This window comes from Acidovorax temperans (genome assembly GCF_006716905.1).
Lineage (GTDB): Bacteria > Pseudomonadota > Gammaproteobacteria > Burkholderiales > Burkholderiaceae_C > Acidovorax > Acidovorax temperans.
Genome location: NZ_VFPV01000004.1, coordinates 1 through 57,671 on the forward strand (window position 1 = coordinate 1; position 57,671 = coordinate 57,671).

Annotated in this window: 48 protein-coding genes and 1 pseudogene (1 of these 49 running past the window's edge); 22 read left to right on the plus strand and 27 right to left on the minus strand. The window is 64.2% G+C overall.

Going from position 1 to position 57,671, the window contains the following annotated elements:
* Window positions 1-1,689 (plus strand): annotated as a pseudogene (locus BDD18_RS22170) (WG repeat-containing protein); the annotation flags it as partial.
* Window positions 1,690-2,049: 360 nt separating this feature from the next.
* On the opposite strand, the gene tnpA reads toward BDD18_RS22170, so the two are convergent.
* Window positions 2,050-2,481, minus strand: a complete 432-nt coding sequence (gene tnpA / locus BDD18_RS18540) for an IS200/IS605 family transposase (protein ID WP_026437438.1) — start codon at window positions 2,479-2,481, stop codon at window positions 2,050-2,052.
* Window positions 2,482-2,668: 187 nt separating this feature from the next.
* Between tnpA and BDD18_RS18545 the strand changes: the two genes are divergently transcribed.
* The 7 genes from BDD18_RS18545 (at window position 2,669) to BDD18_RS18575 (ending at window position 15,770) form a co-directional block, all read left to right on the plus strand.
* Window positions 2,669-4,681 carry a TonB-dependent receptor plug domain-containing protein gene (locus tag BDD18_RS18545; protein WP_244939042.1) on the plus strand — a complete coding sequence of 671 codons (2,013 nt, stop codon included), beginning with the start codon at window positions 2,669-2,671 and terminating at the stop codon, window positions 4,679-4,681.
* Between the two features lie 3 nt (window positions 4,682-4,684).
* Complete coding sequence (locus BDD18_RS18550) at window positions 4,685-5,227, plus strand: YfiR family protein (RefSeq protein ID WP_142082608.1); 543 nt, start codon at window positions 4,685-4,687, stop codon at window positions 5,225-5,227.
* Complete coding sequence (locus tag BDD18_RS18555) at window positions 5,224-7,131, plus strand: putative bifunctional diguanylate cyclase/phosphodiesterase (protein ID WP_142085087.1); 1,908 nt, start codon at window positions 5,224-5,226, stop codon at window positions 7,129-7,131. Before BDD18_RS18550 ends, BDD18_RS18555 begins: the two co-directional genes overlap by 4 nt.
* 367 nt (window positions 7,132-7,498) lie before the next feature.
* Window positions 7,499-9,184, plus strand: a complete 1,686-nt coding sequence (gene leuA / locus BDD18_RS18560; RefSeq protein ID WP_142085663.1) for a 2-isopropylmalate synthase — start codon at window positions 7,499-7,501, stop codon at window positions 9,182-9,184.
* 138 nt (window positions 9,185-9,322) lie between these two features.
* Complete coding sequence (locus BDD18_RS18565; RefSeq protein WP_066787708.1) at window positions 9,323-9,826, plus strand: C40 family peptidase; 504 nt, start codon at window positions 9,323-9,325, stop codon at window positions 9,824-9,826.
* A 48-nt stretch (window positions 9,827-9,874) separates the two neighbouring features.
* Window positions 9,875-10,984, plus strand: a complete 1,110-nt coding sequence (locus BDD18_RS18570; RefSeq protein WP_142085090.1) for a 3-deoxy-7-phosphoheptulonate synthase — start codon at window positions 9,875-9,877, stop codon at window positions 10,982-10,984.
* A gap of 127 nt (window positions 10,985-11,111) precedes the next feature.
* Window positions 11,112-15,770, plus strand: a complete 4,659-nt coding sequence (locus BDD18_RS18575; RefSeq protein WP_420837339.1) for a sensor domain-containing phosphodiesterase — start codon at window positions 11,112-11,114, stop codon at window positions 15,768-15,770.
* A gap of 764 nt (window positions 15,771-16,534) precedes the next feature.
* On the opposite strand, the gene BDD18_RS18580 is transcribed toward BDD18_RS18575, so the two are convergent.
* Both BDD18_RS18580 and BDD18_RS18585 read right to left on the minus strand, forming a co-directional pair.
* On the minus strand, window positions 16,535-16,795 hold the full coding sequence (locus BDD18_RS18580; RefSeq protein WP_142085094.1) for a hypothetical protein: 261 nt from the start codon (window positions 16,793-16,795) through the stop codon (window positions 16,535-16,537).
* Between the two features lie 96 nt (window positions 16,796-16,891).
* Window positions 16,892-17,446, minus strand: coding sequence for a Spy/CpxP family protein refolding chaperone (locus tag BDD18_RS18585; protein WP_142085096.1), 555 nt, complete (start codon window positions 17,444-17,446; stop codon window positions 16,892-16,894).
* A 351-nt stretch (window positions 17,447-17,797) separates the two neighbouring features.
* Between BDD18_RS18585 and BDD18_RS18590 the strand changes: the two genes are divergently transcribed.
* Complete coding sequence (locus tag BDD18_RS18590; protein ID WP_142085098.1) at window positions 17,798-18,850, plus strand: recombination-associated protein RdgC; 1,053 nt, start codon at window positions 17,798-17,800, stop codon at window positions 18,848-18,850.
* An 86-nt stretch (window positions 18,851-18,936) separates the two neighbouring features.
* Here BDD18_RS18590 and BDD18_RS18595 read toward each other — a convergent pair whose 3' ends face one another.
* From BDD18_RS18595 to BDD18_RS18640, 10 genes are all read right to left on the minus strand, one after another.
* Window positions 18,937-20,055: a glycerophosphodiester phosphodiesterase gene (locus tag BDD18_RS18595; protein WP_142085100.1), complete on the minus strand. Its 1,119-nt coding sequence runs from the start codon at window positions 20,053-20,055 to the stop codon at window positions 18,937-18,939.
* 139 nt (window positions 20,056-20,194) lie between these two features.
* On the minus strand, window positions 20,195-21,361 hold the full coding sequence (locus BDD18_RS18600) for an acyl-CoA dehydrogenase family protein (RefSeq protein ID WP_066787851.1): 1,167 nt from the start codon (window positions 21,359-21,361) through the stop codon (window positions 20,195-20,197).
* Window positions 21,362-21,422: 61 nt separating this feature from the next.
* Window positions 21,423-22,610, minus strand: a complete 1,188-nt coding sequence (locus tag BDD18_RS18605) for an acetyl-CoA C-acyltransferase family protein (protein ID WP_142085102.1) — start codon at window positions 22,608-22,610, stop codon at window positions 21,423-21,425.
* Between the two features lie 27 nt (window positions 22,611-22,637).
* The gene (locus BDD18_RS18610) at window positions 22,638-23,441 is read right to left on the minus strand and encodes an enoyl-CoA hydratase/isomerase family protein (RefSeq protein WP_142085104.1); all 804 of its coding nucleotides are present in this window, start codon (window positions 23,439-23,441) and stop codon (window positions 22,638-22,640) included.
* 70 nt (window positions 23,442-23,511) lie between these two features.
* Window positions 23,512-25,329: an AMP-dependent synthetase/ligase gene (locus tag BDD18_RS18615; RefSeq protein ID WP_066695157.1), complete on the minus strand. Its 1,818-nt coding sequence runs from the start codon at window positions 25,327-25,329 to the stop codon at window positions 23,512-23,514.
* A 14-nt stretch (window positions 25,330-25,343) separates the two neighbouring features.
* Window positions 25,344-26,165, minus strand: a complete 822-nt coding sequence (locus tag BDD18_RS18620; protein WP_066695137.1) for an ABC transporter ATP-binding protein — start codon at window positions 26,163-26,165, stop codon at window positions 25,344-25,346.
* 133 nt (window positions 26,166-26,298) lie between these two features.
* Window positions 26,299-27,489 (minus strand): ABC transporter substrate-binding protein, encoded by a 1,191-nt coding sequence (locus tag BDD18_RS18625; protein WP_066695141.1) that lies wholly within the window; start codon window positions 27,487-27,489, stop codon window positions 26,299-26,301.
* Window positions 27,490-27,567: 78 nt separating this feature from the next.
* Window positions 27,568-28,605 carry a branched-chain amino acid ABC transporter permease gene (locus BDD18_RS18630; protein WP_066695143.1) on the minus strand — a complete coding sequence of 346 codons (1,038 nt, stop codon included), beginning with the start codon at window positions 28,603-28,605 and terminating at the stop codon, window positions 27,568-27,570.
* A gap of 12 nt (window positions 28,606-28,617) precedes the next feature.
* On the minus strand, window positions 28,618-29,499 hold the full coding sequence (locus BDD18_RS18635) for a branched-chain amino acid ABC transporter permease (RefSeq protein WP_066695145.1): 882 nt from the start codon (window positions 29,497-29,499) through the stop codon (window positions 28,618-28,620).
* Window positions 29,496-30,368, minus strand: a complete 873-nt coding sequence (locus BDD18_RS18640; RefSeq protein WP_066695146.1) for an ABC transporter ATP-binding protein — start codon at window positions 30,366-30,368, stop codon at window positions 29,496-29,498. The genes BDD18_RS18635 and BDD18_RS18640 overlap by 4 nt, the downstream gene beginning before the upstream one ends.
* Window positions 30,369-30,499: 131 nt before the next feature.
* Between BDD18_RS18640 and BDD18_RS18645 the strand changes: the two genes are divergently transcribed.
* Entirely contained in the window at window positions 30,500-31,258 is a 759-nt protein-coding gene (locus BDD18_RS18645) for a TetR/AcrR family transcriptional regulator (RefSeq protein ID WP_082758746.1), read from the plus strand.
* 51 nt (window positions 31,259-31,309) lie between these two features.
* Complete coding sequence (locus BDD18_RS18650; protein ID WP_142085106.1) at window positions 31,310-32,284, plus strand: IS5 family transposase; 975 nt, start codon at window positions 31,310-31,312, stop codon at window positions 32,282-32,284.
* 124 nt (window positions 32,285-32,408) lie between these two features.
* On the opposite strand, the gene BDD18_RS18655 is transcribed toward BDD18_RS18650, so the two are convergent.
* The 9 genes from BDD18_RS18655 to BDD18_RS18695 all read right to left on the minus strand — a co-directional run bounded on the left by BDD18_RS18655 (window position 32,409) and on the right by BDD18_RS18695 (window position 41,007).
* Entirely contained in the window at window positions 32,409-35,888 is a 3,480-nt protein-coding gene (locus BDD18_RS18655; RefSeq protein WP_142085108.1) for a DEAD/DEAH box helicase family protein, read from the minus strand.
* A complete protein-coding gene (locus tag BDD18_RS18660) occupies window positions 35,885-36,139 on the minus strand; it encodes a helix-turn-helix domain-containing protein (RefSeq protein ID WP_066695698.1) in 255 nt (84 codons plus the stop codon). Before BDD18_RS18660 ends, BDD18_RS18655 begins: the two co-directional genes overlap by 4 nt.
* 512 nt (window positions 36,140-36,651) lie before the next feature.
* The gene (locus tag BDD18_RS22785; protein ID WP_276491099.1) at window positions 36,652-36,777 is read right to left on the minus strand and encodes a hypothetical protein; all 126 of its coding nucleotides are present in this window, start codon (window positions 36,775-36,777) and stop codon (window positions 36,652-36,654) included.
* Entirely contained in the window at window positions 36,774-37,142 is a 369-nt protein-coding gene (locus tag BDD18_RS18670) for a HepT-like ribonuclease domain-containing protein (protein WP_066691454.1), read from the minus strand. The genes BDD18_RS22785 and BDD18_RS18670 overlap by 4 nt, the downstream gene beginning before the upstream one ends.
* Entirely contained in the window at window positions 37,139-37,429 is a 291-nt protein-coding gene (locus BDD18_RS18675; protein WP_066691456.1) for a nucleotidyltransferase family protein, read from the minus strand. Before BDD18_RS18675 ends, BDD18_RS18670 begins: the two co-directional genes overlap by 4 nt.
* 34 nt (window positions 37,430-37,463) lie before the next feature.
* The gene (locus tag BDD18_RS18680; protein WP_142085110.1) at window positions 37,464-38,633 is read right to left on the minus strand and encodes a restriction endonuclease subunit S; all 1,170 of its coding nucleotides are present in this window, start codon (window positions 38,631-38,633) and stop codon (window positions 37,464-37,466) included.
* Entirely contained in the window at window positions 38,630-40,192 is a 1,563-nt protein-coding gene (locus BDD18_RS18685; protein ID WP_142085113.1) for a type I restriction-modification system subunit M, read from the minus strand. The genes BDD18_RS18680 and BDD18_RS18685 overlap by 4 nt, the downstream gene beginning before the upstream one ends.
* A gap of 129 nt (window positions 40,193-40,321) precedes the next feature.
* On the minus strand, window positions 40,322-40,810 hold the full coding sequence (gene cueR, locus BDD18_RS18690) for a Cu(I)-responsive transcriptional regulator (RefSeq protein ID WP_142085115.1): 489 nt from the start codon (window positions 40,808-40,810) through the stop codon (window positions 40,322-40,324).
* Window positions 40,807-41,007 (minus strand): heavy-metal-associated domain-containing protein, encoded by a 201-nt coding sequence (locus BDD18_RS18695; RefSeq protein WP_044397188.1) that lies wholly within the window; start codon window positions 41,005-41,007, stop codon window positions 40,807-40,809. The genes cueR and BDD18_RS18695 overlap by 4 nt, the downstream gene beginning before the upstream one ends.
* 134 nt (window positions 41,008-41,141) lie before the next feature.
* Here BDD18_RS18695 and BDD18_RS18700 point away from each other — a divergent pair, with 134 nt between their 5' ends.
* From BDD18_RS18700 to BDD18_RS18710, 3 genes are all read left to right on the plus strand, one after another.
* Window positions 41,142-43,463 carry a heavy metal translocating P-type ATPase gene (locus tag BDD18_RS18700; protein ID WP_420837340.1) on the plus strand — a complete coding sequence of 774 codons (2,322 nt, stop codon included), beginning with the start codon at window positions 41,142-41,144 and terminating at the stop codon, window positions 43,461-43,463.
* A 120-nt stretch (window positions 43,464-43,583) separates the two neighbouring features.
* Entirely contained in the window at window positions 43,584-45,239 is a 1,656-nt protein-coding gene (locus tag BDD18_RS18705; RefSeq protein WP_142085120.1) for a methyl-accepting chemotaxis protein, read from the plus strand.
* 139 nt (window positions 45,240-45,378) lie between these two features.
* Complete coding sequence (locus BDD18_RS18710) at window positions 45,379-45,714, plus strand: hypothetical protein (RefSeq protein ID WP_338071834.1); 336 nt, start codon at window positions 45,379-45,381, stop codon at window positions 45,712-45,714.
* A gap of 31 nt (window positions 45,715-45,745) precedes the next feature.
* Here BDD18_RS18710 and BDD18_RS18715 read toward each other — a convergent pair whose 3' ends face one another.
* The 5 genes from BDD18_RS18715 to BDD18_RS18735 form a co-directional block, all read right to left on the minus strand.
* Window positions 45,746-46,849 carry an alkene reductase gene (locus BDD18_RS18715; RefSeq protein WP_142085122.1) on the minus strand — a complete coding sequence of 368 codons (1,104 nt, stop codon included), beginning with the start codon at window positions 46,847-46,849 and terminating at the stop codon, window positions 45,746-45,748.
* Window positions 46,850-47,100: 251 nt separating this feature from the next.
* Window positions 47,101-47,706, minus strand: a complete 606-nt coding sequence (gene gstA / locus BDD18_RS18720) for a glutathione transferase GstA (RefSeq protein WP_142085124.1) — start codon at window positions 47,704-47,706, stop codon at window positions 47,101-47,103.
* A gap of 112 nt (window positions 47,707-47,818) precedes the next feature.
* Window positions 47,819-48,181: a hypothetical protein gene (locus tag BDD18_RS18725; RefSeq protein ID WP_066697984.1), complete on the minus strand. Its 363-nt coding sequence runs from the start codon at window positions 48,179-48,181 to the stop codon at window positions 47,819-47,821.
* Between the two features lie 676 nt (window positions 48,182-48,857).
* Window positions 48,858-49,118 carry a YkgJ family cysteine cluster protein gene (locus BDD18_RS18730; RefSeq protein WP_142085126.1) on the minus strand — a complete coding sequence of 87 codons (261 nt, stop codon included), beginning with the start codon at window positions 49,116-49,118 and terminating at the stop codon, window positions 48,858-48,860.
* Between the two features lie 67 nt (window positions 49,119-49,185).
* Window positions 49,186-49,782: an NADPH-dependent FMN reductase gene (locus BDD18_RS18735; RefSeq protein WP_142085128.1), complete on the minus strand. Its 597-nt coding sequence runs from the start codon at window positions 49,780-49,782 to the stop codon at window positions 49,186-49,188.
* A 217-nt stretch (window positions 49,783-49,999) separates the two neighbouring features.
* Between BDD18_RS18735 and mnmG the strand changes: the two genes are divergently transcribed.
* The 8 genes in view from mnmG to BDD18_RS18775 are tightly spaced (at most 43 nt apart) and all read left to right on the plus strand, a layout consistent with a single transcriptional unit that may run on beyond the window.
* Window positions 50,000-51,976, plus strand: coding sequence for a tRNA uridine-5-carboxymethylaminomethyl(34) synthesis enzyme MnmG (mnmG, locus tag BDD18_RS18740; protein ID WP_142085130.1), 1,977 nt, complete (start codon window positions 50,000-50,002; stop codon window positions 51,974-51,976).
* The gene (gene rsmG, locus BDD18_RS18745) at window positions 51,973-52,659 is read left to right on the plus strand and encodes a 16S rRNA (guanine(527)-N(7))-methyltransferase RsmG (protein WP_142085132.1); all 687 of its coding nucleotides are present in this window, start codon (window positions 51,973-51,975) and stop codon (window positions 52,657-52,659) included. The genes mnmG and rsmG overlap by 4 nt, the downstream gene beginning before the upstream one ends.
* Before the next feature lie 43 nt (window positions 52,660-52,702).
* Window positions 52,703-54,148: an AAA family ATPase gene (locus BDD18_RS18750; RefSeq protein ID WP_066693063.1), complete on the plus strand. Its 1,446-nt coding sequence runs from the start codon at window positions 52,703-52,705 to the stop codon at window positions 54,146-54,148.
* Between the two features lie 5 nt (window positions 54,149-54,153).
* Entirely contained in the window at window positions 54,154-55,053 is a 900-nt protein-coding gene (locus BDD18_RS18755; RefSeq protein ID WP_170207428.1) for a DUF4435 domain-containing protein, read from the plus strand.
* A 14-nt stretch (window positions 55,054-55,067) separates the two neighbouring features.
* Entirely contained in the window at window positions 55,068-55,682 is a 615-nt protein-coding gene (locus BDD18_RS18760) for a LysE family transporter (RefSeq protein WP_044397197.1), read from the plus strand.
* A gap of 15 nt (window positions 55,683-55,697) precedes the next feature.
* Complete coding sequence (locus BDD18_RS18765) at window positions 55,698-56,498, plus strand: ParA family protein (RefSeq protein WP_142085133.1); 801 nt, start codon at window positions 55,698-55,700, stop codon at window positions 56,496-56,498.
* Between the two features lie 25 nt (window positions 56,499-56,523).
* A complete protein-coding gene (locus BDD18_RS18770) occupies window positions 56,524-57,072 on the plus strand; it encodes an RBBP9/YdeN family alpha/beta hydrolase (RefSeq protein WP_211360834.1) in 549 nt (182 codons plus the stop codon).
* Window positions 57,073-57,107: 35 nt separating this feature from the next.
* On the plus strand, window positions 57,108-57,671 hold the 5' portion of the coding sequence (locus BDD18_RS18775) for a ParB/RepB/Spo0J family partition protein (RefSeq protein ID WP_142085135.1). The gene runs 354 nt beyond the window's last position; 564 of the gene's 918 nt are visible here — the first part of the coding sequence; its start codon is at window positions 57,108-57,110; its stop codon lies off the right edge, out of view.

The following is a 57,671-nucleotide window of genomic DNA, read 5'->3' on the forward strand; positions in this document are numbered from 1 at the left end:
GCCCACCCCGCCGCACTGGCCCAGGTGCCTGCTGCCTTGCAAACCCCTGCGCGGCTGGAGGCCCTGCTGCGCCGGGGTGTGGACGTGGCGGTGCAGATCCCGCCCCACTGCATGACCCGCGACGCCCTGCTGCTGGCCCGCGAGCTGTACGCGGGCGACCCCACCTGGGACGCGCGGGACGAGCGCTGCAGCCAGCCCCCGGCACAGCCAACGGCGCCCGTGTGGGGCTGCCTGCTCACGCCAGAACAGGCCCTGCAAGCGGTGTGGGCCGGTGTGCCTTTGCGCGATGTGCCCCACTGGCTGCGCACCAATGCCCTGGAGCAGGCGGCGCTGGACGCTGATATCGCCAACCTGGCGCACCTGGCCCCGGGCCAGATCACGCCCGCGCTGGCCCAGCGCGCCGTGCTGCACGCCAACGGCCGCCTCATCCGGCATATGCCCGCAGAGCTGCTCACGCCAGCGTTGTGCCTGGCCTCGGCCCAGGCCAACGGGCGGACGCTGCAAGACATCCCACCGCCACTGCGCAGCCTGGAAGTGTGCGTGGCCGCGCTGGAAGACCAGCCCGACCTGTTCCCCCAGGTGCCTACCGAACTGGCCGTGGCAGTGACCACCGCGCTGATCGACAACGACCTGGGCCGCGCCCGCGAACAGGGCGCACCGCGCGAGGGCAGCGCCTGGCATGTGGCGCGGGCCTGGGCGCAGCTGGCCGTGAACCAACCCCAGGCGGCTGTGGACGACGCCCTGCGCGGCCTGCCCCATGTGCCAGCGCCCCAGCACGCCCACTACGTGCTGGCCCGCGCCTACCAGGCGCTGGGCCACACCGCGCAGGCGGCGCTGGCCGCGTGCAGCGTGCTGTCGCTGCAGTCGCCCTACCAGCCGGCATGGGCCCCCACAGAAGACACGGGCTGGCTCACCGCCCTGGCGCGCTGGCACCTGGGCCATGCCGACGAAGCCAGCCTCATCCGCCAGCTGGCGCTGCACCCGCAAACCCTGGCCGATATGCCGCGTGCGCGCATCACCCCCGCCATGGTGGACGCAGCCCTGGCAGCCGACCCCGCCACGGTGCGCTGGGTGCCCAAGCGGCTGATGACGCCCACCCACTACGCCGTGGCGCTGCGTGTGGGCGTGAAGCGGCGTGAGGACATTCCACCCGCCATGGTCATGGCCGTGGACCAGGCTACCCAGGCACAGCCCGCTGCCAGCGCACCGGCCATGCCTGCACCACGCCCGTTGCAAGCAGAGCGCCGTGCGCAGCCCCCTGCAGAGGCCCCGCGCCACCCATACCCAGGTACCCCGCGCGTGGCCACGCCATGGGCCTGGTGGCTGCTGGGCACCGTGCTGCGCAGCGCCGTGGGCCACCCCGCCAGCGCGCGGGGCCTGGTGCACTGGCTGGAACAACGGCCGCTGGCCGCGTCTGCGCTGCATGCCCTGCTGAGCCTGCTGGCCGTGGCGCTGCATACCACCGTGTCGGTGGCCGTGTGGCTGGCCGAAGGGCCCGAAGCCGGGCTGGGCACCTTTGTGCTGGTGGGCTTTGCCGACGCCTACTGGGCCTGGCAATTCGCCTGGGAGGCCAGCCGCCCCAGCCTGACCCTGGCCGCCAGCGCCGTGGTGCTGTACCTGGTGGTGTGGTGCCCGCTGTACCGCAAGGCCGGGCGCGCGCTCGGCCACCCCCGGCAAACCAGCAGCTGACTGCGCCCCGCTTTGCGGCGGCCGGTGGCACAAATCAGTATCATTTTGATAGCTGCTGGCGCTTTATCCACGGGCGCTAAACCCACTTTTGGCTTAAAAACACATTCCTCTCAGCCATCCATACGGTGTGGCTGCTCAGGCCTGCATTCGCGGCAAACCTCCCACATTCCGTTACAACACGGGTATGCAGCAAGGCACGCACAGGTCATTTGCTACAATATTGACAATTCTGATAAAAATGTTTTTCTAGTAACCATCCCCCGGCAAAGCCGGGGGCATTCGGGATGTGAGCCGCTCAAAGCGGCTGTAAGGGGTCGCTAACGCGGCCCCTCATTCTTGGGGCCACCTATCGGTGGCTACTCACCTCCATAGACCGAGTTGGTCCAACCTCTCGTCTTCCTTCTCCTGGTTTCGGATGTACTCCCGTATCACCGCTTCGTCGCGTCCCACCGTCGAGACGAAGTACCCTCGCGCCCAGAAGTGCTGACCCACGAAGTTGCGCTTTCGCTCTCCGTACACCCGCGCAAGGTGGATTGCGCTCTTGCCTTTGATAAAGCCCACCACCTGCGACACCGAGTACTTCGGTGGGATCGACAGCATCATGTGCACGTGATCGGGCATCAGATGCCCCTCTTCAACCCTGCATTCCTTTTGCGCGGCCAACTTTCTGAATACCTCACCCAGGTGTTCGCGTAGCTGCTTGTACAGCGTTCGCCTTCGACACTTGGGGATGAAGACCACGTGATATTTGCAATCCCAGGCCGTGTGACTCAAACTTTCATACTTGTCCATCGTGTTTCTTCCTTTCGTTTGCTTGGCGGCTCACGATTGAAAGTCTCTACGGTGGACAACCTCCTGAAAAGTCAAACTTCTACTGCCTCCCCGGCAGAGCCGGGGGGCCTCCTTTTGGTAGCTAGCCAGCCGCCCTGTTTAACCCTGTTTGACAGACCACCGGCCAGCCACTGACTGTGCAACGCCCATGAAACGAGGCTCACCCCCTCGCCAGCGCACGCTGCGGCCCCTGGTCATTTCCTGGCTGCTCGCGGGCATCACCAGCGCCTATGCGCAGGCAGACATGGTCGATCTGCCACTGGAACAGTTGATGCAGATGCAGGTGACCACCGCCAGCCGCTACGCGCAAACCGCGCTGGAAGCTCCGGCGGCCGTCAGCGTGGTCACTGCCGAGGACATCCGCCTTTTTGGCTACCGCTCGCTGGCAGAGGTGCTGGCCAGCATGCGCGGGCTGTATGTGTCTTACGACCGCGCCTACCACTACCTCGGCACCCGGGGCTTTGCCACGCCGGGCGACTACAACACGCGCGTGCTGTTGCTGGTCAACGGAGTGCGGCTCAATGACAACCTCTACGACCAGGCCAGCATTGGCACCGACTTCCCGATTGATCTGGACCTGATCGAGCGGGTGGAGTTTGTCTCCGGCCCGGGCTCGGCCGTGTACGGGGCCAACGCCTTCTTTGGCGTGGTCAACGTCATCACGCGCGACGGGCGCCAATTGCCCGGGCCCCAGGTGGCTGTGGAAGCGGGCAGCCAGGGCAGTGCCAAGGCGCGCCTGTCGGTGGGCACCGTGGATGCCTACGGCGGCGACTGGCTGGTGGCAGCCACCCGGGCCACGCGCCGGGGGGCAGACCTTTACTTCCCAAGCTACGACGCCCCCAACAGCAACCACGGCGTGGCCCAGGGGCTGGACTTTGACCGCAGCACCCAGCTGTTTGCCCGCATGCGCCGTGATGGCCTGGCGCTGACCCTGGCGCATGCCGAGCGCCACAAGGGCGTGCCCACGGCGGCGTTCTCGCAGGTGTTCAACGACCCGCGCTCCCAGTTCACCGACCAGAGCACCCGCCTGGCGGCCGAGTACACCGCGCAAGTCTCGCCCACGCTGGCCTTCACCGGCCGTGCCCACGCAGCGCGCTACCAGTACGTGGGCGACTATGTGTACGACTACCCACCGCTCACCGTCAACCGCGACGTGGGTACCGGGCAATGGTGGGGCGGCGAATTGCAGTGGGTGAGCACAGCCCTGGCACGCCACAAGCTGGTGTGGGGCCTGGACTACCGGCGCGACACGCGCATCACCCAGACCAACGCCGACCTGGACCCACCCGCCGAGTACCTGAACGCCCGGCGCACAGGCGACGTGGCAGGCGTGTATGTGCAGGACGAGTTCGCCCTGCAACCCAACCTGACGCTGCACACCGGCCTGCGCTGGGGCAAGCAGACGGGCAGCTCCGGCACGCTGAACCCGCGGCTGGGGCTGGTGTACTGGTGGAACCCGGCCACCGCCATCAAGCTGCTGCACGGCACCGCATACCGACCACCCAACGCATACGAGCACGACTACCGCGTGGACCTGCCCGGCGGCATTGTGGACAGGCACCATGTCCGCTCGGAGCGTGTGCGCACCACCGAACTGGCGCTGGAGCACGCCCCCTCCGGCGGCACACGCTACCTGCTGACGGCCTTCCGCTCTGAAGTGAAAGACCTCATTTCGATGAGCGCTGCAGCCAGCATCGACCGCTTCCTGCTGGACAACACGCGCTCGGTCAAGGTGCACGGCGTGGAGGCCGAGCTGGAGCAGCGCTGGCAAGCCGGGCAGCGCCTGCGCCTGGTGTATGGCTGGCAAAAAGCGCGCGACTCGTCCGTGGATGGCACGCTGAGCAACTCGCCGCGCCATTTGCTCAAAGTGCAGTGGTCTGACACGGTGAGCGCAGCCCCCGCCAGCGCCTGGGGCCGGGGCCGTTATGCCATCGAAGCCATTGGCGTGGGGCCACGCAGCACCTCCCGCGGAACCAACCTGCCGGGGCACCTCCTCACCAATGTGAACTATTCCATGCGCATCTCGCAGGTGGATGTGTCGCTGGGCATCTACAACCTGTTCAACCAGCGGCATTACAGCGCCACATCGCTGGAAATACGGGACGACGCCCTGCGGCAGGACGGGCGCACCTTCCGCGTGAAGCTCACTTACGCGTTCTGAGCCATGCACAGCTTCTTGCGCTCCTGCGGCAAGCCACTGTGGTGGCTGGCCCTGCTGTGCGGCGCCTGGACTGCGGCGCACAGCGCAGAGCCTGTGGCAGAGCAGGACCTGAAGGCCGCCTACATCTTCAACTTCATCCAGTTCATCGAATGGCCCGAAAGGCAGGGAAGCGGCAACGAATTCACCGTCTGTGTATCGCCCTTCAGCCCGTTGAAGCGCTCGCTCACGGCGCTGGAAAACAAGCAGACCACCCGGGGCCAGACCATCAAGATCCGGCACCTGGAAGTCGCCACCCTGCGGGAGTGCGAAGCCCTGATCGTGCACAACCCTGATGCCGAACATGTCTTGCGCGCTCTGCGGGCCGCGCCGCAGGGCCACGGCGTATTGACGATTGCCGACGACATGACTTTCGTGGACCCCGACATCGTGATCGCGCTGGCGCAATCCGATGGGCGCGTGGTGTTCCACATCCACGCCGAAGCGGCCACCAAGGCCGGCCTCACCATCAGTTCCCGGCTGCTGCGCCTGGCCAAAGGCACCCGATGAAAAGCAAGGCATCCCCCACATCCACCGTGGCCCTGCAGTTGCAGCCGCTGCTGCTGTCGTCCAAGCTGGTCGTCACGGGCATCTGGACGGCTGGGCTGGCACTGCTCACGGTGGTGCTGGCGCTCACGGCGGTGGATTACTGGAGCGCACGCGCCTCCATGCTGCAAGACAGCGCCGTGGAGGCCGCCATCGTGGCCGACAACGTCTCGGCCGCCGTGGTGTTCCGCGACACCGAAACCGCCACCGAGATGCTGTCGGCCCTGCGCTCATCGTCCATGGTGCTCAGTGCCGGTGTGTATGACCGCGACGGCGTGCTGTTTGCGCACTACGCCCGCTCGCGCGACCCCCAATTCCCCACCACCTTGCGCGCCACGGGCATGGACCGCATTGCCGAGCGCGCCGGGTGGACCATGCTGGAGATCACGCACCCCATCCACGGCGCGGATGCCGAAGTGGGCACCCTGTACGTGCGCAAGTCGATGGAGGCTGTGTACAAGCGCCTGGGCTTTCGCTTTCTGAGCGCTTCGCTCATCGCCGCCTGTGTGATGGCATTGGCCACGGCCATTGTGCTGCGCAGCCGCGCAGTGGTGCGCGAGGCCGAAAACCGCCTGCAAGTGCTGGCGCACACCGATGCCGTCACCGATGTGAGCAACCGCCACGCCTTCAACGAACGCCTGGCGGCCGAGCTGGAACTGGCACGCAGCACAGGCCAGCAGGTGGCCCTGATTTACATCGACCTGGACAACTTCAAGACGCTCAACGACACCTTCGGCCACGCAGCGGGCGACGGGCTGCTGCGCCAGGTGGCCAGCCGCCTGCAGTCGGTGATGCGCCGCAGCGACAGCATCTCGCGCATGGGTGGCGATGAATTCGCCGTGATCCTGCGCCAGAACATGGATGACGAGGCCCTGAGTCAGTACGGCGAGCGGATCATCAGCGTCTTTGAGCTCCCCTATACCGAAGCCGGTCAGCAGGTGAACGTGACGTGCAGCGCCGGCATTGCGTCCTTTCCCGACGACGCTCCGGACATGGATGCCCTGGTCAGCAACGCAGACACGGCGATGTACCGCGCCAAGGAGCTGGGCAAGAACCGCTGCGTGCGCTTTGACGCGTCGATGAACCAGGCCATGGTGCGCCGCCAGGCGATCGAGCAAGCGCTGCGCGCCGAGCTGGAAGGCGGCCACGGCCTGGCGCTGCATTACCAGCCGCTGTTTAGCGCGCGCGACAACGCGCTGGTGGGCGCTGAAGCGCTGCTGCGGTGGACGCACGCCGACCTGGGCAACGTGCCCCCGCTGGAGGCGATTTCAGTGGCGGAAGACTGCGGCCTGATCGTGCCGCTGGGCTACTGGGTGCTGCGCAAGGCGTGCCGTGATGCATCGCGCTGGCAGGGCCAGCACCACCGCCCGTTGCGCGTGGCCGTGAACATTTCGGCCCGCCAGCTGGGCGACTCGCAGTTTCTGGAGCAGGTGATGGACATCCTGCGCGAAGAGAAGCTGCCTGCTGACCTGCTGGAGATCGAGCTGACCGAAACCGTGCTGATGGAAAACATGGAAGCCGGCGCGTACACGCTGCACCGCCTGAGCCAGCTCGACATCCACCTGGCGATTGACGATTTTGGTACCGGGTATTCGTCGCTGGCCTACCTGCGCCAGCTCCCCATGCGGCGCCTGAAGATCGACCGCAGTTTCGTGCGCGACCTGCCCTCGCAAGAGCACAGCCGCAAAATCGTCACCGCCATCGTGGCACTGGCGCACGGCCTGGGGCTGGAAGTCACCGCCGAAGGCGTGGAAACGCTGGAACAGGCCGAGTACCTGGTGAAGCAGGGCTGCGATGTGCTGCAAGGCTATGCCTTTGCGCGGCCCATGCCCGTGCAGCAGTTTGTGGAGCTGCAGGCTTCGCACTGACGGCATTGCGACGTTGCGTGTGTCCCCGCACATGACCGCGCGCCGCCTGCAAGGCTCCATGCCCAGGTGCCTGTGCTAGCATTTGTCTCCTATGCAACGCACCCTGCGCCTGTCCCCACTACCGCTAAGCCTACTAGTGCTTGGCCGGGGTCTGCACGCGTTCGCACACCCGGCTGCCACCTCGCGCAGCCGTTGAACCACCCGACATCCCCCTGACCCCGGCCCCCACACCAGCTCTTGTGCCATGCGCAAGGGGCTGCAGGGGACGTCATCCGATTTGTTTCTGATGACCCGTGCCAGGGCTGCTGCCACAACGCACTCCACGTGCTCCCGCAGCCCGGCACCACCGAAGTGGAGCCTTGCCATGATGATCGCCAAACCCGCCACCAAATACCAAGCCATGGCCCCCGTCGCATTGCCCGACCGCCAGTGGCCCAGCCGCAGCATCACGCGTGCGCCGCGCTGGCTCTCTACCGATCTGCGCGACGGCAACCAGGCGCTGTTCGAGCCCATGAACGGCGAACGCAAGATGAAGCTCTTCATGGAGCTGGTGCGCATCGGCTTCAAGGAAATCGAGGTGGGCTTTCCAGCCGCATCACAGACCGACTTTGACTTTGTGCGCCGCCTCATCGACGAAGACCTGATCCCCGAGGACGTGACCCTCATGGTCATGACCCAGTCGCGCGAAGACCTGATTGCGCGCACCGTCGAAGCGGTCCAAGGCGCACCGCGCGCCATCGTGCACCTGTACAACGCCACCGCGCCCGCGTGGCGGCGCATGGTGTTTGGCATGAACGTCACGCAGGTGATGCAGCTCATCACCCACCATGTGGGTTACCTCAAGCAGCTCACCGATGCGCGGCCCGAGACGGAATGGACGCTGCAGTATTCCCCCGAAACCTTCAGCGCCACCGAGCTGCGTGTCTCGCTCAAGGCCTGCCAGGCCGCCATTGCCGCATGGAACGCCGGGCCCGGCCGTCCCATCATCATCAACCTGCCCACCACGGTGGAAAACGCCACGCCCAACGTGTTTGCCGACCAGATCGAGTGGATGGACCGCCACCTGAGCCCGCGCGAGCACATCGTGCTGTCGGTACACACCCACAACGACCGGGGCACCGGTGTGGCCGCCGCCGAGCTGGCGGTGATGGCGGGCGCCCAGCGCGTGGAAGGCTGCCTGTTTGGCAACGGCGAGCGCTGCGGCAACATGGACATCGTGACCATGGCGCTGAACCTGTACACCCAGGGCGTGCACCCGCAGCTTGATTTTTCCAACATCACCGCCGTGGCGCGCGTGGCCGAGGAATGCACAGGCATCCCCATCCACCCGCGCCATCCCTACGCAGGTGACCTCGTGTTCACAGCGTTCTCTGGCTCGCACCAGGATGCGATCAAGAAAGGCTTTGCCGCGCAAGACCCGGATGCGCTGTGGGAAGTGCCGTACCTTCCCATCGACCCGGCGGACCTCGGCCGCACCTACGACAGCGTGATCCGCGTGAACAGCCAGTCGGGCAAGGGCGGCATTGCCTTCTTGCTGGAGCGCGAACACGGCGTGGTGATGCCCCGGCGCATGCAGGTGGAGTTCAGCGCCGTGGTGCAGCGCCATACCGACGCGAGCGAAACCGAGATGGGCGCCACGCAGTTGTGGGAACTGTTCCAGGCCACCTACCTGCGCGCCCCGGCCGCACCTGCCGTGGTGTGCCACACCCACCGGCTGGACGAAGACGGGCAGGGCATTGAGCTGGATGTCTCCATCGAAGGCGTGCGCCAAACGCTGCGCGGCCAAGGCAACGGCCCCATTGCCGCCACGGTGGACGCCCTGGGCCTGCCGCTGCGCGTGGACCACTACGAAGAGCGTGCCACCGGCAGCGGTGCCAACGCCCAGGCGCTGGCCATTGTGGAAGCCGCCATGGAGGGCGTGAACGGTGCCACCTTTGGCGCGGGTATGAGCCACAACATCGTGACCGCATCGGTGCAGGCCATTGTGAGCGTGGCCAACCGCCTGGCACAACGACTGCCGCACCAGGCTGGCGCAGCTGCTGCGCACGCCTGAACCATCGGCCTGGTGATGCTATATAAAACATAGCTGCCAGCGCTTATCCAGCAAGCGCTGCAGCCTTGTTTCATTCAAAAACCCTGCAGCCCCGGGCAGCATTGGCAAGGGCCCACGGCATCCGTTACCCTTCGGCCCATGCGAGCCCTATCCTGTTCACTGCTGCTGGCGGCCACTGTGGCCCTGGTCGGTTGCAGCACTCCACCCACCCCATCGCCCAGCGCCACGGGGGCCTGGCCCACACAGCGCTCGGCAGCGCCCACGCTGTCGGACGAGCAGGCCCACGGCATTGCCATCCACGCCCTGGGGTTGGTGGGCACGCCGTATCGCTACGGGGGCAACACACCAGACTCGGGCTTTGACTGCAGCGGGCTCATTGGCTATGTGTACCGCAACCAGGTGGGCTCCGCGCCGCCACGCACCGTGGCGCAACTGAGCAGCTGGGGCCAGGTGATTGACCGCAGCGAACGGCGCACCGGCGACCTGGTGGTGTTTGGCCGGGGCCGCAACCCGTCGCACGCAGGCATCTACGTGGGCGAAGGCCGCTTCGTGCATGCGCCCTCCACCGGCGGCGAAGTGCGCATGGACCACCTGGAATCCAAGTACTGGGCGAAGCAAAACGCATCGTTTCGCAGGCCCTGAATTCGGCCGCCCTGAGCGGCTTCGCCGCGCCGCGCGACAATCGGGGGCATGACCCACGCACACCGCTCCGCCACCCCCGTTTCCACCCACGACACCACGCGCATTGATGACACGCGCATCAAGGCCGTGCGCCCGCTCATCACGCCCGCGCTGCTGCAGGAGTGGCTGCCGCCTACCGAAGCCGCTCTGGCGCTGGTGGAATCGAGCCGCGCCGCCATCTCGCGCGTGCTGCACGGCCAGGACGACCGCCTGGTGGTGGTGGTGGGCCCGTGCTCCATCCACGACCACGCCCAGGCCATGGAATATGCCCACGCCCTGAAGGTGCAGGCCGATGCGCTGCAGGACGACCTGCTCATCGTGATGCGCGTGTACTTTGAAAAGCCCCGCACAACCGTGGGCTGGAAGGGTTACATCAACGACCCGCACCTGGACGGCAGCTTCGCCATCAACGAAGGGCTGGAGCTGGCGCGCAAGCTGCTGCTGGATGTGCTGGCCACCGGCCTGCCCGTGGGCACCGAGTTTCTGGACCTGCTTTCGCCGCAGTTCATCAGCGACCTGGTGAGCTGGGGCGCCATTGGCGCCCGCACCACCGAAAGCCAGAGCCACCGCCAGCTGGCCAGCGGCCTGAGCTGCCCCGTGGGCTTCAAGAACGGCACCGACGGTGGCGTGAAGGTGGCGAGCGACGCCATCCAGGCCGCGCAGGCGGCGCACGCCTTCATGGGCATGACCAAGATGGGCCAGGCCGCGATTTTTGAAACCCGCGGCAACCAGGACTGCCACGTGATCCTGCGCGGCGGCAAGCAGCCCAACTACAGCGCCGCTGATGTGGACGCCACCTGCGCCGTGCTCAAGGCCGCTGGCCTGCGCGAGCAGGTGATGATCGACGTGAGCCACGCCAACAGCAGCAAGCAGCACCAACGCCAGATCACCGTGGCGCAAGACGTGGCTGGCCAGATTGCCGCGGGCGACCACCGCATCACCGGATTGATGATCGAAAGCCACCTGCAGGAAGGCCGCCAGGACATCGTGCCCGACCAGGCGCTGCAAAAGGGCGTGTCGGTGACGGACGCCTGCATCAGCATGGCCCAGACCGTGCCGGTGCTGCAGGAACTGGCCGCCGCCGTGCGCGCCCGCCGGGCACATCGCGCAGCGGCATAAGCGAGTTGGGCTGGGGCGCCCAGCTGCCCGAGCCGCCCAAGGGAGCAAGAACAGGCAGTGCGTCTGCCACCCATGTGGGTACGCACTTGTTTCACGGTGTAGCATAGACGCCGAGTGCCCCCCGAGCTTGTCCATCACCCCTCTGGCGGGGCCCAGGCCATTCCATGCTGGTGATTTTTTCCCACCGACCACTGCCGATACACCGCAGGCCACCCCCACGGAGGCCTGTCTGATCATGGCCGCGTTGCAGTTACCGCCCGTGCACTCCACCGATGCCGCCAGGCTGCGGGCGCTGGCGGAATACGCAATCCTGGACACTGACCAGGAAGAGTCTTTTGACCAGCTGGCCTTGCTGGCGGCGCGGCTGTGCAGCGCCCCCATGGCGGTGGTGAATTTTCTGGATGCCGAGCGGCAATGGTTCAAGGCCGCTGTGGGCGTGCCCATGCGCGAAACGCCCCGCTCCGAGGCATTTTGCGACCACGCCTTGCGCAGCCCGCACCAGCCCACCGTGGTGCAAGACACCACCCGGCACCCGATTTTTGCCACCTACCCTTCGGTGGTGGGTGAGCCCCACATTCGCTTTTACGCCTGCGTCCCCCTCGTCACGGACGAAGGCCATGCCCTGGGCACCCTGGCGGTGATGGACACGCGCTGCCGGGGCCTGGCGGCGGAGGAATTGCAAGCGCTGCAGATGCTGGCCCGCCAGACCATGGACCAGCTGGAACTGCGCAGGCAAAAACTGCAGCTGTCCATGGCGCTGCAAGAGCGCGAACAGATGCGTGCCGCGCTGCAAGCGCAAAATAACGTGCTGCAGGCCGCGGGCCGCGTGGCGCGCCTGGGTGGCTGGGTGATGGAGCTGCCCAGCCGGGCATTCACGCTGTCTTCCGGCATTGCCAGCACGTTTGGCATGCGCCGCGCAGAAGAGTCCGCCAGCGAAGACCGCCCTGCCACGTACGCCCTGGACGAGGTGTTGAAAGCCTTCCAGCCCCCCTTTCACGAACGGATGCAGCAGGCCTTTGCTAACTGCATACAAACCGGGCGCGACCTGGACGAGGTGGCCGAGGTGACGCTGCCGCAAGGGCAACGGCTGTGGGTGCGCACCAGCGGCCATGCTGTGCGCGACGAAGAGGGCCAGATCGTGCGGGTCGAGGGTGCGTTCCAGGACATTTCTGCGCAGCACCAGGCCGAAATGCAGGCCCAGCGCAACGCACAGCACCACGCCGAGCTGCTGCAGGTGCAGCAGCAAATATCGTCGCTGGACATGGCGCTGCCCGACGCACTGCGGCTGGTGGCCCACACGGTGCAAAAGCAGACAGGCGCGCGCGGGGCCATGATCGAATTGCTGGAGGCCGAGCAACTGGTGGCCAAGGCGTCGGTGGGCGACATGGTGCGCCCTGAAGGCAACCTGCTGTCGGTGCACGACAGCATCTTGTGGCCTGCGCTGCACAAGGGCCACACGGTGTGGTGCAACGACACCCAGGCAGCCGGCTGGGACATGGCCTCCATGCCGCACCGCTGGGGCGTTCGCTCGGTGATGGCCACACCGCTGCGCGCGGGCAACCACATCGTGGGCAGCCTCAAGGTCACCTCCGACCAACCCGATGCCTTCTCGCGCAGCGATGTGGACCGGCTGGAAATCCTCACCGAATCGCTCGGCACCACGGTACAGCTGCGGCATGTGGCCAGCCAGCTCGAAGCCTCGGCGCGCCAATACCGCCTGATGTTCAACGAGCACCCACACCCGATGTGGGTGTACGAAAGCGGGAGTCTGCGCCTGCTGGCGGTGAACCGGGCCATGCTTTCGCAGTACGGCTATACCGAAGCCGAGGCGTTGCAGCTGAATCTGCTGGATCTGTGGCCCGCTTCGGAGCGCGAGAAAGTGCGCACCGCCGTGCAGGCCACGGCCTCGAAAAGCAGGCATGTGCCCGCACTGTGCCTGCAGTTGTGCAAGGACGGCAGCCTGTTTGACGCGGAAGTGACTGCGGGCAGCATCAGCTTCAACGGCGTGGCCGCCCGCCAGGTGCTGGCGGTGGATGTGACCGAGCGCCTGCGGGCCGAACGCGAGATTGCGCGCATGGCGCGTGCCCAGAAGCTGCTGAGTGCCTGTAACGAAACCCTGGTGCGTGCGACGTCTGAATCTGCCTTGCTGCAGGCCATCTGCCAGATCGCGGTGGACATTGGCGGCTACCGCATGGGCTGGGTGGGCTTCGCCCACGACGACGAACACAAGACGATTGCCCGCGTGGCCCACGCTGGCTACACGCACGAGTATCTGGACAAGTTGCGCGTGAGCTGGGACGAAAACAGCCCCTGCGGCCGAGGGCCTGCCGGTCAGGCGGTGCGCAGCGGCCAACCCGTGATCGTGCATGACCTGCGCAAGAGCAACGACCTGGGCAAGAGCAACGACCTGGGCGACTGGACCCAGCGCATGCTGGACAACGGTTTTCACGGCGTGATTTGCCTGCCCCTGCGCGAGCAGGGCAAGACCTTTGGCCTGCTGTACCTGTACGCCCCCGAAATCCTGCACATCAGCCCGCAGGAAACGGCGCTGCTGCAAGACCTGGCCAACGACCTGGCGTTCGGCATCACCAGCTTGCGTGCCCACAAGGCGCAGCAGCGCATTCTGGACTCGGTCATCCAGGTGGCGGCGGCGGTGTCGGCCAGCACCGGCACGGCATTTTTTGTGCAGCTGGCCACCAACATGGCCGAAGCGCTGGGCGCGCAGGCTGGCTGCGTGATGCGCATGAGCCAGCCCTCCGGCCAGCCCCCCCGCGCCATCAGCCTGGCCACCGTCATCGACGGGGTGGAGCAACCCGCCTTTGACATGCCCATGGAAGGCTCCCCCAGCATGCAGCTGCTGACGCAGCGGCAATACGTGGTGGCCGACCATATGCTGCAACATTACCCGCGCTCGTACCTGGGCGGCAAGATCGGAGCCCGCGCCTATGCGGGCCAGCAGCTGTGCAGTGCCGACGGACAGGTGATTGGCGCCATTTTTGTGCTGTTCCGCCAGGCGTTGACAGACCCGGACTTTGTCACCTCCACCCTGCAGATTTTTGCGGCCCGGGCCTCGGCAGAGATCGAGCGCCTGGCGGCCGATGCCCGCATCCGCCACCAGGCGTCGCTGCTGGACAAGGCGCAGGACGCCATCCTGGTGCGCGACCTGGACCACCGCATCATCTACTGGAACAAAAGCGCCGAGCGCATGTACGGCTGGACGCAGCTGCAGGTGCTGGGCCAGTCGGTGCAGACCTTGCTGTACGAAGACCCCACGCCCTTCCTGCGGGGCACCGAAGCCACCCTTGAACACGGCGAGTGGACGGGCGAGCTGGTGCAGCGCCACCGTGACGGGCGCACCATCGATGTGGAAGGGCGCTGGACCCTGGTGCGCGGCGAAGACGGGCAGCCCCAGTCCATCCTGGCCATCAACACCGACATCACCCAGCGCAAGGCCACCGAGCGTGAAATCCAGCGCCTGGCCTTTTACGACCCGCTGACCAGCCTGCCCAACCGCATGCTGCTGATGGACCGCATGCACCATGCCCTGGCTGCCGCGCAGCGCCACCAGCAGGGCGGGGCGCTGCTGTTCATCGACCTGGACAACTTCAAGCAGCTCAACGACACCCTGGGCCACGACCAGGGCGATTTGCTGCTGCAGCAAGTGGCCAAGCGGCTGGGCCACTGCGTGCGCAGCGTGGACACCGTGGCACGCCTGGGTGGCGACGAGTTTGTGGTCATGCTCGAAGAACTCAGCGCCTCGGGCGACGACCTGGTGCTGCAGGCGCGCAGCGTGGGCGAAAAAATCCTGTCCACGCTGTCCATGCCGTACCCGCTGCAGGGCTACCAATACCGCAGCACCCCCAGCATTGGCATTGCGCCGTTCACCGGCACCGAGTCCACTACCGTGAGCGAGTTGCTCAAGCAGGCCGACCTGGCCATGTACCAGGCCAAAGCTGCAGGGCGCGACACCCTGCGGTTCTTTGACCCACAGATGCAGGCCGTGGTGACGGCGCGTGCAGCGCTGGAGACCGACCTGCGCGCGGCCCTGGCGCAAGACGAGTTTTTTTTGCACTTCCAGCCCCAGCTGCGCCAAAGCGGCGCGATTGCGGGCGTGGAAGCGCTGCTGCGCTGGAAGCACGCGCAGCGCGGCATGGTGTCGCCATCAGACTTCATTGCCCTGGCCGAAGAAACCGGGCTGATCGTGCCGCTGGGCCGCTGGGTGCTGCACCACGCCTGCAAGCTGCTGGCCAGCTGGCAGAACGACCCCTTGCGCCGCGACCTGACCATGGCCGTGAACGTCAGCTCCAGCCAGTTCCGCAGCCCCACCTTTGTGGACGATGTGGCGCGCGTGCTGGCCATCACAGGAGCGCCTTCCGGCCAGCTCAAGCTGGAACTGACCGAAAGCGTGCTGGTGGAAGACATGGAAAGCACCATCGCCACCATGGAAGCCCTGCGCGCCTATGGCGTGGGTTTTTCACTGGACGACTTTGGCACCGGCTATTCCTCACTGAGCTACCTCAAGCGCATGCCGCTCGACCAGCTCAAGATCGACCAGAGCTTTGTGCGCGATGTGCTCTCCGACCCCAACGACGCCGCTATCGTGCACACCATCATCGGGCTCTCGCGCAGCCTGGGGCTGGACGTGATCGCCGAAGGGGTTGAAACCAAAGAGCAGCGCATTTCGCTGGGCGGGGCCGGTTGCGACCTGTACCAGGGCTACCTGTTCAGCAAACCGCTGCCTGTGGCAGACCTCGAAGCCTTCCTCACGCAAGCCCTGCAGGGCTGAGCGTGTTGCCGGCACCCTGTGCCGGTTTTCCCCATCGCGCCCACAACTTTTGTCTTCTGTGGGCAGTGCGCACCACTTGCTCCACCCTTCCAGCCCCGCCAAGGGGCCTTGCGCGCACTGCGCCATTGCAGCGCCACCCCCCCCAGCAGTTGATGTCATGCAACGCGTTGTGGGCTGCCTGACGGCCTTTGAAGGCCCCTGCCCCCCTAAGGCCCCCACACCTGGCTGCCAACGCGGGGGTTTCCTGTCTTTTCCATCGCCAGCGCCTACCCGGCGTACCGCATGGGCCTGCGCTGCCGGTTCCCGGTTGTTCTTCTGTCTTCTTCTTTAATGTCTTTATAAAAACATAGTCGTAGTAGTAGAGCAGGGCCCTGGGTGTGGACAACCCTTTTTTTCCTTTGCACCACAAGCACTTGCGTGGATGCAAACCCTGTGCGCCGAACCCTGTTGGCGCTGTCACGCCAGCGGGGACAAAACGGGCACATCGGCTTTTTCTGTGGATAAGCCAGCACTTGTGCCGGAAATATCCCCAGTTTTATGCAGCACCGCGTCGGCAACGCCTGTTCTCAGCCAAAACGCAGGCTAGCGCTTTACCAGCAAGCTCAATCAGCTCATTTTTTTATAGCAAAACGGGGCATTGCCGCAAACAAAGGGGTGCACCCGCCCGCATTTGCCCAGGTTCATGCGGGCAAGCCCACCCCATGCGCCGGCCAATCCCCCCTTTTTTCTACACCCCGCACACCGCCCCGCCACTTTTCAGGTATTCACAACCCTGCCCGGTTTGCCTCCCGGCGGTTGATAGGTTGTTCTTTAAAAGCTTTATATTGAAATAGCAGTAGTAGTAGAGCAACGCCTTTTTTGTGGACAACTGCATTTTTTCCAATGGCTGCGCGCACTTGCGTTGCAAAAAACCATGTGCGCTGGTCTGTATGAAAATGCTGGCTGACAGACAACAACTTTGGCGTGGCGGATTTTTGTGTGGATAACTTGGTAGTTGCTCTGCCTGAAAGCACAGCTTTATCCACAGGCCGCTGCCAGCACCATGAAAAAAGCCCGCAATCCGGGTGGATTGCGGGCTGCTGGGGGCGGGAATGGCCCCCAGGGGTGGGGGATGCGCCAGATCAGCGTGCGGGGCCGCCTGGGCCGCGGCCGCCGTGGCCATCGGGGCCGTGGTGGTGGCCGTGCATGCCGCCGTGGTCGCGCCCACCCCGGTGCTTGCCGGGGCCTTGGCGGTGGAATTCGGCGTCAAACGTCTTTTGCTGCTCAGGGCTCAAGGCGGCGTAGAAGGTTTTCACGGCTTCATCGCGCTTGTCGGCCTGGGCGGTGTGCCGGGCGCGCATTTCGCGCATGCGGTCAATGCGCTCGGGGGTGGTGAGTTTGTCCAGTTCCTTGTAGTCGGGGCGGGCGGGGCGCTCGCCGGGTTGCATCGCGGCGGTGAACTGGGTCCAGGCGCTTTCCTGGGCGGCGGTCAGCTTGAGTTTTTCTTTCAGGGCGGCCTGGCGCTGGGCCATGCGTTCCTGGTAGCGCTGCGCCATGTCACCGGTCTTGCGGGCGGGGGCGCTGGCGGCCTGTGCGGCAGCGGGTGCAGGAGCCTGGGTTTGGGCCAGGGCGGGCAAAGTGAGTGCGGCCAGCACGGCGGTGGCTACCCAGCGGCGGCTTGAAAATGCAGCGGTCATGGAATCAGTCCTTTCACAGGGGGTGAAGTTCTCCGCCACAACGACCGTTGCAGCGGTTGAAGCCAGTGTGCGCCGCCCATGTATCGCCTGCGTGAGCAGGATTGAAGCCTGTGTAAAGTTGTGACAAGCCGGGGTGTACGGCGCGCGGGTGGAGCCGCGGAAGTTTTGTGCCAGAAAGTGCCTCCAGGCGAATCCAAGAAAGCGCAAGCAGCTATTGAATTGATAGCGATTGCTGCAGGCTGTGGATATCATTAGGGTTCGGCGCGGCGACCCTGTTTGGCGCGTAGGCCGGCGGGGCCCGCGCCAGCGCCGACAATTACCCCCAGTCAGACAACGAAGCGAAGGATTTCCGTGTTCAAGAACATGATCGTGTACCGCATTGCCCCCGGCTGGCAGGCGGATTTGGTGCAGGTGGAAGAAGCCCTGGCCAAGGCCCCTTTCATGGAGTGCGGGGCCACCCAGGAAAAATCGCTGGGCTGGGTGCCGCCGCGCGGTGAGCAGCATGGCGCGCTGGCCGAATCGGTGGGCGGGCAGTGGATTTTGCGTTTCATGGTCGAGTCCAAGGTGCTGCCCGGCTCGGTGCTCAACCGCCGCGTGAAGGAAAAGGCCGCCCGCATCGAGCAGGAAACCGGCCGCAAGCCCGGCAAGAAGGAAAGCAAGGAGCTCAAGGAAGAAGCCAAGCTGGACTTGCTGCCCATGGCCTTCACCAAGCAGGGCAGCATGTGGGTGTGGATCGACACCGAGTCGCGCCTGCTGGTGCTGGACACCTCCTCCCAGGGCCGCGCCGACGAGGTGGTGAGCCTGCTGGTGGAATCATTGCCAGGCCTCGCGGTGTCGCTCATCAACACGCAGACCAGCCCCCAGGCGGCCATGGCGCACTGGCTGGCCACGCAAGAGCCGCCCGTGGGCTTCAGCATTGACCGCGAGTGCGAGCTCAAAAGCGCGGACGAAGCCAAGGCCGTGGTGCGCTATGCGCGCCACCCGCTCGACATCGAGGAAATCCAGGCCCACATTGCCGCTGGCAAGCTGCCCACCAAGCTGGCGCTGACCTGGGACGACCGCGTGTCGTTCATGCTGACCGAAGGCATGCAGCTCAAGAAGGTGGCTTTTCTGGACACGGTGTTTGAAGGCACCAAGGCCGATGACGGCGGTTTTGACACCGATGTGGCGATTGCCACGGGCGAGCTGGTCAAGCTCATCCCCGACCTGATCGAAGCCCTGGGCGGCGAAGCTGAAAGCGGCGTGGCCAGCGCGGCCGAAGCCATTGCAGCGGGTGGCCCTGCGGCGGCTCCCCAAAGGGCGCCCGCAGCTGCCACGTTGCCCCCCCGCAAGTCGGGCGCGGGCGTGGTCACTGGGCCGGCTACTGCACCGGTGGATACCGACCCGGAATCGGCGCCGTTCTGAGCGCAGGTTCTGAACCTTGGCGCGGCCGGTGCGCCAACAAAAATGCCGAGGGTGACCTCGGCATTTTTCATGAGGGGCGCAGCGGTTTACTTCAGGCTGTCCACCGCCAGGCGGCCCACGGCCGAGTCATCGGTGAAGAAGCCATCCACCCCGGCCTTCAGGAAGGTCTGGATCTCGCTCACGCTGTCTCCGCGCACAGTGTTGTCCGTGGTGGGGGCCTTTTTGTAGGCGGCGGGCAGGAAGGCATTTTCAGGCCGCAGTGTCCAGATGTGCACAGCCAGGTTCAGCGCGTGGGCGTCTTTCACCAGCGGGGTGGGGGTGCCCAGGGCACCGTCTTTCACGGGGATGACCAGGTCCTTGTGTGCGCCCACCACATCGGCGTAGGTGGCAATTTCCTTGAGCCCGGCGGCCGTGGCCATGTTGGCGTAGGTCTGGGGGTTGCCCGAGGCGGTGAAGTCATAGGGGCGGCCGCCGTTGGACAGCAACTGCACCAGACGCACCGTGCTCTGCTTGCGCAGCGCCTTCAGGTTGGCCACCTCGAACGACTGCACGTACACGGGTGCATCCTTGCTGTTCCAGCCGTTCTTGGTCAGTACCGCCAGCAGCGCGGGCTCCAGCGGCATGCCAATCGACTGGAAGAAGCTGGGGTGCTTGGTTTCAGGCGCGATACCGATGACTCGGCCCTTCACGCTGGACTGCGCCTTGGCCAGGTCGATCACTTCCTGCAGCGTGGGCACTTCGAACTGGCCGTTGTAGGCCACATTGGCTGGGCGAATGGCCGGAATGCGTTCGCGCGCGCGCAGGGTCTTGAGTTCGGCCAGGGTGAAGTCCTCCACAAACCAGCCGGTGATGGCCTTGCCATCGATGGTCTTGGTGGTCTTGCGGGCGGCAAACTCGGGGCGGTCCATCACATCGGTGGTGGCTTCGCGCACGCTGCCGTCGGCGTTGACGATGGCAATCGCGTTCTCATGGCGTGCCACCAGCACCCCGTCTTTGGTGATGACCAGGTCGGGTTCAATGATGTTGGCGCCGTCGTCAATCGCCTTTTGGTACGCAGCCAGCGTGTGTTCGGGCCGCAGCGCCGAGGCCCCGCGGTGGGCAATCACGGTGGGGGTGGGAGGCCAGGCCGGTGTGTCGCTGCCAGCGCAGGCCGTGGATGCCACCACCGCGGCTGCCATGGCCAGTAGTACGTTTCGAATTTGCATACGGTTCTCCTCGTTTTGTAAAAGACGGGCGATGCTCACGGCCCCTTGTGAAAAGAGTGTGACAGGCTGTGCCCGGGCGGGGCTGCCACCGCTGAGTGGCCGCTGGGTGCGTACTGTTGGTATTTTGCGGTGCCGTCTCTCAGCGCCCCAGCAGCGATCGCGCCACCAGCTCTTTCATAATCTCCGACGTGCCGCCGTAGATGCGCAGCACGCGTGCATCGGTCCAGAAGCGCGAGATGGGGTATTCAGCCATATAGCCGTAGCCGCCAAACAGTTGCAGGCAGGCATCGGCCACGCGGCCCATGACTTCAGTGGTGTGCAGCTTGAGCGCACTCGCGGCCTCGGGTGAGAGTTCGCCGCGCTCGTAGGCGGCCACGCTGGCATTCAAAAACGCCTCCGCGGCGGCGATGTCGCTCGCGCATTGCGCCAGCGTGAAGCGCGTGTTCTGGAACTGCCCAATCGCTTGGCCAAATGCCTGGCGTTCTTGTACGTACTTCACCGTGGCGTCGAGCGCACCCTTGGCGCCATACACCGCCTGCACGCCGATGATGAGGCGTTCGCGCGGCAGCTCGCGCATCATCTGCACGAAGCCCTGGCCTTCCACCCCGCCCAGCAGCGCGTCGGCGGGCACGCGCAGGTCGTTGAAGAACAGCTCGGAGGTGTCGCCCGCGTGCTGGCCGATTTTTTCCAGGTTCTGGCCGCGCGTGAAGCCGGGGCTTTTCGTATCGACCAGGAACAGGCTCACGCCTTTGGCACCGGCTGCCGGATCGGTCTTGGCGGCCAGCACCAGCAGGTCGCAGTGCTGGCCGTTGCTGATGAAGATCTTGCTGCCGTTGATGACGTACTCATTGCCATCCCGTTTGGCCGTGGTGCGGATAGCTTTCAGGTCACTGCCCGCGCCGGGCTCGGTCATGCCAATCGCTGCCACCGCTTCACCGCTGACCATGCGCGGCAGCCAGTATTCGCGCTGCGCCTCGGTGCCGCAGTGCAGCAGGTAGGGCGGGATGATGTCGTTGTGCACCTGCAGCCCGCCGACAAAGCCGCCGTAGCCCCGGCGCGAGAGCACCTCCACCACGGCGAACGAGAAGTGCACGCTGGCCCCCGCGCCGCCGTACTGCTCGGGCACGTCGGCGCACAGGTAGCCGTTCTCGCCCATCTTGCGGAACAGCTCGCGGTGGACGAGGCCCGCCTTTTCCCAGTCGCGGTAATGGGGCTCGATCTCGCTATCGCAAAAGCGCTCCAGCGATTCGGTGAAGACTTGCAGTTCGGCCTTCTGCTCGGCCGTGAGGAGGGTGTTGGGAAGCATGGTTGCTATGAATGTAGGAGCTGCCAGCGCTTTCTGGATAAGCGCTGGAGGCCAAAAAGACTCAAACTCTTTCGAAGATAGCCGCAATGCCTTGGCCGCCGCCAATGCACATGGTCACCAGCGCATAGCGCCCGCCCGTGCGGTGCAGCTCGGCAATCGCCTTGGTGGTGATGATGGCGCCGGTGGCACCCACGGGGTGGCCCAGCGAAATGCCCGAGCCGTTGGGGTTGACCTTGGAAGGCTGAAGGCCCAGCTCCTGCACCACGGCGCAGGCCTGGGCGGCGAAGGCCTCGTTGGCCTCGATCACATCCATGTCCTGCACCTTGAGGCCGGTGCGCGCCAGCACCTTTTGCGTGGCGGGCACGGGGCCAATGCCCATGTAGGCCGGGTCCACGCCTGCGTGCGCATAGCCCACCAGGCGCGCCAGGGGTTTGAGGCCTAGGGCGGCCACGCGGTCACCCGCAGCCAGCACCACGGCAGCCGCGCCGTCGTTGATGCCTGAGGCGTTGCCGGCCGTCACGGTGCCGCCGTCTTTCTTGAACGCGGGCTTCATGCCCGCCAGCACGTCCAGCGTGGTGGCGGCGCGCACATGCTCGTCTTCCTGAAACAGCACGGTGCCCTTGCGCGTGGCGATTTCGACCGGAACGATCTGCTCCTTGAAGTAACCCGCAGCGATGGCGGCGGCGGCGCGCTGCTGGCTGGCCAGGGCGAGCTGGTCCTGCATCTCGCGGCTGATCTTGTAGCGCTCGGCCACGTTCTCTGCGGTGATGCCCATGTGCATCTTCTGCCAGGGGTCGTGCAGGATGCCGAGCATGTAGTCGATGCTCTTGCTGTCGCCCATGCGAGCGCCCCAGCGCGCGCCCTGGTCGAAGTAGGGGCCGCGGCTCATGCTTTCCGAGCCACCGCCCACGGCCACGTCGCAGTCGCCATAGCCAATGGCCTGCGCCGCGCTGATGATGGCCTGCAGGCCCGAGCCGCACAGGCGGTTGACGTTGAACGCGGGCGTCTCGATGGGGCAGCCGGCGTCGATGGCGGCCACGCGGCTCAGGTACGCGTCTTTGGTGTCGGTGGGGATCACGTTGCCCATCACCACATGGCCCACGGCGTCGGGTGCCAGGCCTGAGCGGGCGATGGCGGCCTTCACTGCGGTGGTGGCCAACTGGGTGTTGGGCACGTCTTTCAGGCTGCCGCCGAAGGTGCCAATGGCGGTGCGGGCGGTACTGACAACAAAAACGTCGCGGTGGGACATGGGGAAAGCTCCAAAAGAAAAAACGATTCAGCGGCCCTGGAAGGTAGCGGGGCGCTTGGCGAAGAAGGCCTCGATGCCTTCGCGCAGGTCGGCGCTGTGGGCGCAGTCGTCAAACGCCTGGGCCTCGGCCTGCAATTGCGTGGCCAGGTCGCGTGTGAGGCTGGCGCGCATCAGGCGGCGCATATGGCCGTAGGCGCGTGTGGGGCCGCTGGCCAGGCGCTGGGCCAGCTGCTGCACGGCGGCGTCCAGCTCGGCGGCGGGCACGGCGCGGTGGATCAGCCCCCACTGCTGCGCTTGCGGCGCGGTGAAGGCTTCGCCCAGCATGGCAATTTCCAGCGCGCGGCCCAAACCCACCAGGCGCGGCAGCGCCCATGAGGCGCCCACATCACAGCTGGTACCCAGGTTGATGTAGGCGAGGTTAAAGCGTGCGTTGTCCGCCGCCAGCACAAAGTCGGCCTGCAGCATGAGCGACAGCCCCGCCCCGGCGGCCACGCCATGCACCTGCGCGATGACGGGCGCATCGAGCTGCGCTAGCAGCGTGGCGGCCTCGTTCAGCGGCTCCAGCAAAGCGCGCGCGCCTTGCACCGGGTCGGCGCGCAGCGTCGCCAAGTCGCCCCCCGCCATAAAGCCTTTGCCCGCACCGCACAGCACCACGCAGCGCACGCTGGCGTCCTGCGCCAGGGCGCGTGCGGCGTCGCGCAGCGCCTGCGCCATGGGCACATCCACGGCGTTGAGCGCACCGGGGCGGTGAAAGCGCAGGGTGACGATGGCGCCGTCGCGCTCGATCAGCAGCGGCGCATCCGTGGATGCATCCGTAGGGGTCGCGCTCATTTATTTGCTCCTGAAAAAAGAGCTGCTTGCGCTTGCCCAGCAAGCCTTGCAGCCCCAAAATGCTTGAAATTCAGCGGTACAGCGCCTCGATCTCGGCGGCGTAGGTCTTGTAGATGCTGCTGCGCCGCACCTTCATGGTGGCGGTGACTTCGCCGTCGTCGTGGTCCAGCTCCTTGGTGAGCATGTGGAACTTGCGGATTTGCGCCACCTGGGCCAGCTTGGCGTTGCCGCTGGCAATCTCGGCGTCGATGAGCTGGCGCACCTCTGGCGTTTCCACCAGCGAGCGGAAATGCGTGAAGGCAATGCGCCGTGCTTCGGCCCATTTGCCCACGGTTTCGTAGTCGATCATCACCAGCGCGCCGACGAACTTGCGCCCCTCGGCCACGATGACGCACTCCTTGATGTAGGGGCTGGCCTTCATGGTGTTTTCGATCTCGGAGGGCGTGAGGTTCTTGCCACCCGCGGTGATCATGATGTCTTTCAGGCGATCGACGATCTTGATCTGCCCGTCCACCAGGCGCACCACGTCGCCGGTGTGCAGCCAGCCGTCCTGGATGCTTTGCGCCGTGGCCTCGGGGTTTTTGTAGTACCCGGCGAACACCATGTCGCCCTTGATCTGGAACTCGCCGCCCATGTCGTCGTCGCTGCCCTGGGCAATGCGCCACTGCACGCCCTGGGTGGGAATGCCGACGGTGCCCACGCTCACGCGGTCGAGTTCGTGGCCGGTGACCATGCCGGTGGATTCGGTCAGGCCATAGACCTCGATCAGCGGCACGCCCAGCGTGCGGAAAAAGCGCACCACGTCGGGCGCAATGGGCGCGGCGCCGGTCAGCGCCACCTCGGCCTCGCGCAGGCCGATGAAGTTTTGCAGCGCGCGCAGCACCAGCCAGTAATGCGCGGCGTAGCGCAGGCGCTCGCCCAGGCTCCACTGGCTGCGTGGCTTATCAAACAGCGGGGCGCAGTCGGCCAGGGCGCGCTGGTAGAGCGCGCGGCGCAGGGCGCCGGTTTCCTGCATCTTGATGCTGATGGCCGAGTGCAGCTTTTCCCAGATGCGCGGCACGCCCAGGAACATGGTGGGCGCCACCTCGCGCAGGTCTTCCTGTACGGTGCGGATGGATTCGCCAAAGTTCACCTGCGAGCCCAGGTAGATGGGGCAGAAGGTGGTGAGCATTTGCTCGGCCACGTGGCACAGCGGCAGGTACGACAGGTGCGTGGTGTGTGCATCCAGCCGCAGGCGTTCGATGATGCCGGGGCTGACGCCGCGCATATTGCGCCACGAAATCATCGCGCCCTTGGGTTTGCCGGTGGAGCCGGAGGTGTAGATCATCAGCCCGATGTCATCGAGCGTTTGCTTGGCCAGCACTTCGTCAATGCGCGCCTGGCTGTGCACGCCTGCGCCCAGGCGCTCCACCTCGTCGAAGGTCGCGATGAGTGCGCGGTGCTCGGGGGCAAAGCTGCGCAGCCCCTTGGTCTCCATGACGATGATTTTTTTCAGGCGCGGCAGCGTGCTCAGGGCTTCCAGCACCTTGTCGGTCTGCTCCTGGTCTTCGCACACCATGATGTCGATGTCGGCATGGCCCACCACGTAGGCCACTTCGTTGGCCGGGCTGGTGGGGTACACGCCCACGGTGATGCCGCCCACCAGGCCTGCGCCCATTTGCGCCAGCACCCATTCGATGCGGTTTTCGGCAATCACGCCCACATGGCCGCCTGCGGGCAGGCCCAGCTGCTGCAGGCCTTGGCCGAAGTGGCAGGCGCGCTGGTAGTACTGCACCCAGGTGACGGGCTTCCAGATGCCAAAGTCTTTTTGCCGAATGGCCACGCGCTGGGCGTCGCGCTGCGCGCGCTGGCGCAGCATTTGGGGCAAGGTGAGTTCAGGAAGGTTCATGGTCTCAGCCATCCTCATGACAGCCAGCGCTTGCGGCGCTTGTAGTGCTTGATGTCTTTGAAGCTCTTGGCTTCGCCGCTGCCGCCCATGCCGAGGTAGAACTCGCGCACGTCGGGGTCGTTGGCCAGGCGTTCAGCGCTGCCGTCGATGACGATCTTGCCGTTCTCCATGATGTAGCCGCTGTGCGCCACGGCCAGCGCCACGGTGGCGTTTTGCTCCACCAGCAGCATGGAGGTGCCGCGCTCGGCGTTAATGCGGGCGATGATGCCGAAGATGTCTTCGGTGAGCTTAGGACTCAGGCCCAGCGAAGGCTCGTCCAGCAAAATCAGCTCGGGCTGGGCGATGAGCGCGCGGCCAATGGCCAGCATTTGCTGCTCGCCGCCCGAGAGGTAACCGGCCAGGCCCTTGCGCCGCTCGTGCAGGCGCGGGAAGTATTCGTACACCAGGTCGAAGTCGGGCTTGGCCGCACTTTCACGCCCGCTGAGCGCGTAGGTGGAGGCGATGAGGTTTTCCTCGATGGTGAGGTCCTCGAACACGCGCCGCCCTTCCATCACGTGCGACAGCCCGCGGCGCACCAGCAGCTGCGGCGCGATGGCGGTGGTGCTCTGGCCGTTGAAGGTGATGCTGCCCGCTTCGAGCGCACCGTTTTCCAGCGGCAGCAGGCCCGAGACGGCCTTGAGCGTGGTGCTTTTGCCCGCGCCGTTGCTGCCCAGCAGCGCCACGATGTGGCCGCGCGGCACGGCCAGCGACAGGCCGCGCAGGGCCTGCACGACCTTGTTGTAGATGACCTCGATGTTGTTGACTTCGAGGATGGTGGCGGGGGACGCTTGTGTCATGGCAACTTGGCAGGAGGGCGCGGGGGCTCTTGTTTTGATAGCGGCTTGCGCTGGTTGTGTAAGGTGTTCAGGTGGTTTTCAACCTCAAACGCCTACAGGGCAAGCGCAAGCAGCTATAAAAAACAGAGTGCGTTCAGAGCTTGATCCAGTCAGACGCAGCCACCATCTTTTGCGCCTTGATGTCCGCCTGGTACACACGGCCCACGGGGATGGAGTTGCCGCTGATGGTGATGGGCACGCCGATCAGGCCGCCGGTGTCGAAGTCCTTGAGGCTGTTGAGCGCAGCCTTGAGGTTGGCGCCGGTGAGCGGCTTGTTGCCATCGAGGCAGCGCTTGGCCGACTCCAGGAACAGCATCGCTGCCAGAAAGCCCTGCATGTAGGCTGTGCTCTGGTACTCCGGGCGCATGGCGCGGATTTTTTCCAGCATGGGGGCCTTTTCGGTGTCGTAGTAGTAGCGGTAGGGCATCACGCCCATGAAGCCGTCGCCCGCCTCGCCCATCTTCATGACGGTGGAGCTGTCCATGGTCCAGAACGTGCCCATCCACTTGCTCTTCATGCCCTGCTGCTTGCCCTGGGTGATGAACTCGGGGATGGGCGCCAGGATGTAGCCGTGGAAGATGGTGTAGTCGGGCGCGGCACGGCGCAGCTTGATGACCTCGGTGGACACGTCCACGCTGCCTGCGGGCGTCATGATCTTGATGGGCACCGACAGGCCCAGACGCTTGGCCTCGGCTTCGCTTTTTTCAATCGGGTCGCGGCCAAACTCGGAGTCGGAATAGACGAAGGCCACCTTGGCGCCCGGCTTTTCCTTGGCGATGTGCTTGAGCAAGATGCTGAACATCTCGGTGTAGTCGGGACCGACCAGGAACTGGTTGGGGTACTTCTTCGGGTCGTTCAGCTCGGAGGCGAACGAGGCACCGGCCATCAGGATGTTGCCGTTGCGCTCCAGCTCGGGGTTGATGGTTTTGGAAAAACCCGTGGAGTCGCCGTAGTACAGGTTCACCTTGTTCTGGCTGGTGATCTTCTTGAACGTGGCCACCGACACATCGACCTTGTAGCCCGTGTCTTCCGGCACGTACTTCACCTTGCGGCCCTTGATGCCGCCAGCGTCGTTGATGATCTTCACGTAGTCCTGGATACCGGCGTTGATGCCCACGCCCGCAAAGGCGAACACGCCCGTCATGGGAATGGAGCCGCCAATGACGATCTCCTCCGCGCCCTGCGCCAGCACCGACAGCGGGTGCGTGAGTGCGGCGGCACCGGCAGCGGCTGCAGCGCCGCGCATGAAGTTGCGACGTGGATGCGAAAAATGTTGCTGGTCCATGCGTGTCTCCTTGGGTTGGTTATGTGATGGCATGAAAACAAGAAAGGGAAAGAGCGAAGGCAGGTGCTCAACGGCGCATCAATTGCGGAAGGGCCACAGGTGGAAGAAGCGGCGCACGCGGCGCCACACCTCGGCCAGCCCCAGCGGCTCGAACACCAGAAAACCGATGATCAGCGCGCCAAAAATCACCAGGCGCACGGGCGAGAGGAACACCGCCAGGCTGGCGCCGCTGGGCAGCAGATCGACCAGCAGCTTGAGCAGCTCGGGCACCATGGTCATGAACACCGCGCCCAAAATGCCGCCCAGGATGGAGCCCATGCCGCCGACGATGATGGCCGCGAGGAAGAAGATGGACATCGACAGCGGAAAGCTCTCGGGCGTGACCACGCGAAAGAAGTAGGCCCACAGCCCGCCTGCAATGCCGGCGTAGAACGACGACAGGCCAAAGCTCAGCAGCTTGTAGCGCAGCAGGGCAATGCCCAGCACCTCCGCCGAAATGTCGCGGTCGCGGATGGCGATGAAAGCGCGGCCAATGCGCGTGCGAAACAGGTTGGCCGCGCCCAGCAGCATCAGCACCGTCACCGGCACGATGAGCCAGTACAGGCGAAACGAGGTGTCCAAATCCATGCCCAGCACGCGCGCCGGGGCCAGCGACAGCCCGGCCGTGCCGCCGGTGAACTCGAAGTTGGCAAACAGAAAGTGCGCAATGAACGAGGCAGCAATGGTGGCAATCGCCAGGTACAGCCCCTTCACGCGCAGCGACGGAATGCCCACGATGATGCCGCCCAGCATGGCCACCACGCCCCCCGCCAGCAGGTTCAGCAGCATAGGCGTGCCGTAGCGCGTTTGCAAAATGGCCACGGTGTAAGCACCCAGACCCATGAAGGCGGCCTGGCCCAGGCTCACCAGGCCGGTGTAGCCGGTGAGGATGTTCAGCCCTGTGGCACTGGCCACATTGATGGCCACCAGGCAGGCGAGGTAGAGCCAGTAGTCGCTGGCGATGAAGGGAAAGAGCACCAGCAGCACGGCAGCGATGGCGAGCCACGCATGTTGGGTGCGTGAGTCGAACAGCGCCGCGTCGGCGACGTAGCTTTCCTTGAGGGTTCCGATACGCATGGTGATGAGCCCTTAAAGACGTTCGATTTCGTGGGTGCCAAACAGGCCGTAGGGCCGCGCCATCAGGATGACGACCAGCACCACAAAGGTGGCCAGCAGCTTGTATTCGCCGCCCAGGTAGGCCCCGGCCAGCGCCTCCACCAGCCCGATGAGGATGCCGCCCACCAGCGCGCCCAGCACGCTGTCCAGGCCGCCCACGATCACCACCACCAGCACCGACAGGCCGAACACGCCCATGCTGGAAGAGATGCCGCCAATCGAGCCGACGATGATCCCGGAGATGGCCGCCAGCATGGCCGAGGCCACCCAGGCCAGCGAGAACACGCGCGGCACGTTGATGCCCACCGAGTACGCCGCCGCCTGGTCAGACGCCGTGGCACGCAGCGCCACGCCGCCGCGCCAGTAGCGAAACACCAGCAGCACCGCAGCAATGAACACCGCTGCAATCACCGCGCCCCAGAACACCTTGGGCGCAAGGAAGGCGTCGCCCACCATGATGGGGTTGGTGGGCATGAACTCGGGCAGGCGGCGCTGGTCGGCCGTCCAGATCATTTCCACCAGGCCGATGAGCACCGACGACAGGCCCACCGTGACCATGAACACCGAAATCGGCGGCTCGCCCAGCAGCGGGCGGATGATGGTGCGCTCGATCACCGCGCCCAGCAGGCCGCAGGCCAGCACCGCCGCCGGAATGGCCAGCCACAGCGGCAGCGCCCACATGGCGGCGAAGGTGAAGAACAAATAGCCCCCGGCCATGAGCATTTCGCCAATGGCAATGTTCACCACGCGCGTGGCCTTGTAGACCATGACGAAGGCCAGCGCGGCGAGCGCGTACAGGCCGCCGCTGGCAATGCCGGTGAGGCTGATTTCAAACAGGTAGGCCCAGTCCATCATGCGGCGGCTCCAGCGGAAGTGGGGATGCGGGCGGCGGCGCGCAGCTTGGCGCGCAGCTCATCGACGTTGCCCGAGCCCAGGTAAGCGCGGTTGACCTCGGGGTCGGCCTGCACCACGGCGGGCACGCCCTGCGAAATCACCTGGCCGAAGTTGAGCACCACCACGTGGTCGGACAGGTCCATCACCATGCCCATGTCGTGCTCCACCATCAGCACCGTCACGCCCCATTCGGCACGCACGTCGAGGATGAAGCGCGCCATGTCTTCGGTCTCCTCGCGGTTCATACCGGCCACCGGCTCGTCGAGCATCAAAATTTCCGGCTGCATGGCCAGGGCGCGCGCCATTTCCACGCGCTTTTGCAGGCCGTAGGACAGGGCCGAGACGGGCGCGTGGCGAATGTGGTCGATTTCGAGGAAGTCGATGATGCGTTCCTCAATGTCGCGGCGCAGCTCGGCCTCTTCGCGGCGCGCGCGGCCCATATAGAACAGCGCGTCGAACACATTGGTTTTCAGGTGCGCGTGGCGGCCCAGCTTGATGTTGTCCAGCACCGTCATGCCGCGGAACAGCGCAATGTTCTGAAAGCTGCGCCCCAGGCCCATCTTGGCGCGCTGCGGCGCTGGGATGCGTGTGATGTCCTGGCCACGGAAGCGGATGCTGCCGCTGGTGGGGCGGTAAAAGCCCGAAATGGTGTTGAACAGCGAGGTCTTGCCCGCGCCGTTGGGCCCAATCACAGCGGTGATAGAGCCCGGCTGCACGCCAAAGCCCACACCCGACAGCGCGCGCACGCCGCCGAAGGCCAGCGTCACATCGCTGACTTGCAACAAAGGCGGGGCGCTCGGGCGGTGGCCGGGCGCATGCGTTGTCTCCATGGAACTCCTCTACGGGTTTGCTCGCTGATAGGGTTGCCTACTTTGACGTAAGCTTGTTACTCAGAAGTAGATTTTGCGGCTTTTGCAGTTTTGCAAAATCCGTACTTACCCGCAAACGGTTCGGCAGCACCATGGCAACCAGACGCCCCCCACTTTCTTCCTCTTCTCCCTCGGCTCCTTCACCTACCCCCGCAGCGCAGGCGGCAGCGCCGCGCAGGCGCCGGGTGGCCAAGGCGGCGCCACCGCCGCCCGCGTCGCCCTGGGTGGCGGCCAGCGGGCGTGAACAGCAGCGCGAAGCCAAGCGCAACGCCGTGCTGACCACCGCTGCACAAATGTTCAACGAACGCGGCTTTCATGCCACTTCGCTCGACGACATTGCCGCGCGCCTGAACGTCACCAAGCCCACGCTGTACTACTACGTGAAGAACAAGGATGAAATCCTGCTGGAGTGCGTGAAAAAGGGCTTGCACATGACGCTCGACGGCATCGAGGCCTCACGCGCCGCCGGGGGCAACGCGGTGGACCAGTTGCGCGCGTGCATGCAGGTGTATGCCGACATCGTCACCCAGCCGTTTGGCATGTGCATCATCCGCATTGGTGACGAAGAGGTGCCCGAGCCCAGCCGCACCGAGCTGCGCAGCATGAAGTCCGAGATCGACCAGGCGTTTCGCCGCCTGGTGGCGCAGGGCGTGCAGGAAGGCACGCTCGCCCCGTGCGACCCCAAGATGACGGCCTTTGTGATTGCCGGTGCACTGAGCTGGATCGGCCGCTGGTACCAGAGCGGAGGCGAATACAGCGCTGCCCAAGTGGCTGAGCAGTGCATTGGCACGCTGATGCACGGCGTGCTGGGCCCGGGCCCAGGCCCAGGCCGTACCGCAGGAGATGATTAAGGCAACGCTGATTAAGGTCCACCGTTGAGGGGGGTCAAACGTTATCCGCAGATGAAGCAGCAGACCCTGGCAATGGCCGCAGATCAAGACAACGGATTCGAGCATTCGCGCAAGCCCACCCGACGTGAAGAGTTCTTGCGGACCATGGAGACAATAGTGCCTTGGGCCGCCCTGTGCCAGGTGATAGAGCCGCACTACCCCAAGGCAGGCAACGGCCGCCCGCCCATTGGCCTAGAGCGCATGCTGCGCATCCATTTCCTGCAGCACTGGTTCAACCTGGCCGATCTGGCGTGCGAGGAGGCTCTGTATGACAGTGCCAGTCTGCGCCGCTTTGCGGGCATTGACCTGGGCCGCGAGCGCGTGCCCGATGCCACCACGCTGCTGAAGTTTCGCAAACTGCTCCATGAGCACAAACTGGGCGAAGCCCTGTTTGCCAAGGTAGGCCAGCAATTGCAGGAGCGCGGCTTGAAGGTCAATACCGGCACCATCGTGGATGCCACCATCATCGCCGCGCCCAGTTCTACCAAGAACGCCGACAAGGCGCGCGACCCCGACATGCACCAGACCCGCAAAGGCCAGCAATGGTATTTCGGCATGAAGCTGCACATTGGGGTGGACAGCCAAAGCGGGCTGGCGCACAGCGCCGTGGTGACGGCGGCCAACGTGCACGACAAACACCCACTGCCCGATCTGCTGCATGGCAATGAGCGACGCGTGTACGGCGACTCGGCCTATGCCAGCCAGAAAACACTGATAGCGAGCAAAGCCCCCAGGGCCAAGGACTTCACCAACCAGCGCACCCGCCGTGCGGGCGAGGTGGACGAAGTTCAGCGGGCCAAGAACCGCAACAAGTCACGGGTGCGCGCTCGGGTCGAGCATGTCTTTGCGGTGGTAAAGCGCCTGTGGGGATTCACCAAGGTGCGCTATCGCGGGCTGCAAAAGAACGCCACGCGTGCGTTCACGGCCTTGGCGCTGGCCAACATCTACCTTGCCCGAGGGCGCCTGCAGGGACAGGTGCGCCCGTAAGGGTCCGAAAGGGGCTCAAAGGCTCCCGAAACAGGCCCTGTGGGGCAAAGCACAGTATCTTTGCGGGCCATTTGGCATTCAAATGGCTGTGCGATGGATATGACGTTACTTGTTCAGCATTGCCTTAAGCGGCCGCTTGCAAGGGTTGGAAATTTTCCAGCGCTTCGAAGAGCAACGCCACTTTGGCCGAATCGAAAACTCCATCCGGGCCATGGGTGTGGATATCGGTGAACGGCGATTCGTACAAGCGCGCTGGCGGCATTGCGCCATGTTCGGTCAGGTGCTGCACGATCTCTTCAATGAACTGCAGTTGGCTGGCAGTGGCCGTGCCTGCCTCGACCAGGGCACTGAAGGCCGCTGCCGCAGCTTCGCGGTCCAGCCCCACCAGTGATCGCACAAACACCGGCAGGCTGGTGTGCAGCGTACGCGCGCGCTCGATGTCGCCATCGGTGCCGCTCGCCTCGTGCAGCAGGGCTTCCAGCTCTTGCAGATCCGCCGCCGTCAGGGGCTGGTTGCGGCGCAGCTTGTGCAGCGCCAGCCGGTCTTCATGGGCGCGCAAAAACACCTTGGCCTTGGCGCGAAAACGGTCAAAGTCCACCGCGCTCGCCACCAGGGGCAAGTCCACCTCGGTGGTCTCGCCAATGGCGTCTTCAAAGTCGGTGTAGACCACGGTGCGCCCGCCCTTTTCGATGAGCTTGATGAGGCTGCGCAGCTTGCGCCGTGCCTGCTCCAGCATGGGCAAGGTCACGTCCTGCCACCACTCGTCGCCCGCCACGGCCTCGATCAGCAGCAGGTGCTCACGCACGCTGGGCACGTTGGCCAGCTCCAGCAGGCTGGCGGCCAGTTGCTGCACCTTGGTTTGCAGGCGGGCCAGGGCCGGTTCGCTGCGTAGCAGGGCCAGCTGGGTGTTCAGCAGCAGGGCGTCAAAGCGCTTGGCATCTTCGTCATCGTCGCGAACAGCGGTGGGCAGGCCTGACAGGTGCGCTGCCACCTCGGCCAGTTGCTCGGCAGTGGGGCGCTTCCAGGCATCCGGCTGCGCCCAGGCCTCCACCCAGCGGCGCTGTGGCCTCACCACAAAGTTGTCCAGCGACATGCCCGCCACCATGCTGTGCAGCAGACCAGCTGTGTCGTGGCGAATGGCGGCCTCGGTCAGCACGGGCGATCGTTGCGCCGCTTCGGCCACGCCGTGGCTGGGCAAACTGGATAAGCGCTTGTCGAGCACTTCAATCAGCTCCAGCCGCGCATTGAACAGCCGCTGCGACAGCGGCGAGGCCACCGCGCCCTCACTGCCCTCCAGCTCCTGGCTGAAAAACTCCAGGTTCTGGCAGAAGTCGAAGATGAAAAAGTCCTTCTTGTCCTGCCCCGGCCCATACAGCTCTTTGCACAGCCGGGTGCCGCGTCCCACCATCTGCCAGAACTTGGCCTTGGAGCGCACGATTTTGAAGAACACCAGGTTCACCACCTCGGGCACGTCGATGCCGGTATCCAGCATGTCCACCGAAATCGCGATGTGCGGGGCATCGTTCTTTTTAGAGAAGTCATCGATGAGCGACTGCACGCACTCAGTCTTGAACGTGATGACCCGCGCAAACACGCCCTTGCGGTCGGGGTAGTTCGCATCAAAGCGTTCCTGGATGAACTCAGCGTGCTTCTGGTTCTTGGCAAAGATGATGGTTTTGCCCAGCCGGTCGCCGCCCGCCACCTTGTGGCCGCGCTCCATCAGCAGGGCCAGCATCTTGTCCACGGTGTCGGTGTTGAAGAGCCACTGGTTGACCGCCTCGGCGCTGACTTCCTCGGGCGGCTCGCCGCCGTCCTCGTCCCATTCCAGCGCATCCCACTGGTCTTTTTCGTCGTCGCTCAGCTCGTCATACCGAATGCCCTGGCGCTGGAATTTCAGCGGCACTGAAATCGCCTTGGGCGGGGCCAGGTAGCCCTCGGCAATGGCGTCATCCAGGCCATAGGCGTCCGTGGGCACGCAGCTTTCCAGGCCAAACAGGCTGTAGGTGTTGCGGTCGATCTCGTCCTTGGGTGTGGCCGTCAGGCCCACCAGCAGCGCGTCAAAGTAGCTGAAGATGGCGCGGTATTTTTGGTAGATGGAGCGGTGGGCTTCGTCCACCACGATCAGGTCAAAGTGCCCCACGCCAAAGCGGCGCTGCCCGCCGCCCGCGCTCTCGTTGATGAGCCCCATCATCGTGGGATAGGTGGACACATACACCCGCCCCTCGGTGGCGCGGTCGGTCACCAGGTTCACCGGTGCCGCATCGGGCAAGTGGGCCTTGAAGGCGTTGACGGCCTGGTTCACCAGTGCCACGCGGTCGGCCAGAAACAGCACGCGCTTGGCCCAGCCTGCGCGCATCAGCAAATCCACCAGCGCAATCACCGTGCGGGTTTTGCCTGCGCCCGTGGCCATCACCACCAGGGCCTTGCGGTGCTGGTCGCGCTCAAAGGTCTCCAGCACGCGGCGAATGGCGCGCTGCTGGTAGTGGCGCTCCACAATGCCCGCCGCAATCGGCAGGTTGGCCAGCGGCTTGCGCGTGGTGCGGCGCTGGTGCATCAGCTCCAGCTCGTCCCGCGTGTGAAAGCCTTGCACAGGGCGGGGCGGGCTGGTGGTGTCGTCCCACATCCAGTGTTCATAACCGTTGGTGCCGTAGATCACGGGGCGGTGGCCGGTGCTTTTTTCCAGGCAGTCGGCATACAGGCGGGCCTGCTGCTGGCCCTCTTGGGCACTGCGGCGGGTGCGCTTGGCTTCCACCAGGGCCAAGGGCCGCTCGCCGCTCCACAGCACATAGTCCACGCGGCCCTGGCCTTGGCCGTTGGGCATGCCCTGTACTTCAAATTCACGGTCGCGCTTCTGGTCCAGCGCCCAGCCGGCTTCTTTCAGCAGCAGGTCAATGAACAGGTCGCGCGTGGCGGCCTCGTTGTAGTCGTGCGCGGTGGCGGGCTGCGCTGCGTTGGCGGCCTTGGCGGCGGCAATTTCGGCGCGGTAGCGGGCCAGTTCCGCATCCAGTTCTGCATTGCGGGCTGCTGCTTCGCGCAGGGCGGCATCGCGCTCGGCCAGGGCCTGGGCTTGTTTGGCTAACGCCTCTTGCGCGGCGGCCTGGGCGGCGCTGCTGGCCGCTTGTTCTTGGGCAGAGTCGATAGCGGCAGGGCGTGGCAGCAGATCGGCGCGAAACTGCAGCCCCGCCGCAGGCCGATCACCCACCCGGCGCGCGTAGTGCTGCGCCAGCCAGAAGGCCACATGGAACAGCTCGCGCAGCGCGGCCAGGGCATCTTGCGGTGGCACCGGGCGGGCGTGGTGCACGGCCTGGTTGCCCAGGCGGCGAATCACATCCATCTTGGCGTGCACCGCGCTGCCCACCAGTTGCTGAAAGCTGGGCTCAAACAGGTATGCCGACAAATCCGCCTTGTACGGCATGCGCAGGCAGCCATCCCGGCCCCCTTCGGCCTGGTAGAGCCAGGCCACGGCCAGCTCCAGCGTGCGGCGGGCGTAAAAGCAGGCGGTGCGCGGGTCGGCATGGGCAGCGGCCTCGGCACGGCGGGCTTCGGCCAGCAGGTCGGGCCAGTCGGGTTGCAGGAAGGCGAAGTTGGATGGCGCTGTGCTCATGCACTCTCTCCCTGTTCGTTTTTTGCGGGTGGTTTAGACCAGCCCTCGATGTTCAGCGTCAATCCCAGCCCGCACACCAGCAAAACCAATTTTTGCAGCGAACAACTCTCTGGGTGGCTCTCTGCATCACGAATGAACGACGGGCTGACATTGCACACGGCGGCTGTTTGTGAACGTGTCATGCCTTGGCGCTTGCGTTCAGTGGCAAGGGCTTGGGCCAGTTGGGCAGAGTTGGTAGGCGTGAGGTTCATTTTTGTCCCTATGAGAGCAATCTCGATACCGAATCAGCTTTTTTGGTCGCTTTTGCTCTTATGAGGACACTTTAAGTGATGGGCTGTGCTTCACAGGCCATGGGTAGTCTTTTTGCAAAGGCTCATCTCCGCCCGGTTGCTCAAGGATGCGCTGGCGGCTGGTGTCATCCGCCTGGAGGATGAAGCTGCGGCGCCCAAGCTGCGCCGCTATGTGCCGCACTGGGCCTGATTTGTTTGATGGGTATTTGATGAAACGGCGTCATCGAAGCGACTTTTTCAAAAATTCCCTTTATCGACAACAAGTTAGCAAAGGCTGCTTGTTTGACGGGTACTTGATCGAGGTGCCCATTGCTCGTCCGGAGCGCTGGGCGTGTGTCGCTTGCTGCCGTCCCCGCCCAACACTGAAAAGGCCAAGCTTTGGTGCCCTCACAGATGAGGGCACCACCGGCTAATTCATTGAATCCATTGGGAAGTTCAGGGATTTTCCCTTTGCCCCAGCTCGTGGTCGTTCTTCACAACTGCCCCGCAAACGCCCGCTGCTGCAGCGAGGCAAACAGCGCATCCAGCGCGGCCAGGGCGCGGCGGTGGGTGGCTTTGACGGCTTCGATGGAGGCGATGTGGGTGGCGGCAGCAATCATGTTGCAGCACCGTCCGCCAGCAGAGCAGCCACCAGCGTACGCAGCTGGGGCAAATCCGCGTGAATCGTGTTCCAGACCAGCTCGTAGTCCACCTTGAAGTAGCCGTGCGCCACGCGGTTGCGCATGGTGTACATCAGCGCCCATGGCACCTGGGCGTGGCGTGTGGCAAAGGCGGGGTGCAGCTTCTCGACGTTGTGGGCGGCTTCGCCCAGGATTTCGAAATTGCGCACCACGGCGTCTTGCGTTTTTTCGTCGGCCAGAAAAGCATCTTCGGCCATGCCGTCCACATACCGGTGAATACGGTCGATGGCTTCCACGATGTGGGCCAGATAGTCGGGCACCCGCAGTGCGTCGGTTTTGCTCACAGTGCCTGCGCCTGCGCAATGACCTGGTCGCGGAACTTGGCGGGCAGGCCTTTGGGGGTGAGCACATCCACCGGGATGCCCAGCAGTTGCCCCAGTTCGAGCTGGATCTTGGCGATGTCCATGAGCGTGGTCTCGGGCGTGGGCTCCACCAGAATGTCCAGGTCGCTGCCTTCTGTGTCATGGCCATGCACCACCGAGCCGAACACGCGCACGTTGGTCACGCGGTGGCTCAGGGCAATGGCGCGAATAGCGTCGCGGTGGGTGTGCAGAGCGGTGGATGGGCGCATGGCGAGGGCTCCTGGGTGCAAGGGGAAACTTGTATCACAACGCCCCCGCAAACGCTCGCTGCTGCAGCGAGGCAAACAGCGCATCCAGCGCGGCCAGGGCGCGGCGGTGGGTGGCTTTGAGGGCTTCGATGGCGGCGATGCGGGTGGCGAAGGTTTGTTGGAGGGGGAAGGGGGGCAGCGGAATACTGAGCCCGCGCAATATTGCGAGATTGATGTTCTTCTGTGCTGACTCCGGCGCGGAGTCTTCAAGGGCCTTCTGTAGAAACGAAAGCCACACCCGGACGTATTCGACCGTAGCCGGGTCATCTGCTTGAAAGCCGACCACGCTATCGGGGAAGCAGGCGTCAAAAGTCAAGATTCCAGTTTTCGCGATGTTGGCTGCAATCGTGATGCAAAGCGTGCCCGCGGGCCACATCTTGCTTTGCCGTAGTCCCAAGTCCGAATAGGTACTCGTGTAACTGCGTATGTAGCCATCGCAGTTAGCAACTTCTCCGGTCTGTACCAGTGGGTGTTTGCCACCGAGAAGCTCAGGCGCGTTGCGTGGGCGATGCTTCGAGATGCCGCGATCAAGTTTGCCAACTTCCCCAAACTTCGGCGTGGGCCATCCCTTCGGATTCGCCACCGGGTCCCCAAACATATCGAGAAAGAAGGACTGGGTGAGGCTGCCCTGCAGGGCCAGGGCGGTGCGGCGTTGGGTGCGGAGGGTTTCGGCCTGGTCGAGGATGGCGGCGATGCGGCGTTGTTCTTCCAGCGGGGGAATCCGCACAGGAATCGTTCTCAAGTTTCCAATCGATACGCTGGCTTGATTCACAGCTTTATTGACAAAGTTGGAAAGCCGATCACGAAAACTTGGGCTGCGAATCAGATACTTTGCAAACTCGGGTGTCACTTGGGTGGGATCGGGGCGAAAGCAAAGTAAGTTCATGCCGTGAACCAGTTGCTCAGGCACACCGCGATAAACGGCGCACTTGCCGATGTGTTCAACGCTGTTGATGTGGCTGAACAAAATGTCGCCTTCGTGCAGAAGCCAATCTTTGCAAGCATCAAGCGACAAGCCGGCGTATCCGACTCTTGTAGGGTCTATTGACGAATCAGCAATGGTTTCAATCCGCGATATAGGTAAACCATCGCCAGATTTGTCTTGCTTGATGCTCATGCCATTTCGCATGAACTGGAAGATTTCGCCGAATTCAACCGTCTTCACTTCAGCATCCCCTCCAACACCCCCATCCCCCGCGCAATCTCGTCTTCCAGCGCCCGCAGCTCCGCCAAGATCTCCTCCGGCGCCCGGTGCTGCACTTGCGCATGCACCACTTCCTTGTAGCGGTTGATGCTCAGGTCATAGCCGTTGGCTTCAATGTCGGCCTTGGGAACGCAAAAGCTTTGCGCGGTGCGGGGGCGCTCGCGTTCGCTGCTGTGGCGCTGCGCCCAGCGGGTTAGCACGTCGGGCAGGTTGTTTTTGGCGTGCTCTGCTTCTGATAGCTGCTCGCGCTTGTCCAGTAAGGGCTGGAGGCCTAAAAGGCTTGTATCCAGCAGGGGCTGGCGTTTGTCGTCCAGGCTCCAGCCATCGGCCTGCATGTCATAGAACCACACGTGGTCGGTGCCGCCGCTCATGGTTTTGGTGAAGAGCAGGATGGCGGTGCTGACGCCCGCATAGGGCTTGAACACGCCGCCGGGCAGGCTGATGACGGCGTCGAGCTTTTGCTCTTCCACCAGCTTGCGGCGCAACTCCTTGTGGGCCTTGCTGCTGCCAAACAGCACGCCGTCGGGCACGATGACGGCGGCGCGCCCGCCGGTTTTGAGCAGGCGCAGGAACAGGGCCAAAAACAGCAGCTCGGTCTTTTTGGTTTTGACGGTTTGCTGCAAGTCTTTGGCGGTGTTTTCGTAGTCGAGGCTGCCCGCAAAGGGCGGGTTGGCCAGGATGAGGCTGTAAGCCTCGGCATCCCCCGCCGCGCCTTCGGCGAGGGAGTCGCGGTACTCGATGGCGGGGTGCTCCACGCCGTGCAGCACCATGTTCATGCTGCCAATGCGCAGCATGGTGTTGTCAAAGTCGTAGCCGTGGAACATGCCGTTGTGGAAGTGCGCGTTTTGCGCGGGCACACGCAGCATGTCGGGGTAGGTGCGGCGCAGGTATTCGCCTGCGGCGACTAGGAATCCGCAGGTGCCTGAAGCCGGATCGCAAATGGTGTCTTGCGGTGTGGGGGCCGTCAGGGCCACCATCAAGTCGATGATGTGGCGCGGCGTGCGGAACTGGCCGTTTTGCCCGGCAGAGGCGATTTTGCCGAGCATGTATTCGTACAGGTCGCCCTTGGTGTCGCGGTCGTCGAGCGGAATGGTGTCGAGCAAGTCCACCACTTTGGCCAGCAGGCCGGGCGTGGGGATGGTGAAGCGGGCACCTTGCATGTGGCGGGCAAAGGCAGATTCAGCTGCCGGGCCGCCCGAGGTTTGCAGGCCACGCAGGAAGGGGAAGACCTGGTTGCTGAGCACGTCGAACATTTCGGCAGGCGCCATGTTCTTGAAGCGGGACCAGCGCATGTTGTCGTGCGGGCGGCCTTGCGCATCCACGCCTGCGGGGATGAGGCGCACGGGCTGGGTTTTGAGGCGCAGGGCTTTGTTGTCTTCGCGGGTCTGGTCGCTGTCGAGCGCGCGCAGAAAGAGCAGGTAGGTGATCTGCTCGATGACTTCAATGGGGTTGGCGATGCCGCCGGACCAGAAGGCGTTCCAGACTTGATCGACTTTGTTGCGCAGGTCACCGGTGAGCATGGGGGCAGTCTGTAAGGGGCTGTGGGAAAGCCTGCGAGTCTGCCATGCAGCGAAGGGCTGCAGCGCGTGGGGCGGGGGTTTTAGGTGTTTTTGGCCTCTGGCGCTTATTAGATAAGCGCAGGCAGCTATTTATTTGATAGCAATCTGTTCAGCGTGGCGGCTTGTCACTCCATGCACCCAGCCCGCCCCAGCCAGATCGTCCAGGATGGGGCAGTCCGGTCGGTCGTCCCCCTGGCAGCAGCCCACCAGGGTTTGCAGGGTGCGTTGCATGGCCTGCATGGCGGCGATGCGCTGGGTGAGCTGGTCGATGTGGCTTTGGGCGATGCGCTTGACCTGCGCGCTGGTGCGGCTGCGGTCGTGCCACAGGGCCAGCAGGGTGGCGATTTCCTCAATGGAGAAGCCCAGGTCGCGCGCGCGGCGGATGAAGTGCAGGCTGTGCACATCGGCCTCGGTGTATTGGCGGTAGCCACCTTCAGAGCGGGCCACGCCTTGCAGCAGGCCCAGCGATTCGTAATGCCGCACCATGCGAGCCGACACGCCCGCCAGGCGCGCGGCTTCGCTGATGGGCACGGGCCAAGCCTGTGGGGCGGGGCTGCGGCGTGGGCTGAGCGGGTTCATGCGGCGACGGCGTAGCCTTCTTCGGCAATGGCGGCGGCCAGTTGCTCGCGCGGGGCGGCGCTTTGCACCTGCACCTGGCCGCTGGCGCGGTCGATCTGCACTGTGGCGGCGGGGTCCACCTGCTGGATGGCTTGCGTAACGGCGCGCTCGCAGTGGCCGCATGTCATGCCCTGGACCTGGAAAGTTTGCGTTTGCATGGAAAAACTCCTGTGGATGGTTGGCGGGTGGGATTCACCCTGCATCCGATCATGAACCTTCACATCATGTCATGGTCAAGCCCCTTTAAAAATGCCTTGACCTTGCCATGGCGTCAAGGATTACTGTCGGGCCTATGACTATGAATACCACCCAACCTACCTCCGAAGGGGCCCAGTCGCTGGACCTGGGCATTGGCGGCATGACCTGCGCGAGCTGCGTGGGCCGTGTGGAACGCGCGTTGCGCAAGGTGCCGGGCGTGCAGGATGCGACGGTGAACCTGGCCACCGAATCGGCGCGCATTACCTACACCGTGCCCGATGGCACCGACGCTGCGGCCCTGCAGGCACTGGTGCGGCGGGCGGTGCGCAATGCGGGCTACGAGCCGCGCGCGGCCGATGCCACCGATGCGCCCGAAGACGCATCGCCCTGGGCGGGCTTTTTGCCCGTGGCGGTGGGGCTGGCGCTGTCGGCGCCGCTGGTGCTGCCCATGGTGGGCGACCTGTTTGGCCAGCATTGGATGTTGCCGGCCTGGGTGCAGTTTCTGCTGGCCACGCCGGTGCAGTTCATTCTGGGTGCCCGCTTCTACAAGGCAGGCTGGGCGGCGGCCAAGGCCTTGAGCGGCAACATGGATTTGCTGGTGGCGGTGGGCACCAGCGCGGGCTGGGGCTTGTCGATGTGGCTGTGGCTGACGGCGCCGACCGATCACCCTGGCCATGTGCCGCACCTGTACTTTGAGGCATCGGCCGTGGTGGTCACGCTGGTGCTGCTGGGCAAGTGGCTGGAGGCGCGGGCCAAGCGGCAGACCACCGCTGCCATCCGCGCGCTGCACGCCCTGCGGCCGGATGTGGTGCACCTGCTGTCGAAAACCGGCGAGGTGGACGTGCCCGTGGCCGAGGTGATGGTGGGCGACCGGCTGGTGGTGCGCCCTGGCGAGCGCATTCCGGCCGATGGGGTGGTGACCGAGGGACAGACGCAGGTGGATGAATCGATGCTGACCGGCGAGCCGCTGCCGGTGGCGCGCGAGCTGGGCGGGCGGCTGACGGGCGGCTCCATCAACGGCGATGGCCGCATCGTGATGCAGGTGCAGGCGGTGGGCTCTGAAACCGTGCTGGCCCAGATCATCCGCCTGGTGGAAGACGCGCAGGCCGCCAAGGCGCCGCTGCAGCGCCTGGTGGACAAGGTATCGGCCGTGTTCGTGCCCGTGGTGCTGGGGCTGGCATTGATCACGCTGCTGGGCTGGCTGTGGGCGGGTGCGGGCACGGAGGCGGCGCTGATCCACGCCGTGGCAGTGCTGGTGATTGCCTGCCCCTGCGCCCTGGGGCTGGCCACACCGGCGGCCATCATGGCGGGCACGGGCGTGGCGGCGCAGCACGGCATTCTGATCAAGGACGTGCAGGCGCTGGAGGTGGCCCACCGGGTGGACACCGTGGCGTTTGACAAGACGGGCACGCTGACCGTGGGCCAGCCCCGGCTGGTGGCACTGGAGCTGGCTGCGGGGGCTGATGAGGCCGCTGTGCTGGCAGCTGTGGCCGGTGTGCAAAGCGGCAGCGAACACCCCCTGGCGCGCGCCGTGGTGGCAGCGGCTGCGCAGCGCGGCATGGCACCTGAAGCGGCCGATGGCGTGCGTGCCGTGCCAGGGCGGGGCACCGAAGGGGTGGTGCAGGGCCAGACCTGGCACATTGGCAGCCTGCGCTGGATGCAGGAGCTGGGCGTGCCCGTGCTGCCTGCAGCCGCTGGCGAGGGCGCTGCCAACGCGGGCCCGCTGGCGCAGCGTGCGCTGGCGTTGCAGCAAGAGGGCTTTACCGTGTCGGCCGTGGCCGGGCCCACGCCGCAGGGTTTGCGGGTGCTGGCGTTGCTGGCCTTTGGCGACGAGCCCAAGCCCGGCGCACGTGAGGCGTTGGCTGCGCTGAAGGCCCGGGGCATTCGCACGGTGATGATTTCGGGGGACAACCGGGGCGCGGCCGAGGCCATGGCGCGCCGCCTGGGATTGGACCCTGCTGCGGGCGAGGTGATGGCCGAGGTGCTGCCCGGCGACAAGGCTGCGCAGATCCAGTTGTTGCAGCGCGGCAACGCTGCAAATGTAAAAAGTGGGGCGGGCTCTGCCCCCCAGCCCCGCATTGTGGCGATGGTAGGCGACGGCGTGAACGATGCCCCGGCCCTGGCCGCTGCCGACGTGGGCATGGCCATGGGCAATGGCACCGATGTGGCCATGCATGCGGCGGGCATCACGCTGATGCGCGGCGACCCGATGCTGGTGGCTGCGGCGCTGGACATCTCCCACCGCACGGTGAGCAAGATCCGCCAGAACCTGTTCTGGGCGTTTGCATACAACGTGGCGGGCATCCCGCTGGCCGCGCTGGGCTACCTCAGCCCCGTGGTGGCGGGGGCGGCCATGGCCCTCAGTTCGGTGAGCGTGATGGCAAACGCCCTGCTACTCAAACGCTGGCGCATGTGATAAACCGCAATGGTCGGCGGCCTGGATGTCTGGCAAACTGCAATAAATAGTTTCAAAACTGTAAACTAGTTCGCGCAAACACGGGCCTGGCCCAAGCATTCCATTGAGGACGACCTAATCATGAATCTCTTTTCGCTCATGCGGCAGTTCACCATCCGGTTTCGCATGTTGGGGGCCATCGCTGTGGTGCTGGTCTTGCTGGGCCTTTTGGGGGGCGCGGGCATGTTCGGCATGTTCCGCATCTATTCCATGAGCGAGGACTTCATGAACAGCTCCTTTCAGGAGGTGGGTTACTTGGCCCAGCTGCACAGCGAGATGGGCGCTATCCGCCAGTATGAGAAGGACATGATCATTGGCTACGAGAAGCCCGAAGCCGTGAAGGCAGCGCACACCAAGTGGCTGGAGAGCCAGGAGAAGGCCAAGAAGGTGGCCAACCAGTTCCTGCAAGGTGAAGAGGATGTGGACAACGCCGTGGTGCGCGACATCATCAAGCGCCTGGATAGCTACAAGGAAGCCTTTGCCCACGTGGCACGCCAGCTGGAAGCCGGCGGCTACGACACGGCCACCATTGCCAACCGCATGAGCGGCAAGGCCGTGGCCGAGTTTGCCGAGGCCGACAAGCTGATGACGCAACTGGACGAAGTGCTGCGCGCCGAGGTGCAGAAATCGGTAGCTGAACAGCAGGGCGTGTCTAACCAGACCAAGTGGCTGTTTGCGCTGGCGGTGCTGATCACCGTGGTGGTGGTGGTGCCGCTCACGCTGCTGAACCTGCATTCCATCTGCAAGCCCCTGGACCAGGCACAGCGTTTGGCCAAGGCCATTGCGGGTGGGGATTTGTCGCAGTCCATCCGCACGGAAGGGCGCGATGAAGTGGCAGACCTGCTGCGCGCCCTGGACGAAATGCAGCGAGGCCTGGGTACCCTGGTGGCGCAGGTGCGCGACGCCAGCGGCAACATCGCCACGGCCAGCCAGGAGATTGCCACGGGCAATCAGGATTTGTCGCACCGCACCGAGCAAACCGCCAGCAACGCGCAGGCGGCCGTCAGTTCGCTGTCGGAAATCACCGCCACGGTGCAGCAAACGGCATCGTCTTCGCAAATGGCCAACCAGCTGGCGGCATCGGCATCCACCACGGCAACGCGCGGTGGTTCGGTGGTGGCTCAGGCGGTGTCCAGCATGCATGAGATCTCGGCCTCCAGCCGCAAGATCGGCGACATCATTGGCCTGATCGATTCGATTGCCTTCCAGACCAACATCCTGGCGCTGAACGCGGCCGTGGAAGCCGCCCGTGCGGGTGAGCAGGGCCGGGGCTTTGCGGTGGTGGCCAGTGAAGTGCGCAGCCTGGCCCAGCGCTCGGCGGCCGCGGCCAGCGACATCAAGGTGCTGATCCAGAGCAGCGTGGCCGCGGTGGACGGTGGCGTGCGCCATGTGGAAGACGCGGGCACGGCGATGAAGGACATCGTGAGCAGCGTGCAGCGCGTGGGCGACATCATTGGCGAGATCACGGCGGCGGCTTCAGAGCAGTCTGCCGGCATTGGTCAGGTGAACCAGTCGGTGGCCGAGATCGACCGCATGACGCAGCAGAACGCAGCGCTGGTGGAAGAGTCGGCCGCAGCGGCCGAATCGCTGCGTGAGCAGGCAGCCCGCCTGTCGCAAGTGGTGCAGCAGTTCCGCTTGGCTGACTCCATGGGCTTTGCGGGCCACGGCAACTTCTCTGCGCCAGCACCACAAGGCCTGTCTGCCCCTGAGCCGGCACCGCGCGCCTTGCTGGGGTGAACCCCGCCACGGTCAGCTCACAAAGCCCCCGCTTGGGGCAATGCCAGTAAGTTAAGCAAAGGCCCTTCGGGGTCTTTGTTGTTTGTACAGTGCAGGCTTGATCAATTGAGCTTTGGCCATAGAGGTCAAGCGATAGCCAATGCTGGCTGCTGAGCATGTCCGTGGCGAAGCCGCAGTGCGCGAGCTGCAGCATTTGCTGCTGGCCTGGGAGCTGATGGGGGAAGGGCGCCGTGGGGTGTTTACCGAGGCGCTGTGGCGCTACCTGACCTTTTACCGTGAGCACATGCGCCTGGAAGAAACCATGGTGCTGCCTGCAGCGCAGGCGTACCTGGATGACGATGACTGGGCTGCCGTGGATGCCGCGTTTGCCACCAACGTGAACCCGCTGGCCCATGGCCGCCCACGCGACCCGGCGTATGACCGGCTCTTCACCCGCATCGTGATGCGGGTGAAGAGCCCCTTGGGCCAGGGCTGAGCGGCCCTGCCTGGCCCAAGGGGCGCAGCGATCAACCTGCCAGGGTGGGGTAGTCGGTGTAGCCCTTGGCACCGCCGCCGTACAAGGTGTCGCGGTTCAGCTCGTTGAGCGGCGCGTTTTGCTTGAGGCGTTCCACCAGGTCGGGGTTGGAGATGAAGGGGCGGCCAAACGCCACGATGTCGGCGCCGTTGGCCAGGGCGGCTTCTGCCAGGGCCCGGTCGTAGCCGTTGTTCACCATCCAGGCGCCCTTGCCACCGGCGGCGCGGTAGGCGTTGCGCAGTTCGGTGTAGTCAAAGGGGCGATCGGGCAGCTCGCGCGGGCCACCAGTGGCGCCTTCGATGACGTGCACATAGGCCAGGCCCAGCTTGCCCAGTTCGCGCACCACGTAGTCAAACAGCGGCTGTGGGTTCTCGTCCACGATGTCGTTGGCGGGGGTGACGGGCGAGAGGCGAATGCCGGTGCGGCCGCCGCCGATTTCATCGACGATGGCGCGGGTCACTTCCAGCAGCAGGCGTGCGCGGTTCTTGATGCTGCCGCCGTAGTCGTCGGTGCGCTGGTTGGCGCCCGTCTTCAGGAACTGGTCAATCAGGTAGCCGTTGGCCGCGTGGATTTCCACGCCATCAAAGCCAGCGGCAATGGCATTGCGCGCGGCATGGCGGTAGTCCTGCACGATGCGGGGCAGTTCTTCGGCGTCGAGCGCGCGGGGCTCGGAGGTGTCGGTGAAGGTGGGCACGCCGTCCTTGAGCAGCACGGTTTTGGCATGGGCGCGGATGGCCGAAGGCGCCACAGGCTTGGCATGGCCGGGCTGCAGCGAGGTGTGCGAGATGCGGCCCACGTGCCACAGCTGCACCACGATCTTGCCGCCGGCCTCGTGCACGGCGCGCGTCACCTTCTTCCAGCCGTCAAGCTGCTCCGTGCCGTACAGGCCGGGCACGTCAGCGTAGCCTTGGCCTTCAGGGCTGATGGCGGTGGCTTCCGAGATGATCAGCCCTGCGGTGGCGCGTTGCGCGTAGTAGGTGGCGGTGAGTTCGGTGGGAATGGCGTCGGGTGCGCGGTTGCGCGTGAGCGGGGCCATTGCGATGCGGTTGGCCAGGGCGATGTCGCCTGCGTGGGTGGGTTCGAAAAGAGAAGTCATGGGCACTTTCTGAGAAAGAGGCTACACAAGGGATAACCCGCAAAGAGTACCGCCGTTGCGCAAAACGTGCAGGACGGATGCATCAACAAGGGCTTTCTTTTTGTGCTGCCCCCGATGACTGGTCGGTGTGGCTGGCGTTTCACGTGAAACGTCGTGGGCGGTGGAACTCCATGAAAAAAGCGCGGCCTTTTTGCAAAGGTCGCGCTGATCGGGCTCAGCTCTGGCCAGACTGCCGAGGTGGCTGGCGGCGCTTACTTGATCAGGCCTTCGGCCTTGAGAGCAGCCTGCACGCTAGGGCGTGTCTCCATGCGCTGCTTGAAGGCTTGCAGGTTCGGCAGGCCCGAGGTGTCCACGCCCACAAACTGGCCCCAGCGCGAGACGGTGTACAGGTAGGCATCGGCCACGCTGAAGCTGCCCATCAGGTAGTCCTTGCCCGCCAGTTGCTTGTCGATCCAGGCGAAGCGGCTTTGCAGGTGTTCGCGCACCAGGGGCTTGTAGTCTTCGGGCGTGCCGGGGGCAAACAGGGGGCTGTGGCCCTTGTGAAGTTCGGTGCCGATGAAAGTCAGCCACTCTTGCAGGCGGTAGCGGTCCATCGTGCCGTTGGCGGGTGCGAGGTTCTTGGCAGGCACCTGGTCGGCGATGTACTGCACGATGGCGGGGCCTTCGCGCAGGCGCTCGCCGTTGTCCAGCTCCAGCACGGGCACGTAGCCCAGTTCGTTGATGGTGTAGAAGTCCGTGCCGTCTTGCAGTTTGTGCGTCTTGGTGCTGGCCAGCACGGCATCAAAAGCCAGGCCGGCTTCGTGCAGCACGATGTGGGGCGAGAGTGAGCAGGCGCCGGGAGAGTAATACAGCTTCATGGGTGTGTGTCCTCAGATCAAGAAATCACGGAACGTGCATCGTATGCGGGGTGTGCGATGGTTGCACCCCTGCGGTTTTTCAGGGCGTGCTGTGAGCAGGTTCTAAGAGGCGTCAGACCTTGAGCGTGCGCTCGATGTCGGTCAGCTTGTAGCGCGCTAGCGCCAGGTTGCCCTTGTTCTTGTCCAGCACGAGGTAGAGGAACAGGCCAGGGATGTGGGGCACCAGGCGGATCAGGTGGTACTGGTCTGCGAGGGTGATGAGGATGTCCTCAATGCCCTTGCGCAGGCCCAGGCTCTCCATCGTTTTCAGCTTGGCCTGCACCACCTGCGCATTGCCGGCGGCCGCCAGGTCCAGGTTCATGCCGCTGCCCGCCTGGGCCAGGCACATGCCGCTGCGGTAGTCCACCAGGGCGACGGCCATCGCGCCGTCGATGCCCATGGCGGTGTTCATGGATTCTTTGAGATTGGTTGTCATGGTGTGTTGGTCGGTGAGCGATGGAGGCGAGGCCAGCACTTGCAGCTTGCCCAGTTGTTCCATCAGGATGAACCACAGCGTCTTGGGGTCGCTGTTGGGGAGTTGAAAAACCTGCACGTTGGGGTGCGGGCGGGTGCGCAGCGCCGCATCGATGGCATGGCGCGCCAGCACGGCGTTCGGCAGCAGGAAAATCCAGACGGCCTTCGATGTGTGCAACACATCGGAGCCCAGTGCGGCTTCCAGCAAATGGATGGAGCCTGGCCCCATCAACACGGCTGTTGCCGCCACATCCGGCTGCAGCTGCTCCAGGTCGCCCACTTGCGCGGGCCGGTGCCAGTCCACCAACGGGGCGCCCGCCACATGGGCCAGTGCCAGCTGGCGCCAGCAGCGCTGCTGGGTGGCGGTGGTCAGGTTGTCAGAGCCACTCAGCTGAGCCAGTGCGTGCAGGCCAATTTGGGCGGTGAAGTCCAAGACCGTGATGGTGTGCGAAAAACTCTTGGAGAGGTCGGAGGCGGGTAGCTTTTTGTGCGCAAAGTATGAAAAATGAACAAAAAGTCGTATTTTGAACTGTGAGTTTATGTTTCTGGTGCGAAGCGTGCTCGTGCCTCGGTAAATAACACCACGCACCGCCGGGTTGGATGCCGTGAGTGGTCGGGCCAGGGGTTGGCAAACCGCTTTAAGGCTGGGGACGCGTCAACTGCTCGAGCCGATCCAGCCAGAAAAGCGCGTGCTCACGCGATGCGCCGCACATCTCGGCGCTGGGCTGCAGACTGCCGCAAACAGCGGGGCGCTCGGGGCTGCCGAACAGATCGCACGCCAGGTTGGGCGTGAGGTGTGCGCACGGCTCGCCCGCCCGCTTGCCGTGGGGCATCTTCGGAGTGGGGGTGGAAATGGAAGGAGCGATGCAACAGGCACCACAGGCTGGGCGGCAGTTCATTGCTATAGGTTTGATAGCTGCCTGCGCTTGCTGGTTAAGCGCCAGAGCCTGTTTTGCCTTGAAATCCTCACGCGGCTGGTGCTTGCAGGCGTTCAGCCGCCCACAGCACCTGATCCACCACAGCGCGCACGCGATCGCGGTGGGCTTGCTGAACCAGGGCGCCTGATTCGTCAAAGGCGCTACCGGCGGATCCGAGGGCAAACGCCTTGGGCGCCAGCCAGCATTCCAGGTTGGTGAGCAAGGGGCCGAGGTGGCTTTGCGAACGCAGACCGCCCAGGGCGCCGGGCGACGCGCTGAGCATGCCCACCACCTTGCCGCGGAAGGAGCGGGTGCCGTCCTGCCATTCAGGGTGGCCCTTCACCGGGCTGGAGGCCCAGTCGATGGTGTTCTTGAGCAGGGCGGTGTAGCTGCCGTTGTACTCGGGCGAGCAGATGATCCAGGCGGGGTGGTCGAACAGCGCCTGCTTGAGTCGCACCACATCGGCAGGTGTGCCCTCGGCTTCGAGGTCAGCGTTGTAGAGCGGGATGTCAAAGTCAGACAGCTCCAGCACCGTGGCGCTGGCGCCTGCATCGCGCGCGATGGCGGCAGTGGCGTGGGCCAGTTTGCGGTTGAACGATTGCTGGCGGGTGCTGCCGGCGAAGATGAGGAGTTGGGCGTTTGGCATGGGCGCCATTGAAGCACACCGGCCGGGCAGGATTCCTGCGTGGGGGTGTTTCACGTGAAACACAGGGCCCCACAGACACAAAGCGCACAAAGTGGGAAAATCGGGGGTTACCCGCAATCGCGCCTGATGGACTGCCGAGGCCTTCCGCCTGGCTTGCAGAGCGAACCTCGCGCGGGTGTTTTGTTGATTGGGCCCCGCAGGGCCCCGGAGCCCTCCCATGTTGTACCCCCAGGAATTTGATGTGATCGTTGTCGGCGGTGGCCATGCTGGCACCGAGGCCGCCTTGGCCGCTGCCCGCATGGGCTGCAAAACCTTGCTGCTCACCCACAACATCGAAACCCTGGGGCAGATGAGCTGCAACCCCAGCATTGGCGGCATTGGCAAGGGCCATCTGGTGAAAGAGGTGGACGCGCTGGGCGGTGCCATGGCGCTGGCCACGGACGAAGGTGGCATCCAGTTCCGCACCCTCAACAGTTCCAAGGGACCCGCCGTGCGCGCCACGCGCGCGCAGGCCGACCGCATCCTCTACAAAGCCGCCATCCGCCGCATGCTGGAGAACCAGCCCAACCTGTGGCTATTCCAGCAGGCGGTGGATGACTTGATGGTGGAGGGCGACCGGGTGGTGGGCGCGGTGACGCAGGTGGGCATCCGCTTTCGCTCGCGCACCGTGGTGCTGACGGCTGGGACGTTCCTCGATGGCAAGATCCACGTGGGCCTGAACAATTACTCTGCCGGCCGGGCAGGTGACCCGCCTGCGGTGTCGCTCAGCGCTCGTCTGAAGGAATTGAAGCTGCCCCAGGGCCGCCTGAAGACCGGCACGCCACCGCGCATTGACGGCCGCACGATTGACTTCAGCCAGTGCGAGGAGCAGCCCGGTGACGGCATGCCCGGTGGTGTGAACGAGGGCACCGTGCCCGTGTTCAGTTTCATGGGCCATGCGGCCATGCACCCCCAGCAGGTGCCGTGCTGGATCACGCACACCAACGAGCGCACGCACGAAATCATCCGCAGCGGCTTTGACCGCAGCCCCATGTTCACCGGCAAGATCGAGGGCGTGGGCCCGCGCTACTGCCCCAGTGTGGAAGACAAGATTAACCGCTTTGCCGATAAGGACAGCCACCAGATCTTTCTGGAGCCCGAAGGTCTGACCACGCACGAGTACTACCCCAACGGCATCAGCACCAGCTTGCCGTTCGACATCCAGTACGACCTGGTGCGCAGCATGAAGGGCCTGGAAAACGCCCACATCCTGCGCCCCGGCTACGCCATCGAATACGACTACTTCGACCCGCGCTCGCTCAAGAGCAGCTTTGAAACGCGCCAGATCCAGGGCCTGTTCTTTGCTGGGCAGATCAACGGCACCACGGGCTATGAAGAGGCGGCAGCACAGGGTTTGTTTGCTGGCATCAATGCCGCGCTCCAATGCCGTGGCGACGGCCCCTGGCTGCCCGGCCGCGACGAGGCCTACCTGGGCGTGCTGGTGGATGACCTCATCACCAAGGGCGTGACCGAGCCTTACCGCATGTTCACCAGCCGCGCCGAGTTCCGCCTGCAGCTGCGCGAAGACAACGCCGACATGCGTTTGACCGAAGCAGGCCGCAAGATGGGCTTGGTGGACGATGCCCGCTGGGATGCCTTCAGCCGCAAGCGCGACGCTGTTTCACGTGAAACAGAGCGCCTCAAGGCCACCTGGGTGAATCCGCGCAACCTGCCCGCTTCGGAATCAGAGCGTGTGCTGGGCAAGAGCATTGAGCACGAATACAACCTGTTCGATCTGCTGCGCCGCCCTGATGTGACCTACGAAGCGCTGGTAAGTATGGATGGCGGCAAGTACGCCAGCGCCGATGTTTCACGTGAAACGCTGGGTGATTTGAGTAGCCCGGTGATCGAGCAGGTGGAGATTGCCGCAAAGTACTCTGGCTACATCGACCGCCAGAAGGGCGAAGTGGAGCGTGCTGCATATTACGAAAAACTGCGCCTTCCGGCCGAGCTGGACTACATGCAGGTCACAGCCCTGAGCATTGAAGCCCGCCAGGCGCTCACCCGCCATCGCCCCGAAACGCTGGGCCAGGCGTCGCGCATCACGGGTATTACTCCCGCTGCCATTTCGCTGCTCATGGTGCATCTGAAGAAGGGTGGCTTCAAAGACTTTGCCTTGAACGCTGCCCAGGTCGAAGGTGAGGTGGCTGCATGAGTGCATCCACCACCGAAGCCCTGCAAGCACGCCTGCAGGAAGGTGCGGCTGCGATGGGACTGGAGCTGTCCGCCCCGCAGCTTGCGCAACTGATGGAGTTTCTGGCCCTGCTGCAAAAGTGGAACAAGGTCTACAACCTGACGGCCGTGCGCGATCCGCAGGAAATGCTGACCCACCACCTGCTCGACAGCCTGGCCGCCGTGCCGCCCTTGCGCCGCCACCTGGTGCAGTTGGCGCAAAGTGGCGCGGTGCAGGGCAGGAGTGTGCGCCTGCTGGATGTGGGCTCCGGCGGTGGCCTGCCCGGTGTGGTGTTTGCCATTTGCTGCCCCGAACTGGACGTGAGCTGTGTGGACACCGTGGGCAAAAAAGCCGCCTTCATCCAGCAAGCGGCAGTGGCGCTGAAGCTGCGCAACCTGCATGGCCTGCACGCCCGCGTGGAAACGCTGACCGAAGCCTTTGACGTGGTGAGCTGCCGCGCCTTTGCTTCCCTGCCCGACTTTGTCGTATGGTCGCGCTCTGCATTGGCTGCGTCCCATGGCGTGTGGCTGGCCATGAAGGGCAAGCACCCCGCTGACGAGATTGCTGCGCTGCCTGGAGACGTGAAAGTGTTTCACGTGGAACCGTTGACTGTGCCGGGGCTGGATGCGGAGCGCTGCATTGTGTGGCTTCGGGTGAAAAACTGATGCGCATAATCGAACTCGATAATTTGTTGTCAAAGGACGTCACATGAACACGCTCTCTTCGTCAGGCATCAGGGTCAAGAGTATTCATGCCAAGCGGTTGTTTGGCATGTATGACCACGACGTAGTACTTAAGGAGGAGCGCACCACCATCGTGTTTGGGCGCAATGGCGTCGGGAAGACGGTGATGTTCAAGTTGACGCATGCCATCTTGAGTGGAGAGATGGCGGCTATGTTGGATTTGTTGCGCTACCCCTACAGAGAGTTCAAGGTAGTGTTGAGTGACGGCGGGGTTGTCGTTGCTGAACGCAATGATCGGGAGGTAACCCGCCAGACGGAGCTGTTGGTTGACGACGCAGAAGGTATTGCTTTTGGCAATAAGCCAAAGGAGGTTGCCCAGGTGCGGCTGACTTATAGATCTGCAAGTGGTGACTCCAAAAGCTACACGATTAACGAAGGGGTCTTCAATAAAATTGCTTCTCGTCTAGAACGGCGCCTTCCATTCCATCAGGTCAGCCCAGATCGTTGGAGAGATGACGAGACAGGAGAGATGATGAATGCTCTTGAAGTCGTCGCCCGCTGGGGTGAGTTGGGCGACGATGATGATGTGTCAATGAGTGTGCGTGAGTGGCGAGGACTGGTTGGAAGTCTTTTACCTCAGAGCTTGTTGATTCAGGCTCAGAGACTCATACGGGTGGGGCGTTCATCCGATCGGCATTACCTCAGACCAGAGGGCATCACCATTCGAGACACGGTGTTGGCTTATTCGGCAGACCTGAAGAGCCGGATTGACCAAACATTGGCCCAATATGGGCGTGAAGCCCAGAGGCTGGATCAAACGTACCCCCAACGGCTGTTGCAACAAGCATCCGCTCAAGCAGGGGAGGGTTTGATGGATCAGGCTGATATCAGCGCAGCTTTGCAAACGATGAAGCAGCAACAGGCGGAATACCAAGCTTTGGGCATTCTGGGGGAACAGCCTCAAGAGATGGGGCCGAATCAGGATGCGCTCTTGACGACAGATGTGTATCGCGCGGCGATGTCGGTCTATGTGAGAGACGCGCAGGAGAAGTTGAAGATCGTTCATAACCTGGCGCAACGTGTGCAGCTTCTGCTGAAGCTCATTGGCGAAAAATTCAGCAACAAGAAGTTGAAGATCGATCCCAAGACCCACGATTTGGTGGTGGAGTCTACACACGGACATATTCAGCAACTGTCAGTCAATGCGTTGTCATCCGGTGAGCAGCACCAGTTAGTGTTGGCCTATGACCTGCTTTTTCGCACACAGCCCAACACACTGGTTTTGTTGGATGAGCCAGAGTTGTCGTTGCACGTGGAATGGCAGGAGCGGTTCCTGGTGGACTTGAAGGCCGTGATCGACTTGGTGGGCTTTGACGCCCTGTTGGCAACGCATTCCCCCTACATCATCAACGGCCACAACGAGTTGACTGTGGGGCTGTCGGTGCAAGTCCGTGCCGATGCCGACAGGTGATGCGCATGGCCCAGTCCATTCCCAAAACACCACAGGCGCTGGCCTCAGAAATCCATATCAAAGCATTGGATAACTCAACGTGCTTTTTGTTGCTAGAAGGTGATTTTGATTTGCGATTTTGGGAAACAAGGCTCAATCCCCATGATTTGCGTCCCGTGGAATGCGGAGGTAAACCTGCGGTCTTGGCAACGTTGAATCAATTGCAGGGGCAGGTTGTTTTGCAGCGCGTTTTCGGTTTGGTGGATGCGGACTTTGACAGGGTTTTGAATCGTGCCAAACCTCCTCGTGTGGTGTACACCGACGAGGCCGATCTTGAAACCAGTTTGCTGCTGCTTCAGTGCTCGCTGCCCGCACAAATGAACATGGAGAGGTTGCTTGCAGCCACGGTGGATGCTGATAAAAAGCGCACTTTTGAACAGCACAAAGGGTGCTCGCTGGTTGAGCATGTGCGACGCACTGCCCTGCAGTTCGGGGTGCTGCGTTTGTTGAATGAGCAGCAAGGCTGGTGCGTTTCCTTTGAAAAATTTTCTGTATTGAACTCACAGTGGTTTGACCGAGGCGAGCTCACACTGCGCATACCAGACTTGCACCGGGCATTCATTGCCAAGCTGAAAGAGGTCGGCCATGGCATTGAACTGCAGCAATTGTCAGACCTCATTCAGTCGTGCGAGCAGCACGGTTGGTTCTCAAGTTGGCAACTGGTTCAAGGGCATGATCTGTTGGCTGTATTGGCAACGTTGATGAATTCAGAGTTGTTGCGTCGTTCCAGTGGTCGCCAGCAAGTCAGCGAAACCAGCCTGCAAAGGGATCTGCTGCTCATGCACTGGCATGACCTCCAAACCTGCCGAATGGTTCGTGATTTGTCTGCGGCCGTACCTGCGGGTCAGCGTTGTTTTCACACTTGATTGAGGTCTTCTCCATGTTTGGCATTGCTGACTACGGCGCCTTTGTCGCCGCCATTGTGTTGTTTCTGGCCATTCCAGGCCCGGGCAATCTGGCGCTCATCACCTCCACCTCCAAGGGCGGCATTCGCGGCGGGCTGGCGGCCACGCTGGGCGTGATCGCTGGCGACCAGGTGCTCATGTGGGCTGCGGTGGCTGGCGTGGCGGCCTTGCTGGCCACGTACCCCACGGCATTTGCTGCCGTGCAATGGCTGGGTGCCGGTTACCTGGCCTGGCTGGGCTTCAAGATGCTGACCGCCAAGCCCGGTGCCAAACCCGTGCTCCACATCGAGCCGCGCCACTATTTCAAGCAGGCAGGGTTGATTACGCTGCTCAACCCCAAGGCCATTGTTTTCTACATGGCGTTCTTCCCCTTGTTTGTCGATCCGGCGCGCCACCAGGGCATGCTCACCTTTGGTGTCATGGCTGCCACCATCGCAGCGCTGACCTTTGCCTATGGCCTGATCGTGGTGCTGTTGACCCACCGGCTGGCCGAGCGCATGCGCGCCAATCCTTCCATTGCCCGCGTGTTGGAAAAACTGGCTGGCGTTTTCCTCATCGGTTTCGGCATCAAGCTGGCCATTTCCAAGTAATTCGGGCTCGTTCACATGGCTAAGATTTTTTGTATCGCCAACCAAAAGGGCGGTGTGGGCAAAACCACCACCACCGTCAACCTGGCTGCGGGCCTGGCCAAGATTGGCCAGCGCGTGCTGATGGTGGACCTGGACCCCCAGGGCAACGCCACCATGGGCTCGGGTGTGGACAAGCGCCAGCTGGAGCTGTCGGTGTACGACGTGCTGCTGGAGTCCGCCTCGGTCAAAGAGGCCGCGGTGCTGTCGGACAAGTGCGGCTACTGGGTGCTGGGCGCCAACCGCGAACTGGCCGGCGCCGAGGTGGAACTGGTGACCCTGGAGCAGCGTGAAAAACGCCTGAAAGCTGCGCTGGCCGAGGCCGATGCAGACTATGACTTCGTGCTCATCGACTGCCCGCCGTCGCTCTCCATGCTCACCCTCAACGGCCTGTGCAGCGCCCACGGTGTCATCGTGCCCATGCAGTGCGAATACTTCGCGCTTGAAGGCCTGACCGATCTGGTCAACACCATCAAGCAGGTGCACGCCAACCTCAACCCCGACCTGCAAGTCATCGGCCTGCTGCGGGTGATGTTTGACCCGCGCATCACGCTGCAGCAGCAGGTGAGCGAACAGCTCAAGGACCACTTTGGCGACAAGGTGTTCAACACCGTGATTCCCCGCAACGTGCGCCTGGCCGAAGCCCCCAGCTACGGCTTGCCCGGTGTGGTGTTCGACCCCTCTGCCAAGGGCAGCCACGCGTTTGTGGATTTCGCCAAAGAGATGGTGGACCGCGTCAAACGCATGGGTATTGCAGTAAAAAAGGCCTCTAAGGCTTGATTTACAAGCGCAAGCAGCTATAAAAATGATAGTAATCAGCCCCCGCAACACCTTGCTGCTGCCCGGCTGGCAGAACTCTGGCCCCGACCACTGGCAAAGCCGCTGGGAAGCGCTGCACGGCTACCACCGCGTGGAGCAGCACGACTGGATGCGCCCGCTGCGCGGCGACTGGTCGGCCCGGCTGGAGGAGACCGTGGCCGACGCCGACGGCCCCGTGCTGCTGGTGGCGCACAGCCTGGGCTGCATCCTCACCGCCTGGTGGGCGGCCCACACGCGCCATGCGGCCAAGGTGCGCGGCGCCTTGCTGGTGGCCCCGGGCGATGTGGAGCGGCCTGACCTGGCCGCACAGATCCACGGCTGGGCACCCATTGCGCGCCAGCCGCTGCCCTTCCCCGCCCTGCTGGTGGGCAGCCGCAATGACCCGTATTGCAGCCTGGAACGCGCCGAAGCCCTGGCCCAGGCCTGGGGCGCCCGCTTTGTGGATTACGGCGAACGTGGGCACATCAATGCGGAATCTGGCCTGGGCGACTGGGCCGAAGGCCATGGCTGGCTGCAGCAACTGGCTGTCGCTTGAGCAACGAGCCGCATACTTTTCAGGAATTTGTAGACATGGTTACCAAAAAACCCAAGGGCCTCGGCCGTGGCCTCGAAGCATTGCTCGGCCCCAAGGTCGAAGAAAAAGTCGAGCAGGCCCAGGCTGTTCAGGCAGGCTTGCCCAGCGCGCTGCCACTGACCGAGCTGGTGCCGGGCGTGTACCAGCCGCGCACGCGGATGGACGAAGGCGCGCTGTATGAGCTGGCCGAATCCATCAAGGCCCAGGGCATCATGCAGCCGATTCTGGTGCGCCGTCTGGTGGATGGAGAGAACGCGGGCAAGTACGAAATCATCGCGGGCGAGCGGCGCTTCCGCGCCTCTCGCCTGGCTGGGCTGGCGGAAGTGCCTGTGCTGGTGCGCGAGGTGCCCAACGAGGCCGCTGCGGCCATGGCGCTGATCGAGAACATCCAGCGTGAAGACCTGAACCCGCTGGAAGAAGCGCAGGGCCTGCAGCGCCTGATACGCGAGTTTGGCCTCACGCACGAGCAGGCCGCGCAGGCCGTGGGCCGCTCGCGCAGCGCGGCCAGCAATTTGCTGCGTTTGCTCAACCTGGCCGAACCCGTGCAGACCATGCTCATG

Bases quoted from the DNA above. Each gene is read 5' to 3' on its own strand.
- tnpA (WP_026437438.1), bottom strand. From the start codon at position 2,481: ATGGACAAGTATGAAAGTTTGAGTCACACGGCCTGGGATTGCAAATAT.
- BDD18_RS18545 (WP_244939042.1), top strand. From the start codon at position 2,669: ATGAAACGAGGCTCACCCCCTCGCCAGCGCACGCTGCGGCCCCTGGTC.
- BDD18_RS18550 (WP_142082608.1), top strand. From the start codon at position 4,685: ATGCACAGCTTCTTGCGCTCCTGCGGCAAGCCACTGTGGTGGCTGGCC.
- BDD18_RS18555 (WP_142085087.1), top strand. From the start codon at position 5,224: ATGAAAAGCAAGGCATCCCCCACATCCACCGTGGCCCTGCAGTTGCAG.
- leuA (WP_142085663.1), top strand. From the start codon at position 7,499: ATGATCGCCAAACCCGCCACCAAATACCAAGCCATGGCCCCCGTCGCA.
- BDD18_RS18565 (WP_066787708.1), top strand. From the start codon at position 9,323: ATGCGAGCCCTATCCTGTTCACTGCTGCTGGCGGCCACTGTGGCCCTG.
- BDD18_RS18570 (WP_142085090.1), top strand. From the start codon at position 9,875: ATGACCCACGCACACCGCTCCGCCACCCCCGTTTCCACCCACGACACC.
- BDD18_RS18585 (WP_142085096.1), bottom strand. From the start codon at position 17,446: ATGACCGCTGCATTTTCAAGCCGCCGCTGGGTAGCCACCGCCGTGCTG.
- BDD18_RS18595 (WP_142085100.1), bottom strand. From the start codon at position 20,055: ATGCAAATTCGAAACGTACTACTGGCCATGGCAGCCGCGGTGGTGGCA.
- BDD18_RS18600 (WP_066787851.1), bottom strand. From the start codon at position 21,361: ATGCTTCCCAACACCCTCCTCACGGCCGAGCAGAAGGCCGAACTGCAA.
- BDD18_RS18605 (WP_142085102.1), bottom strand. From the start codon at position 22,610: ATGTCCCACCGCGACGTTTTTGTTGTCAGTACCGCCCGCACCGCCATT.
- BDD18_RS18610 (WP_142085104.1), bottom strand. From the start codon at position 23,441: ATGAGCGCGACCCCTACGGATGCATCCACGGATGCGCCGCTGCTGATC.
- BDD18_RS18615 (WP_066695157.1), bottom strand. From the start codon at position 25,329: ATGAACCTTCCTGAACTCACCTTGCCCCAAATGCTGCGCCAGCGCGCG.
- BDD18_RS18620 (WP_066695137.1), bottom strand. From the start codon at position 26,165: ATGACACAAGCGTCCCCCGCCACCATCCTCGAAGTCAACAACATCGAG.
- BDD18_RS18625 (WP_066695141.1), bottom strand. From the start codon at position 27,489: ATGGACCAGCAACATTTTTCGCATCCACGTCGCAACTTCATGCGCGGC.
- BDD18_RS18630 (WP_066695143.1), bottom strand. From the start codon at position 28,605: ATGCGTATCGGAACCCTCAAGGAAAGCTACGTCGCCGACGCGGCGCTG.
- BDD18_RS18635 (WP_066695145.1), bottom strand. From the start codon at position 29,499: ATGATGGACTGGGCCTACCTGTTTGAAATCAGCCTCACCGGCATTGCC.
- BDD18_RS18640 (WP_066695146.1), bottom strand. From the start codon at position 30,368: ATGGAGACAACGCATGCGCCCGGCCACCGCCCGAGCGCCCCGCCTTTG.
- BDD18_RS18645 (WP_082758746.1), top strand. From the start codon at position 30,500: ATGGCAACCAGACGCCCCCCACTTTCTTCCTCTTCTCCCTCGGCTCCT.
- BDD18_RS18650 (WP_142085106.1), top strand. From the start codon at position 31,310: ATGAAGCAGCAGACCCTGGCAATGGCCGCAGATCAAGACAACGGATTC.
- BDD18_RS18655 (WP_142085108.1), bottom strand. From the start codon at position 35,888: ATGAGCACAGCGCCATCCAACTTCGCCTTCCTGCAACCCGACTGGCCC.
- BDD18_RS18660 (WP_066695698.1), bottom strand. From the start codon at position 36,139: ATGAACCTCACGCCTACCAACTCTGCCCAACTGGCCCAAGCCCTTGCC.
- BDD18_RS22785 (WP_276491099.1), bottom strand. From the start codon at position 36,777: ATGATTGCTGCCGCCACCCACATCGCCTCCATCGAAGCCGTCAAAGCC.
- BDD18_RS18675 (WP_066691456.1), bottom strand. From the start codon at position 37,429: ATGCGCCCATCCACCGCTCTGCACACCCACCGCGACGCTATTCGCGCC.
- BDD18_RS18685 (WP_142085113.1), bottom strand. From the start codon at position 40,192: ATGCTCACCGGTGACCTGCGCAACAAAGTCGATCAAGTCTGGAACGCC.
- cueR (WP_142085115.1), bottom strand. From the start codon at position 40,810: ATGAACCCGCTCAGCCCACGCCGCAGCCCCGCCCCACAGGCTTGGCCC.
- BDD18_RS18695 (WP_044397188.1), bottom strand. From the start codon at position 41,007: ATGCAAACGCAAACTTTCCAGGTCCAGGGCATGACATGCGGCCACTGC.
- BDD18_RS18700 (WP_420837340.1), top strand. From the start codon at position 41,142: ATGACTATGAATACCACCCAACCTACCTCCGAAGGGGCCCAGTCGCTG.
- BDD18_RS18705 (WP_142085120.1), top strand. From the start codon at position 43,584: ATGAATCTCTTTTCGCTCATGCGGCAGTTCACCATCCGGTTTCGCATG.
- BDD18_RS18710 (WP_338071834.1), top strand. From the start codon at position 45,379: ATGCTGGCTGCTGAGCATGTCCGTGGCGAAGCCGCAGTGCGCGAGCTG.
- BDD18_RS18715 (WP_142085122.1), bottom strand. From the start codon at position 46,849: ATGACTTCTCTTTTCGAACCCACCCACGCAGGCGACATCGCCCTGGCC.
- gstA (WP_142085124.1), bottom strand. From the start codon at position 47,706: ATGAAGCTGTATTACTCTCCCGGCGCCTGCTCACTCTCGCCCCACATC.
- BDD18_RS18725 (WP_066697984.1), bottom strand. From the start codon at position 48,181: ATGACAACCAATCTCAAAGAATCCATGAACACCGCCATGGGCATCGAC.
- BDD18_RS18730 (WP_142085126.1), bottom strand. From the start codon at position 49,118: ATGAACTGCCGCCCAGCCTGTGGTGCCTGTTGCATCGCTCCTTCCATT.
- BDD18_RS18735 (WP_142085128.1), bottom strand. From the start codon at position 49,782: ATGCCAAACGCCCAACTCCTCATCTTCGCCGGCAGCACCCGCCAGCAA.
- mnmG (WP_142085130.1), top strand. From the start codon at position 50,000: ATGTTGTACCCCCAGGAATTTGATGTGATCGTTGTCGGCGGTGGCCAT.
- rsmG (WP_142085132.1), top strand. From the start codon at position 51,973: ATGAGTGCATCCACCACCGAAGCCCTGCAAGCACGCCTGCAGGAAGGT.
- BDD18_RS18750 (WP_066693063.1), top strand. From the start codon at position 52,703: ATGAACACGCTCTCTTCGTCAGGCATCAGGGTCAAGAGTATTCATGCC.
- BDD18_RS18755 (WP_170207428.1), top strand. From the start codon at position 54,154: ATGGCCCAGTCCATTCCCAAAACACCACAGGCGCTGGCCTCAGAAATC.
- BDD18_RS18760 (WP_044397197.1), top strand. From the start codon at position 55,068: ATGTTTGGCATTGCTGACTACGGCGCCTTTGTCGCCGCCATTGTGTTG.
- BDD18_RS18765 (WP_142085133.1), top strand. From the start codon at position 55,698: ATGGCTAAGATTTTTTGTATCGCCAACCAAAAGGGCGGTGTGGGCAAA.
- BDD18_RS18770 (WP_211360834.1), top strand. From the start codon at position 56,524: ATGATAGTAATCAGCCCCCGCAACACCTTGCTGCTGCCCGGCTGGCAG.